Consider the following 52,202-nt stretch of genomic DNA (forward strand, 5'->3'; position numbering starts at 1 on the left):
CTTGACGCTGCAATACCACAGATCACTGTTTTTGGAATGGCGTATCTGTTCGAAAAGCACTTACAAACGAGCTCAGAGGATCTTAATAGTTTTGTCGGTGCCATCGGAAACAATCCTGGAATAGTGTGGAGCGGATTCGCCGAATTGATATCCGCTCGTGAGGCTTTAAAAATCGAAAAGAGTTGGCCGACACTACTTAAGTCCGGTTCATTCTACAAAGATGCCCTAACACACCTCAGGCAAACTTGGAAAGCTTCTTCTGACGCCACCTGCTCTAACTAGCGCCTTGCAATCGGACCAAAAAATTCTGTCATGCCTATTGCCTTCGCAAAAGCCACGCCAGCATGCTCCGGCTGCTGAAGAATGGCGTCCAGCCGAACGCAGGCGACGGACGGAGTGCTACCGGGGCTGGAGCGGGGTGCTTACTAGGACGAAGAAATGGTGCCCTCCCATTGAGAAGGCTCTGGTCAAGTGGGCACACGTCTCCTGATTTTTCTGTTGTCTAGCTTTTTCTTAATGAGACAAACCTGGTTGCGAGATCCGCCGGGCGCAGGTCCTTCGCCTCGGGCTCATGATGGCGTCGTCTCGCGGTTCCGGATTCCGTGTGTTCCATGTCGAGTGTCCGCCATAACTTGGCACAAAACGCTCAGAATTATTCCCCACATAAAATTGGGATGCCACATGGCCTGTTTATGGCATCCGCATAGTGTTGCGAAGGCGACAACAATCCGTCTTGACCATCTTAAGGCTGGAATTGTCTCATCTTTATCCGGGCTTTTTACCTCAGCTCTGCCTTTGATCATTTTCTACTACCCTTCCCAAACCTGACAGAGGTTTCGACTCTTATCTCCATGGTTCTTTCCCGTTCGCCGCACCGGTGGATCCTTCCGTATTCACCTTGATTGGTTCGTTTTAGTCCAATCGAAGGAGTCTTTTGTGGTTGGGCGCGGACGGTGTGTTGCCCGAAAACGACCGGTTCTATGGAAGAAGCAACATTTGATTGGAGAAGTGTTGCGACCTGCGGGGCTGGAATGAATAATCCGTCGTCAACTGGAGTAGCATATGTCCGTTACCAAAACCCATTCACACCATAGGCACTATGCGCACAGGCCGGCCATGAGGATGCCATGCTGTCCTTTCGCGACATCACTGCCGGAATTATTTTTCATTTTGCCGACACTGTGCAGAGCCTGCATCAGGCTGGAGTGGGACAAGAGGCAGGTGGCGAAATGCACAAGGCCGATAACGGATGAACCATGACTGATCAGCCGTACCCGGTTACATCAGGATTCGCTGCGTTTTTGCCGGCGGAATACCGCGGGAGTTTTTCTCCGGATTGGTTGATAGGCCTCTCCCCATTTGAGGACCGGACCTGTTCGAGTTGTTTTTCCGTCCGGCAAGGGGAATGGGTCGCCTTTGGGCCCCCAAAGGTCGATGAACGGTTTTTGATATGCGAGCGGGCGGAGTAGGAAAAGGAAGGTGTTTATGAATAAAAAGGAGAAGGGTATGGCGGAGTCAGGTGCAGCCCTGCAAATGGTCGAGGAGAGGTCATTGGTGGCGAAGCGCGATTCCGGAAGAACTGAAAATGAGTCCCAGTTCGCCATCAACAGCAGGGACGCGGCAGGTAAACAAACGGTTGAGGCGCTTCCGATGCGCAACACGATTCCACGGGATTCCCGTCCGGACAGGGATAGTCTCCCTGATAGAGAGGAGTGGCGTATGAGTTCAGGGCGAAGGCGGCGAGTCATTGACGATATGACGCCGATTGATTTCAAGAACGTGGAATTATTGAGCCGGTTTCTGTCGGAGACCGGACGGATTCTTCCGCGCCGGATGACCGGAAACAGTTTACGGCGTCAACGCGAATTGGCGCGGGCGATCAAGCGAGCCCGTCATCTCGCATTGTTGCCGTTTGCGGGGTCCCGGTTGCTGTAAGTCACGATTGGCGAGCATGACGAGATCGGAGGAATTGTTTGGCATGATGACAAGAAAGGAGCGCACATGAAAAAAGGGATTCATCCGACAGGGTACCGTGCCGTCGTCTTTCACGACGTGGCTGTCGATAAAAAATGGATCATGATGTCCACCGTGGAAACCAGCCTCACGACCGTGGGGGAGGACGGGCAGGTCTACCCGATGTATAGGGTTGAAACATCCATGTATTCTCATCCGTTCTACACCGGCACACAACGAATTGTCGATGCGGAGGGGCGCGTGGAAAAGTTTAATCGGAAATACCAAACAGGGCAAAAATCGGGGGGCGCAAATGTTTCGCGACCCAGGTAAACAGAGCTGCGAATCAGTCGATGCGCAGGGATGGCTTCCGGTGACGTTGGTCTCGGGGTTTTTCGGGGCAGGGAAGAGCGCGTTGATTCGCCATCTACTCGGGCACCGGGGTTCGCAGCGGTGGGCGCTGCTTGTGAGTGATCGCAGCGAGAGGTTGGAGGAAATCTGTGCGTGGGACACCAAAGGCGTCCAGCCCTTTTACTTTGGCGAAGCCTTGGTTGAACTGATGGGGCGATGTGTGGGTTGCTCGTTTCGTCAGAACTTTACGGAGGCCGTCTTGGCGATTGCACAACTTTGGAAATTTGACCGGCTCATTGTTGAATGTTCAGGCCTCACGGAACCGGAATTTGTCGTGGAACTATTCAACGATGCCATGGCCGAGGGGGGCGCACTGGCTTCGGTCGCCTGTCTGGATCAGATGGTGACAGTGGTGGATGGGGAAACACTTTGGGAGAACCTTCATTCATCGGATCAATTGCGGGATCGCGGGTTGAGCAGTGGGGCCGATGACAACCGTTCTATATCGGGGTTGCTGGTGGATCAGATTGAGTATAGCAGCCTGCTGGTACTCAATAAGCTCGATCGTGTTCCGCTGACCAGACAGATTCGTCTTACCAGGTTGCTGGAACACTTAAATCCTGAAGCGACGGTCCTGCGCGGGACGTACGGGGCGGTCCCGGTGGAAAGTGTGTTGGCCGAGCGGCCCTGCCGTCAAGAGCCTGTGAGTTTTCAGCCGGGATGGCTGAAAATGGTGGAGGGGATGTCGATCTCTCCGGCTGTGTGCGATACCCAGTGGACGACCGGCCTCTTTCAGGCGACGCGCCCGTTCCATCCAGGGCGGTTCTGGGAGATGATCAAGGAGGACTGGCCGGGAGTCCTGCGGGTCAGGGGCTATTTCTGGCTCGCCTCACAGCCCGATCGTTGCCTGGTGTGGGCGCAAACCGCAGGGGTGTGTCACCTTGAATGGGTCGGCAATTGGTGGGCGGCTACGCCGGAAATCGAGTGGCCGGGAGATGAAGAGTTTCGCCGCACGCTTGCAAAGGACTGGACTGTCGAGTTTGGTGATCGTCGACAGGTGCTGGCCTTTATCGGGTATCGTGTGGATCTCGAAGAGTGCTTTCACCGGTTACGTACCTGTTTGGTCACGCCGTCTGAAGCGCTGATGGGCGAAGCAGAATGGACGAATTTCGACGAGCCGGTCGTCTTGACCGGCCAGGAAGGCTGGCTGTCCGATGAAGATGAGGAGAGAGATTGATGGACCAGACAGCCCTGGACACTGGAATGCCATCGCCGGCTGTTCGCACCAACGCCCTGCCGGTGACCGTGCTGTCGGGATTTCTCGGATCAGGCAAGACCTCGCTGTTGAATCACGTGCTGCACAATCGGGAAGGGCTGCGTGTCGCGGTCATCGTCAATGACATGAGCCACGTCAATATCGATGCCGCGCTCATCAAGCAGGGTGGTGCGGCTCTGAGCCGCACGGATGAACGTTTGGTTGAAATGAGCAATGGGTGCATCTGTTGCACGCTACGCGATGATCTATTGGTCGAAATTGCCCGATTGGCCGGAGAGCAACGGTTTGACTATCTGCTGATCGAATCCACAGGGATATCGGAACCGCTCCCGGTAGCCGAAACGTTTTTCTTTGAAGATGAGCAGGGGAAATCTCTGTCGAACGTCGCCCGGTTGGATACGATGGTCACTGTCGTCGACGCGGGGAACTTTATCGCGGACTATCGTGCAGCCGAGGATTTGAAGACGCACGGTCTGCACCTCAGCGAAGAGGACGAGCGGACGATTACCGATCTGCTCATTGATCAGGTCGAGTTTGCCGATGTGCTGGTCATCAATAAAACCGATTTGATTTCAGATCGGCAGCAGGCCGAATTGCGGGGAATTCTCGAGGCTCTCAATCCGGACGCGATCATGGTGCCCGCGCGGCATGGGCAGGTGGCGCTATGCACGATTCTCAATACGGGCCGGTTTGATTTTGAGCGTGCCAGCGGGGCTGCCGGTTGGATGAAGGTGTTGGCGGGCGAAGGCCGGTCGGAAGCCGACGAGTATGGCATTCACAGTTTTGTCTATCGTGCACGAAAACCCTTTCATCCTGAACGCCTGTGGAGGCGGCTGCATGAAACCTGTGACGGGGTGTTGCGTACGAAGGGATTTGTGTGGCTGGCCTCTCGTCCTGACTGGATTGGCATCTGGTCGCAGGCGGGCGGGGTGGGGGCGATGCAGGGGGGCGGGCGATGGTATGCCGCCATGCCAAAACATGAGTGGAATGTGGATGCTGAGGACGAGCGGCGACTGGAAGCGCTCTGGGATCCCGTGTATGGGGATCGTCAACAGGAGCTTGTCGTGATCGGCCAGCATATCGATGAGGCGGCGCTGACACGGATGCTGGACGAATGTCTCTTGACGGATAACGAATGGCAGAGGGGGCTGGATGTTTGGGTCGGATCCAGTGATCCCTTCCCTCCCTGGACGACTGAGTCACTGATAGAAGAGTGAGCGGGGCAGTATGGCAGGACCCTGATCTTTCGCTTTCTTGGGGCGGAAAGCATGCGCGGTTGAATCAGGGGCTCCATATCCGGCAAGGGTTGTTGCTCCGCGTGGATATGAAAGGAAAGATATGAAGAGGAAAGATATTGGAGTGGTGGTCTTATCGGGGTTTATCGGAGCAGGAAAAACATCCGTGCTGAACAATCTGCTGCGACATCGCGGAGACCGGCGGATGGCGGTCATTCTGAGTGATGTGGGTGGGGCCGGCATCGATTCCGAGGTTTTTGATGGGAGCGACGCGCATTTGTTTCGAAACGGCGAAGCCCTTATCGAACTCGGCAATGCCTGTGCAGGGTATACGTTGCGGACGCATCTCATTAATGCGGTGAGCCGGTTGGCCTATGATGGCCGTTACGACACCATCATCATTGAGTTGTCCGGTGTGACGGACCCGGTATTCGTGACGAATGCCTTTGATCTGCCAGACGAGGAGGGTCGCATCCTGTCGACGATCGCCCGCTTGGATCATATTGTGACGGTGGTGGATGCCTTCCGTTTCTGGCAGGACTATGAGTCCGGGGAGAATCTTTTTGAGCGGGGCATGGGTCGGGGAGTCGACGACCAGCGGGCGCTATCGGAACTCCTTGCGGATCAGGTGGAATGCGGGACGGTCATAGTCCTGAACAAGGTCGATCTCGCAGCCGAGCAGGATTCGCGTCGTCTTGAAGGGCTGTTACAGCATTTGAATCCCGATGCCACGGTCTTGCAGGCCGTGGGTGGGAACATCACTTTCGACCAGCTTGAGCGGTCTTTGAGCTCACAAAGTTCGGCGACGGCCGGGGAGCCCGGGTGGATGAAGTTGCTCCGCGGCCAACTGGTCCCTTCTAGGGAAGTCACAGGGGTGCAGGCCTTTGTGTACCGGGCAAGGAGGCCGTTTCATCCAGATCGGTTCTGGACGCTGATGCAGGAAGAGTGGGCTGGCGTGCTCCGGTCGAAGGGCTATTTTTGGGGCGCCTCGCAATCGAAGGCGTGTTACATGTGGTCACAAGCCGGCGGGTCCTGTCTCTATGAGCGCCTTGGACGTTGGTGGGTGGGGATTCACGATCAACACTGGCCGTCAGATCCCGTCGCGTTAAATGAGATACGGGAGGTGTGGGATCTTGAGTACGGCGATCGGCGGATCGAGCTGGCCATTGTCGGAGAGGACATGGATTCAGCCGACCTGAGTCGTCGTTTGGATGCCTGCCTTCTGACCAGTGCGGAATTGCTATTGGATGAAGATCGCTGGGAAGCGTTTATAGACCCCTTTAAAAAACCGAGTTGGGAAAAAAGGCAGGCAAGGGGTTCACGTGGAAATTCATCGGACTAGGATGCAAACAGGTTGTTCCATGCATTGACAAGAAGGGAAGCGATGGGACGGTATTGTCAGGTGACCGGTAAGAAGCCGATGGCAGGTCACAATGTAAGCCATGCCAATAATAGAACCAAGCGGCGGTTTTTCCCGAATCTGCATCGGAAACGCTATTTTCTGCCGGAAGAGAATCGTTGAATTACCCTGTCGGTTTCAACACACGGCATGAAAATTATCGATAAAAAGGGGCTGGCCCGCGTCGTCGCCGATCTGCGTGTGGCCGGAGAGAAAATCTAAGGCTCCACAGGAAAAGGTTAGGTGCAGGCTGCCAACCATGGCGTGACGAGTCGGCAATCAGGATTGTGTTCTCTCTCAAAATCATGCGATGCACACGTCAAAATAGAAGACCATGGTAACACAGTTGTGGTCCAGACATCTGGAGTGTGTGAGTCCCGCCTGCCTGATCAGGCAGGCGGGACTGAGCCGGTGAAGAAGTTAACTCACTTGGACCATGCCATGGTCGTCGCAATGAGCACCGTGCGGAAAATGCAAATGGCCATCAACCAGATAGTCGATATGATTGCCGTGCGGAACCGTTTGATGCCCGCATGTAGGTCCATGGCGATGGGAGGACTCATGTGCCTCGCAATCGTGGTTGGGCGTACAATCGGCGGGATTCGCAGTCCCTACAGCTAAGGTGTGTTCATCCACATGTTCATTGTGCGGGAAATGCAGATGTCCATCATGAAGGTAATCCTGATGGTCCTCGTGCCGGATAAGGGTATGGCCACAATCGGGGCCGTGTGTGTGGGGATGTTCGTCATGAATACGATGGTCGCTCATGATGCCTCCTTGTATTAACTGTGAATTCGTCCTTCCAGAGAAGCACGCCCCACCTTAGAAAAATCTGGAAGGATTGTCAAAGGATTGTCGCCCATGGGCACCGTGGTTTTTCCGGTGTCGGAGCAACAATCACAATGAGCGGCTTTTTCTTTCATTGGTAATGGGAAAATGTCCAAGATGATTAAAGGTCATGGTGAGGCGGGATGTGCAGAAAGAGTCATGGCCCGTCATTCGTCGTGGCTGACCGCACATGGCCTACTCAAACCCTTTGTGAGATTTTGATGACTAGTTGTAATCGAGTTACAAGTAAGCTGGCCGGGAATGTTTAGCTGCCTTTTGAATTGCGGTTCCCCGATGATTCCTGGGAGGCGTATGGAATTTAAAATCTCAGGTAAACCTCACCGGCAAGAAGTACTGTCGAGGAAATGATGATCGATTGATATGGAGAAACTTTATGCCCATCTATGAATATCAAGCCGAGTATTGCTTGAAGTCACTGTTTTGTCCCAAGAGGTTCTCCTTTTGGCAGAACATGTCTGACCCTCCCGTCTCCGAATGTCAGGAATGCGGAGCCCCACTGGAGCGGGTGATGTCCACATTTTCTGCGGCAGCGGATATCCTGGCGTATGGTCATGCCGTTGCCAATCCTCCAGCGGGATCGCAAGCTCCTCCCGCTACCCAACAAAATATCTTTGGAGGGGGATTGGGGATTCAGGGTTGTGGCCACGATTGTCGAACGCACCATATGCCCTCGCCACACAAAAAAGGCTTTTGATGCCGCCAGCAGAATGACTTCAGGGAAGGGCCCTGTCGATTTGAGGCGCACCATTGCGTCGACAGAAACCATCAGATTCATAGCGACGCTTGAAACTTTGACAAGTGGCAAACCGATAGATGCGCATCCGTTCGTTGTTCGAATGGACGGTGCGGCGGAAGGAGTTCCGCGTTATTCCGGTCCTAAGCGCCAATACGTAGAGACGCGGGTTTTCTGTGTACAGGTGGAAGATTCCACCGGAAATGGTCAACCGGTCTGTAGATTTCCTCGGGGTAACCTGCCCTTTTCACAGACCTGACGAATCGTGGGCATTCACGAACACTCATTTTTCCCGGTGCTTAGGCAGTTCCCGATTGACGTACGGGTGTGGGGCACATACTGGGACCGGTGTGACGCAGGCTTGTCTCCGTTCGAACAGTGATGTGTATGAAATTTGCAGCCCTGGTGATGTAACCGTCGATTCATCCACCCGGCTCCAATCAGCACTCCCGCGCCGCTGATCATGAACAGGGTTTCGCCGGCCTGACCATCTTCCCACCAAATGCGGCCATACATCATTAACATCAATCCTATCCCGGACAGAATGAGCGGAGCCGGTTTTCGATGGATAGGGATGCTGAGTATTTGGCTTCCCAGGGCCAGGCATCCCACGATTCCCATGAGGATCCAGTCGAGGATGTGAGCGGTCTCCGGAAGGAAGAGGGATAAGATTTCAGGCTGTGATCCGACGACAAGAGGAAGAACTAAGACTGCGAAAGGCGTCAATGAGCATTCAAGGGCACAAAGAAATGAGGCGGTCATTCCGGCGCGTGCCAGTTTGTCTTCGAGTGTGTTCATGAATTGTTCCTGTGTGAGAAGAGCGTAAGGTTTAACTCAGAACGGGTTTACCATCAGGGAATGGTTTGCCTGAGCACAGGATGAAGAACTGATTCAATGCTGCGCTCACCATCTTTACATGATATCGGGTCCTCTGGACCGGACTTGATCCGACTCTGGCGTCTATCGCTGATTCATGTGGTTGGAAAGTGAGGGGGATTGGCAGATGGTCGGCCGGAAATGACCACCCATTTTTATTTTCATGCAGATGAAAATTTTTTTCATTAGGGTTCTGTTTTTTATGAATCAGTGGGCGGGAAAGCTGTCAATTGAATGCGATGAAAGTGAGCCGGTTACAAAAAACGTATAAAGAAGCCTTACGGACAGCGGGTTACCGTTTTACCCGCCCGAGGCAGGCGGTTCTGCAGGTGCTACAAAGAGCCGACCATCCTTTGAGTGCCTTGGAGGTGTTCAGGCGACTGCAGGAAGAGCACGTGTCGATCGATCGGGTTACGGTATACCGGAGTTTAGCGGTACTGTCCCGGCTGGGCTTGGTGGCGCAATTGGCGTTTGTCCAGGAGGGGCAATTCCGCTATGAATGGCGGGATGGTCGTGTTCTCTCTTCCCATGTGCGTTGTCAGCAATGCGGAAGAATTGAATCGCTTTGTCTTCCCTCGTTGAAACGACTTAAATTCCTGATTAAAAGTAAGACCAGTTTCCTCGTGAATGACCAGTCTTTGGAATTCAACGGCTTGTGCCCCGACTGTCAATAAAGCCATGAAATCCTTTGGTCTTCATCTTTCAAGGATCGGGTCATTGGCGTCTTTGGTTTGCGCCATCCATTGTGCCCTCACGCCGATAGTGCTGTTAAGTTTGCCCTTCATTCTTTCGCATTCGTCCGGAGAATGGAATGGGATTCTGGAAATGATGCTTGGTGAAAATACAGAATGGCTGTTCCTTGGAGGGATCGGGCTGCTGGCAGGATTCGGATTGTTGGCCACCTATTCCGTTCATCGTGACAAGAGGCCTGCTTTCCTATCCGGAATCGGTGTGGTTGTGTTATTGATCTCGCGTGTGTGGATGGATCACCAAAGTCCCGGAGAGATCGCCCTGGATGTTACGGGAGCATGCGTTATTGCATGGGCCGGATTGTGGAACCGGCGGCTTTGCCGTTGCGTCGGCTGCCATCAACATGGGCCATAAACCCAGGGCACTATTTCTGTGCGGGGTTTGTGTTCTTTCCCGGTCAAGAAGGTTGATGGCAACCAGAGAATGAGGGGATTAAGGAATATTCGGGGAATTATTGTCAGCACGTCGGGGATGTGGGCCTCGCCAGGAACCTGCCACATACACCTGGTTACACCATAGGCTCGAAAACGAACGGCGTCGGATTTCTTAAGCGTAGTCCCCAAGGCCGTGGGATTTTACTAACTGCCTGCCAGTACCACGCAACCCAAAGAGCGAGGGTCGGATCCGTTTTTAGTGACGGGCGTCGATGAATTGAAATATTCCAAGTGCCTTGGTTACAGTAGTTTGATTGTTCTATTATTGAATTCCATGAAAACACAACACAAGATCATTGGATTTCTTCTTGCCATCATCCTGGCCATCCTGCCCCTTTCTTCGGCATTGGGCGTCCAGCATATCCTGGCCGGGGCAGACCTCGCCGGCCATGCCCACTCGGATTTCGATCTCTGTGACTGGGTGCATATTCAGACGACAGGTTCCCTGTCGTTCGATGCGAACTCTTCATGGCTTTGTCTGTTTGGATCCGGCGATGTGGTGGTCCAATCACCCTCACGTTTCAATAACCAGTCGGTTATTTCCTCCAGTCCACCTCGAGCTCCTCCTCAAGCGTAATTCCCGGAATTTCTCAATCCGTATTTCGAAAAACTGAAACTAGGCCTGAGTTCCTTCCGGGACCTTGGACAGGCGCGGATCTTCGTTCTGTCGATATCAGGATCTTGGGAGCGCCTGCTCTAGCTTCCTTCTTTATCCCGGGTCGGGGGGAGGTTTAGGCTATGAGGCAGATAGTTGACGATCCAGATAGGAGGATGACAGGTGCCGGAGCCGGCGTAAGTGAAGGCTGGTGTGAATAAAGACGATGCCGACCATTCCACAGGCAAGGGCCGGCTTCACGATAGAAAAGATGAGCAGCAATGTCAGAAAGAGAGTCATCATCATGTGTGTTCTCATGGGTTGATCTGTAGAGGCGATGGCTGAGGACATATTGATATGTTCGGCCGAATCCGGGCCTAGCTTGAGAGTGGACAAAGAGAATGATCCGGAGAAACCCTGGCCACAATACCGGGATTAAACGACCACTGATTGGTTAAAACGACCATTCGTCGGGATAGCTTCGTGGAAATAATCTATCGGGTCTATGATGGGGCGCCAATTTTCGGAAGAAAAGGAAATGGATGCCATGGAAGAGGGCCGTGTTGACTGAAGTGTCCGATTTTTCTGTCTCGTTTATCGCGCATGTCAGCGGGTACGCCGTCGGTATGATTTTGTATGCCATGTTGTTGTGGCTGGTTTTTCGGGCGTTGCAGGAATCGACCCAAAAGAATCAGAGCGAACCCTCTGCCCAATCCCCCAGATGGCTTGCATGTTGGACGGCAATTTTAGGCTTGCTGTGGAATGTTGGAGCTCTGCTGGCCTTTCTGCTTCCGAATTTACACCTGACCGCACCGCTTCCGGTGTTGTATGCGTTGGCGGTCTCCGCATTGGGATTTCTTCCCGCTGTCGTTGTTCTGGCTATGGTTGAAACGCAGCCCATGGGCCTGCCTGCCTGGATTCGTCGATCGATTTCTGCAGCGGGTTTTGGGTTGAGCGGGTGGGCATCCCTCATGCACCTGCATGCTGCTCTGAGCGGGGAATCGGGGAGCATGTCCGGAGCAGCGCTCCAGGCCATGGTCTGGGGCTTTCTCGTGCTTTTGATCTGGCTTCTTGCTGTCAGAGTGCGGGCTGAGGGGTGGGATTATATGGGGGGAATCGTGGTGCTCTCCGGATTGGCCATTGCGGTTCTTCCCTTTAGTCAGCATGAGACCGGGGAATATTCCTGGGGCATGGAGGTTGTCGGTCATCATGCCAATCTCCTGTTGGCCCTGGCCATTCTCTATCAGGACTATCGCTTTGCTCTGGGAGACCTTTTCTTGAAGCGGGCGTTATCCTTTTTGGTGTTGGCCCTGGTGACGCTTGGTGCCTTGATCACCGTTGGGATTCCGGTGTTACGGCTCGACCCGGACAATGAAATGGCTAACCTATCCCGGCTTGGTGTTTTTTTTGCACTTTGGATCATCACGGCGCTGGCCTATCCCCATTTACGAAAAGCCGTGATCTGGCTGGTGGATGTCGTGGTGTTGAGACGACCGGACTACGATCAACTCAGGCAGGAGGTGGCAATCGCTGCTAATGAGGAGGAAGAGCCAGAGCGGATTTTGTCCCGTACCGGTGCATTACTTCAGCCTGCTCTGTTGGCCAGACAGATTACCTGGAGGCCTTGGAGCCTGGAGAGCGAGGCCGGATCTGAATGGCCGGGTCAGGTCGGCGTACTGGACGGGGATCGTGGGGAAGAATCTCCGGCGAGTCGAGCCATCTCCGTTGAAAGCCTGGTAAGAAAAGGAAGCAGTGAATCATCCTTGTCCCGGCCTGGCGGAGAAGAATTCCTCGTGTTCATTCCGACGATGGAATTGCCTCAATACGTTCTGGTGATTCAGGGGCTTCTTCATCGACGGCGATTGCTTTCGGACGACCTGTTCCTATTGGAAGCCGTGGCGCATATCATTGCCCGAAGGATCGATGCGGTGCGATCGGCCCATGAGCGCTGTGCCGTGGCCATTCGAGAGCAGGAAATGAGAAAACTGACCATTGAGGCGGAACTCCGGGCTCTTCGCACGCAATTGAACCCTCACTTTTTATTTAATGCCTTGACCACTATTGGCTATCTCATTCAAACGGCACCGGCGCGGGCGCTGGACACGCTCATGCGGCTGACGGAGTTGCTGAGAGGCGTGTTAAAGCGTCTTGAGGGGGATTTTTCCACCTTGGGTCAGGAGGTGGATTTAGTCCAGGCGTATCTCATGATTGAACAGGCGCGTTTCGAACGGCGGTTGGCCTATCAAGTCAATGTGCCGTCAAATTTACGAGATCTGCCTGTGCCGGCTCTGGTGTTGCAACCACTGGTGGAAAATGCGGTGAAACACGGAATTCAAAAATGTGCCAAGGGAGGGATCATTAAAATTGGGGCTGAAGTGGAACAACGGAAAAACGAAAATGGTCACGAAGCTTGGAGGACTCGTGATCTTGTGATCAAGGTGCAGGATACGGGACAGGGTCCGGAAGACAAGGGGCAGGAGGTCGCCTGGGGAGCCGGAATCGGGTTGGCCAATATTAAGAAACGTCTTCATTTGCATTATGGCGATCATGCTGCGTTATCTATGCATCGGAGTCCAAAGCTTGGCACGATTGTCCACATCCGTATTCCTCTTGTTGGTTCGAGCGATCTCCTGGCAGAAGAATCCGAATGCCTTCCTTCCGGCCAGGGGGTGAAAGAATGAGCGGAAAACTCCGGGTTATTGTTGTTGACGATGAGCGGCCGGCACGTTCATTTCTGACGACGACCTTGAAGACTCTGGATGATGTCGACATTGTGGGAGAGGCCGAGAACGGTGAGGACGCGATCAGCCTGATTCAACGGGAACAACCCGATCTGGCATTACTGGATCTTCAAATGCCCGGACTGGATGGCCTTTCCATGGTCAAGGCCATCAAAAAAGGGCATATTCCGTTGATTGCGTTTGTCACAGCCCACAATGAATATGCCATTGAGGCGTTCGATATCGAGGCCATCGACTACTTATTGAAACCGGTCGACCGCACGCGACTGCGTAAAACCATCAAACGGGCAAAGGAGCGTCTGGAACGGGAAGATGTCATGGCGAATGAATTGGAAGCTCGACCGCGCGGCAAGGAGGGAGCCCCTCCGGAGGATTCGGATTACATGGACCGTCTCCCGATCAAAAAGAAAGAAGAGATCATTTTTCTGCCGGTGAATCAGATTGCCTCCATTGTCTCGGATGGAGAGCTGATGCATATCACGACCCTTCGAAAGGAACGTCATACCATCAGCCACCGGCTCAAGGCGCTTGAGGCCAGACTGGACCCCAGGCGATTCGTGCGATTGGGTCGCGGGACTTTGGTCAATGTGGAGTCGATATGCCGGGTGGCCACTATGCCGGGAGGGTCGTATGTCGTTACCTTGACGAATACTCAACAACTCAGGGTCAGCCGCAGTCAGTCACGATTTTTACGGCACCAAATCCTGAGGTTGTAAGATCCCTGCCTTACGGATTGGTCCCTCGCCGGTTTTCCCTTCCCCTCTGCCATAATCCAGTCATTCAGGCGAATCAACCGCTCATGAAATTATATGACCGTTCATAAAAAAAGACTGTGGATTACGCGCATCCCGCCTTTATAAATTGACAGGTATTCGAAGTGACAGTTTAGAAAGGCCGTGTAGCCCGTTCAGTGACAGGTTTCCGGATATCGTAAGTCTCAGGCGAGTGACCGGACGCTCGAAGGAGGATTGGTCCTCTTTGGCCCCAGAAAGGTGCATGAGGCGTCAATATCACTAAAAAAGGAGGGTTTTCCCATGTTTAAAAAGTTACGTAGTCAAGCAGGCGCGGCGTTGGTGGAATACAGTCTCCTCGTCGCGGGAATCGCCTTAATCGGAGCGGCCGCCGTGGCGGTATTCGGCCACAAAACCTCGGATATGATGGCCGCAATCGCTGCGGTGTTGCCCGGGGCGCATGCTGACGATAATGGCCCCATTGTCAGCGGTAAGATTATTGAAACCGCAGATGGTCAAGGACCTGGTGGAAATGCCATTGCCTTGGATATTAACGGCATTGTTGCCAACGCCGGCACCGAACGGCTAGGAAATAATTTTGGGACCACTACGAGTATTTCGACATTGGTTGTCGAAGCTCAATCTGAGTAAGCTCCCTAGGGTTTGTACATGCACGCGAGTGAAAAGCCTTCCCGGTCGAATCAGGCCGGGAAGGCTTTTTGTTGTCTGTCGAGCACATTCAACAGGTTGGAGGATGCAAGTCATTTCGACAATTTATGATAGTGAAGTCATCGCGAGGCACTAATAGGATCTCGGAGAAGTCCTCAGACGGCGTTCTTTGCCTGCGCCGCAGAACGAAGAGGCGCGGCAACCAGGTCGTGGTGGACGAGCCAAAACGGGGCAATTCTGAGCATCCTGCTTGGGTCATCTGTTTGGGACTTTGCGGCCTATGTCGCTTTCAGCAGGCAAATATAGTTGTTTCGCAATAAGAGCAGGGTTGTGGATGAATGAAGGCACCCGGTCGCCCTGAAAGACGATTCAGGGAGTGTTGAATAATAAAGATGTTCAAGGGAAAATTTGCCCAGGATTAGATTTCTCATCAAAGGCTCCGGGTCGGTTCAAAAAAGCATGCCCTGAGTCTTCCCAAAGGGTCCGTCCAGCAAGGCCGCAGCCGTTTTTACGCGCGGAGCGTACGCGTAGTACGTGAGCACGGGAAAATGGCGAGAACGCCGCTGGCGGCTTTTTTCAACAGACCCATTCACTAACCAAATGACTCACGCCCACAACTCAGGCCAATCCGAATGTTGCAAGCATGTAAGGGTGATACGTCACCCCACCCGGGTTACATACCAATTGCTTAGGGCTAGCGTTTACCAGTCCCGTTTATTTGGGCAAACCCAGATTTTGTAAGAGACCTGCACTGTTCTTCGCTCTCTCACCGGTTTTCCCCTCCACCACTTCAATCCAGTCATAGAGGCCATCAACCGCTCATGACATGAATGTAACTGTTCAAAAAAAGAAAGTGGAATACATGAGATGGCGACCTTATAAGTGAACAGATAAGGATGCCTTCTTAAATTCCATTAACCCATTCAGTCAAAAACCAATTCCGGATTACCAGGCCTTGGGCGAGCGCCCGGACGCTTGAAGGAGGATTTGTCTTCTTTGACCCCAGAAGGGTCCCTGAGGCGGCACTATCACTTCAAAGGAGGGTTTTCGTATGTTTAAAAAGTTACGTAGTCAAGCGGGCGCGGCGTTGGTGGAATATAGCCTTCTCGTCGCGGGCATTGCCTTGATCGGAGCCGCCGCCGTGGCGGTATTCGGCCATAAAACCACGGATATGATGGCCGCGGTCGCTGCGGTGTTGCCCGGGGCACATGCTGACGATAATGCCCCGATTGTCGCAGGAAAAATCATTGAAACCAGTGTAGATGGTGGACCCGGTGGCGATGCCATTGCCTTGGATATTGGCGGCATTGTTGCCAACGCCGGCACCGAACGGCTAGGAAATAATCTTGGGACCACTACGAGTATTTCGACCTTGGTTGTCGAAGCTCAAGCTGAGTAAGCTCCCAAGGGTTTGTGTATGCACGCGAGTGAAAAGCCTTCCCGGCCTGACTCGACCGGGAAGGCTTTTTGTTTGAGCCGTCCATGTGTAAAAAATAACCGTTCATTGGACGACCCTGACAGTCCAGAAGAATCACCTCGTGGGCGAACGATGTAATCTCCTATAAGACATTAAAGACATTAACAGTCGGGCCATACACACCCTTGCGGGGCATGTGAGGGAAAAGCGGATTGGGCCTGGAGCAGGATAGCGTAGGTTTGTAGATGAACGAGGTTTTAAAGAACACCATGAAAGATCATTCAGCAGCCGGATTGCCAAGGCCTGCCACTCTGGGCTATCTGAATGTTCCGCGCATGAGCCTGCTGGTTAGCGTGATCTTTCTGCTTCTTCTTCCCAGTGCAATGGCGCAAACGCCCTCTTCGAAGCTATCTCCAAGGACAATAGTTCTTAAAAAATCCCCGGAGTCTCCTATCCCTTTGCGCGTGATTGTGGCCCAACACCGACGTGTTGTGATTGATGATCCGGTGCAGCGGGTTGCGGTGGGCGATACGTCAATCGTTTCGGCTCAGTTGATTAACAACAAGGAAATTCTGATTCTTGGGCAGCGCCCCGGACGCACGTCGATCATTGTCTGGCTTCAGTCAGGAGCGATTCGTCATTATCAATGCAATGTGCAACGGGATCTTTCCGTTCTGCATGCGGCTTTGCATAACGTTCACCCCAGTATCGGTGTGACCAGTGCCCCGGACCGTGATGCCATCATTCTGACCGGAAAGGTGCCTGATGTGACCTATTCCCAGGCGGCGGAAGGGATCGCGCAGAAATATGTGAATGCCAGACGGGGAACAAGGAGATCAGGTCAGGGGCCGTTTGTGCAAAGTCCCGGCGGGCAGCCGGCCAATCAGACTCAGCCCGGGGGGTCGAATCAATCCTCGGGATCATCCGGCCCTTCCTCTGATGATGAGGGAGATGAGGAATCCTCATCAAGCGATTCCTCCGACCCCGTTCAAGTTACGGAGGACACCCCTGTCGGAGGGACTATCATCAATTTGATTCAATTGGACACGTTGCCGGCAACTCCGGAGGAGCGCATGCAAGAGGCAATCCGGAATCTTGGGGGTGAGCAGGTGACGGTGCGGCGAGTAAAACGAGGTGTTGTGCGTGATGATGAGCAGGATGTCTTTGTCCTGGAGGGATCGGTGAAAAATCAAGTGGCCCTCTTGCGCGTGCTGGAGGTAGGTTCCCGAATGCTGACCGGCCAGGGGGCCACGCGACAAAATATTCGCGTGGTGGGTGATGAAGCGGGGGCGTTGGCCGGTCGATTAGGACAACAGCAAGGGGGGCAGCAAGGGCAGCAAGGGCGACTGATGATTGGTGGGGGCGGCGGCGGGATTGGTCAGCTATTTGGAGGGGCTGGTACGACGTCTGGGCGCATCAGTAACCGGGTACAATCGAATCTGGGCCGGGCCAAAGTGATTGAAGCGGCCCACGGACGCATTCTCTCCTTTCTTCATGTGAGGGATCTTCCGCAAATTCGGGTCAACATCAAGCTCTATGAAGTCAATCGGACAAAACTGCGGTCCTATGGCTCCGATCTGATCGGAACCTTTGACAATTTCGGGACGGCTCCAGAGTCCGGGGTCCGAAACATTTTAGGCTTTCTGAGTGGTACGCTTGCGGTCGACACGTTCATTCAAAGTGGGCAGTTTGCCCTTGAATCAGTCTTCACGTTTTTGGAGAGACTGGATTTGGCGCGAAGCCTGTCTTCTCCTTCGCTCACCGTGTTGTCTGGAGAAATTGCCGCTTTTCTGGTTGGAGGAGAAGTCCCGATTGAGCAGGCATTTTCCCCGTTTTTCGGTGGTGGAGAGACGCCTGGCGCGGCAGGGGTTTTTCAGTTTGTCACGTTTCGTGAATTCGGGATCTCCCTCCGTGTTCGCCCGCTGGTGGGAGAAGACGGGGATTTGACGATCGACGTGGTTCCGCAAGTGGTGACACCTGATTTGCGCTTGACGACGGGCATTGCAGAGGCCACTGGAACCAATCAACCCACGACAGCATTCAAAAACCGGTCCATGCAGACGAGCGCACGCATGCAGGATGGCCAGGCCATCCTGATTGGAGGTCTCCTCTCGCGTGACAAATCGGATCAGCAGAGCTTTATTCCTGGGATTCGTGATATCCCGGGGTTGGGTTGGTTGTTTCGACGGTTTACGCAAAACAACGAAGAGGTTGAACTCGTTATTATCATCCATCCTGTCATTATGAGAGAACCGATTCCCGAGGTGGGCCTCTGGGCTTTTCCAGCTCTCACCGACTATCGACCGGCCTGGGAATTCAAGTCATGGCCGGCACCTGAGGGGAAAGGCTTGTGAAGCGGAGAGTAAAAGCCTTGCTGACAAAAATTCGTCCATCTCTTGGTCCGGTTGCATCCCAACGTGGCGGGGTGCTCATCGAATTTGCCTTCCTGTCGTTGGTGTTTTATGTCCTGGTTGCCTTGGTGGTAGACATCGGGAGAATGGTGTTTGCGGCTCAAGTGCTTCAAGATGCCGCCCGTGTGGCCGCCCGGGAATTGTCGTTGGTGCCGCTCCCTGCGGCCATGACCTTTGATCAGGCCTTGCAGGATCCAACAGTTATGGCACAGATATTCGACCCGGCCTTGCTGGTCATCGATCTCGACGCGTTTGGGGATGACGATGTGGCGTTTCAAGCGTTTCTGGATCAGTTGCCCATGGTCAATAAAATGTTGAGACCGCTCATGATTTTCGAACAGGCTGAAATACAAGGTTCCAGCCGTCGATTGCTGAGGTTTCCCGGTGCGCTGTTGAATGATCCTTTGGCCCCAAGCGGTCTGGGAGTGGGAATTCCCCGGGTGGAATCCCGTGGAGCGGGGGGCGTGGAAGCCATTCGATGGGTTCCGGTTCTTGAAGAAATCACGAATGGCTCTTTTAGTCTGGTGCCACTTGACCCCGAAAATCCGCCTCCTCAACGGGGTCTGGTGGCGGTTCGCATCAATTATCCGTTCCAAGCGGCGATGTTGAGCGGGTTTCAGCAAGGTCCGGGAGGCCGTTTTGAATCGAACCTGGCCAATCGCATTCAAGCGGACGATGAAAGCGTCGACGATTCCATCAATGCTCCGCCACGCGGGACTCCATTTGGGGTCGGTGATTTGCCTGAAGTAGGCGTGTACGGCGGACGTTTCGGATTGGGAGGACAATTGGCATTTGGCGGTGAAACGCTCAGGCCCTACAGGAAGCTTCTTTCCGCCCAAGCCATTTCCAGGCGGGAGGTGTTCTTATGAAAACTGCCGGATCTCACCCTCGATCGTCGTGGGTCAGATTTGTGTCGTCCCCATTTTTTTTGGCGGGCATGCTTGTCGTGATTCTAGGGGGATTGTGGGTGTCCGGCCTGGTGAACCCTTGCTGGTTCGGAGTGAATTGCGGGCCTTCCACGGAGGGGCTGGTTGCCGTTCCGGTCAGCGCGCAAACGATTCCGGCGTTCACCCAATTGAACCGTCAACATGTGTGGAATGCCGGGAAAGGGCAGCTGTCTGTTGTGCTGCTTCCCCCGGAACAGGTGACCGAAGCTATGAAAACCGATTTAACGGACATTCTCGGTCGTGTCCTTGGGCGAGAGAAGCCTGCCGGATATGTGTTCACGGAAGTGGATTTTCTCCCGAGGGGTTCCCGTCCTGGGTTAGTCGGGGGGATTCCCCCAGGGAAGCGGGCCGTGCGGGTCGAAGCCGGTCAGGTCAGCGGGTTATATGGCCTGAATCCCGGAGATCGCTTCGATCTGATCGCGACATTGCCGATCGACGCGGATGGGAAGGATAAATCATTGACCATGGGAGGAGTCTATGGTCAACAATTAGCGCTCCAGGCGAATTTACATAATTGGGCAAAACAAGCCACCGTGCGGGTGCTGGTGCAAAACGGTGTGCTGGTTCAACCGTTGACGACCCGGGAAATTCCTCTCTCGGTGAATACGCTGACCCAGGGTCTTGTGGTCAAAAAGAAGCCTGTTCAAGAAATCGTCATCGCGGTGGACCCGGAAGAAGTGGCTTCATTGACCGAAGCCGTGGCCGTGAAGGCCGAGATTACGACCATTCCTCGTTCAGGACATCCGGACGATCCCAGGGACAGCGAGACACCGGAATCCCAACCCTGGAGCCCCTTTGGGAATACGTTGGCTTTAGGGAAGTCGTCTGGCGGGATTTCAAAAAATGGAAATACGGAATCTTCGCTCACGTTTGTGGAAACCTTGAACGGATCGGGAGAACGGGAGTTCATTACCGTGCCTGTTGCGTCGGATCAGGAGAAATAGTGCGATGTTATACACGATGCGCGTTCATGCTTGAACGCGACACGGTACTCTTTGGGAATGTCAGGCTATGTTGGTCCTGTTCGTCTTGCTGGTTTGGGGAATGCTGGGTATTGGTTCGTTAGTGATCGATTGGGGGTATGTCAATCTCACCAGAGTGCAAATGCAAAATGTGGCGGATGCCGGTGCGGGGGAAGGCTTGCGTCTGCGTGATGTGGCCCCAGAGGATCCGGTTGCCAGTGATCTGAACCGCCGGGTGGCGGTGAGCCAGCTGGCCGCATGGACGTATGATGATGATTTTGATCTGACCGACGATCTCCTGCAGTTTGGTGCGGGGCCTGATGTGTTCCTGACTGGAGGACAAACCGACCTCAATGCGATGCAGACAGTAGACGTTCGGTCGGCCCCCGTCTACAAACCGGTGTTGCAATGGAATGATGAAGCCAATGCCCGACATGGCGATATGGTCAGCGGGACGTTTGGGATTCCCGATCCCAGTTGTTCGGTCGAAGCCCCGCACAGGGAATGTGCAAATTATACCCGGATCGATTTCGTCCCGGCTGAAGTGAACGCCAGTCCGACGGCCGATGCCTTTCTCGTGCGATTGCGGCGCTCCATAAAACCGGAACCCTTTCAGGGTCAGACCGGCGTCGATAATGTGCCGGGAGTGAGTTCGGCCGGCCCGACCCTGCCGCTGGTGTTAGGACTTGGCTCGCCTCTCCAGGCCCAAATCGATTCGCCTGGAATTCGTTTTACGGGCCTAACCGTGCGGGCGACCGCGATTGCCGATGCCCGCCCTGTTCGAGGGGTGGGTCTGCCGGATAACTTGTCCGAGCCTCCCCGTCTGGGTGTTGCCCCATTTGGTCTTGTTCGTGCAGGCTGGCGGGATTCTCTGGTGGTGGATGTTCCCGGTTCGGGCACCGTGGATTCTTCAGGGGTCGTGGCGGTCGGGTCCACGGCAATCGGCCGGTTTCTCCTTTCGGTTACGAGCATTGGGGAACCAGTTCGTGCTCGATTTCCTGAAGGGGGACAGGTGACGATCGACGGATATGCACCTCTCTACGAAGATTTTTTGGGGACGGAACGGGTGGTGGGATTTGCACGGGTTGAAATGACTGGAACAGCGCCCGGTTCGGTACAGATTATCAGGCGACCGGGTCAAGTGGCTGTAGAAAATGCCACCGTCACTCTCCTGCCTGCATTTCCCCTTCTGCCGGAACCGGAATTGGCATGGTTGTTTCAAGTTAATCGTGACATTCAGGAAGAGGGAGCCCTGCTGGCTCCGGCGCTGGTTCGTTAGGGATTGAACGTGTAATGGAAACGAATCTCCATATCCTCGTGGTAGGGAAATCCCCTGGACTCCGCGCGGAATTTGATTCCGCGCTTCAGGGTGTGGGCAGTTACCGATGCGTCACGGTCTATGCCGAGTCATTCCGCCATGCGGAAGAGCTGGCCAGGAACCGCCGGCCTCAATTGATTTGTGTCGAGATGAATGGAGATCTTCGCGGCTTGAAGGAGTTTACGATTGATGTGTCTCAGATGTTGCCGGGAACCGCTATCGCCGGCTTGTACAAGCCCGATCTTTTTGAATCCGATCAATCGGAAAGCGCGTTTATTCTTGAAGGCGTCCGGGCGCGTATTCAGGATTTCCTCCGGCACCCGCTTTCCAGCACCGAAATTCGACAGGTCCTCGACCGGATTTTTGTGCAGGGAAAGACCAAATCCAGCCTGTCCCCGCTCGGCCATATTGTCTCGTTTGTCAGCAACAAAGGGGGAGTGGGGAAATCGACGATTTCAGTCAATATGGCGTGTTTGCTGGCCAGTCGCCATCCCGGCCAGGTGTTGCTGGTGGATGCGTCTTTGCAGTTGGGCGTTGCTGCGGTAATGCTTGATCTGAATCCCCGAACGACCATTGTGGACGCCGTTCGTGAAAAAGGACGTCTTGATGAGACGTTGCTTCGCGAATTGACCGTGTCTCATCCGTGCGGGTTGGCGCTTCTGGCCGCGCCGGGGAATGCGGCCGAAGCGTCTGAGGTGGATGAGGAATCCATGTATCGTATTTTGAACTTAGCGCGGCGAACCTTCACGTACGTGGTGGTTGATACGTTTCCCATGTTGGATAGTGTCGTGATGACGGTGTTGGATCTGTCCACCTTTACCTATGTCGTGATGCAGGGAACGGCGCCCAATGTCATCGGCACGGCCAAACTGCTACCGATTTTGGAGGGGCTTGGATGTCCGGTCGAGCGTCAGCGTTTGGTCCTGAATCAAAACTACCGGAATTTTGCCGGAAATTTAACGCAAACGGAGATTGAGGAGCGGTTGATGCGAGAATTTCATTATGTCTTTCCCTATCAAAAGAAACTGTTAACCTGCGCCAATCTCGGGGAGCCGTATGTGCTCCAGGCTACCCGATACTTCGGGTTCGGACGTAGCGCACATCTGTTGGTCGGGGAAATTGAGCGGTTAGCAGACCGGTCCGTTGCCGCGGAAATTGATCACTTGGCGAAAATGATAAACGAGGAGCCGGCCTGACCGTTCCCTTACCATGAGCGAACAGGATTTCCCATTACCTTCGTCCCCAGAGAGCCGGCCGCCCGTTCCGTTTGGCAAATCATTAAGTGCGGATACGGCCTCGAGGCTCAAGGCTGCGCTGAAACGTCCGGCGATGAACGTGGTCAAAGACGAAGCATTGCTGGATGATCCATTGGCGCGAGTCAAGCATGCCGATTTTCTGTCGATTAAAAGCGCCCTTCAGGAGCGACTCCTGAATGAAATCGGAGAACATTTGGCCGCTGGACTCAATCATGAGGATGTATCGGCAGTGGTGAAGGAGTTTACCGCGCGGATTTTAGAATCGGAACACATTCCGTTAAATCAGGCGGAGCAGGGACGGCTGGCCGAAGAATTGACCGAGGAAGCCATTGGTTTGGGGCCCTTGACTCCGTTGTTGGCCGATCCGGCTGTGACGGATATTCTTGTCAACGGCCACCAGTCAGTCTATGTGGAGCGGTATGGCCGGTTGGAAAAAACTGACGTTCAGTTTCTGGACGACGATCATGTGATTCGGGTGATCGAGCGGATTGCGGCGCAAATGGGCCGGAGGGTGGATACGGCCTCTCCAATGGTGGATCTGCGTCTGGCCGATGGCACGCGGGTTAATGCCACCCTGCCACCGGCGACGATCGATGGGCCGACCCTCTCCATTCGGCGGTTTGGCGTCCGTCGGCTACGGCGGAATGATCTCCTGGGACTGGGAACGCTGTCGCCGGATATGGCGACGTTTCTGGAACTGGTCGTTCGTGGCAAGAAAAATCTTCTGATTTCAGGTGGAACGGGGGCCGGGAAATCTACCCTGTTGGGGGCGTTGTCGGAGGCTATTCCCTTTCACGAGCGCATCATTACGATTGAAGATACCGCGGAATTACACCTGGATCAGGAACATGTGGTCCGGATGGAAACCCGCCAGCCGAATATCGAGGGCCAAGGGCGGATTATGGCGAGGGATCTGGTGGTGAATGCCTTACGGATGCGGCCGGACCGGATCATCGTCGGGGAAGTTCGTGGGCCGGAAGCCCTGGATATGTTGCAAGCTATGAATACCGGTCATGAAGGCAGCATGAGCACGGTTCACGCCAATTCTCCCCGTGATGCGTTGTCTCGGTTGGAAACCATGGTGCTTTTTGCGGGCACGGAATTACCTTCCCGCGCCATTCGAGAGCAAATGGTTTCTGCCCTTCATCTTATTATTCAGGTCCGGCGGTATGAAGACGGCGTGCGCCGGATCGAAACGATTGCGGAAATGACCGGCATGGAAGGCCTGACCCCTCTCATGCAGGACATCTTTCAGTTCCGGCGGCGAGGGTTTCGGGGAAAGCGTGTGGCCGGAGAATTTATGCCGACCGGTATCGTTCCAAGAGTGGTCGAAGAATTGCGTGAGCAGCATATCGACATTCCCCTGTCCCTGTTTACCGGAGGAAGAGATCTCCATGGGTTTTCGTGAATTTGCGGGGTTGATGGCGATTGGTCTGATTGTCGGGCTGTGCGTTTGGTGGTGGAGAAACTTCTCTTTTCGGGTGGCCACTCAGGCCAGGCTTGCGCAGGATGGGGCCGGGCGGGTCTCCCCTCAGACCGGCCGGCCGGTCCGGCACGTATTCCCTCCCCGCTATCGGATCATTCCCGCGTGTCTAGGGGTGGGGGTGAGTGTGGGACTGTTTTATTTCCTAAGGCTCTCTGTCCCGTTTGCCGGAGCCGCAGGGCTTATGGTTGGAGTTCTCGGATTTTTACTGGAGTCTATTATTGCCGGCAAGCGCTTGAGCCGCATTGAAACCCAATTGGCCGATTCGATCGATCTCATGGTGGGAGCCTTAAAGGCGGGGTTATCTCTTCCCAAGGCGCTGGATACCGCCCGACAGGAGTCTGCGGCGCCCCTTCGGCCGTATTTGGATAACCTCGTGCGAAAAATCCGTCTGGGAGAAAACCCCGCATCCGCAGTTCGAGAATTGGGAGAGCGGGTCCCGTTGGAAACCTTTCAACTGTTTTCGCTGACGCTCTCGGCCCAGTGGTGGACGGGAGGGAGTCTGGCCCCCACCTTGTCCGTTGTGGGAAGAACGATTCGGGACCGGATTGAACTCTCCCGGCGTATTCGGACGCAAGCCGTAGAGGCTAAAGCCTCGGTGATCGGGGTGTTGGCCATATCCTATGTGTTGACGTTCATCATGTGGAGAGCGAATCCCCGTCCCTTGGAGAATTTTTTCAATAGTGACATCGGATCCTTGCTGGCGGGAGCAGCGATCGGATTACAAGCGTTGGGCATCGTCTGGATTAACCGGATCAGTCAGGTCAAATTTTAGGTGAGGTTGTCATGGATCGTATGTGGTATTTCGGCCTGATTCTTGTCGCGATTGTGGCCTCAGTCATGTTGACGCCCTGGGCGGGAATGTTTGTCGCGGTCCTTCTGCTCTTGTTCGGGATGGTTTCTTGGGCAAGTCGTCACCGGAGTGTTGAGCGGGTACGGGACACTCTGGGGTCGGAACGTTCTGTTCTGGATCTCGGACGGGCACGCTCCGAGTGGTGGCTGCGCCGGTGGTTATTTTTGGCGGGGTTCCGAGGGCGATTGGCGCCCATGGTCTTTATGGGACTTACCGGAGGAGCGCTCGCACTGGGAATCGGGAGTGCATATATCATGAACCGGTCGGGAGTGGTCGATGTGATGGTGGTGCCACTGCAGGGTATTCCGGGAGGAATCGGGGAGGCTTTTATTTCCGTGGCCTATGCAGGCCCCTGGATCGTGCTTTCCCTGTTAGCCAGCATTCCATTGCTGGTGGTTCGTGCGTCCCGTCGCCAACGGGTCATGGATGTCGACCATGACCTTCCTTTGATGCTGGAATTGCTGGCCACGCTGACAGAAGGGGGGCTGAGTTTTGATGCGGCCCTGGATAAAATTCTCGGGGCACAGTTTCGCACCAGGCCTTTGTCGCAGGAGTTTCGTACCTACCATCGAGAACTGCAACTGGGTGTGTCCAGATTGCAGGGTCTTCGACGGCTGGCCTCCCGTTTGGAAGTGACTTCCGTCTCGTTCCTGATTTCCGCATTGATTCAAAGCGAACAGGTGGGGGCAAGTATGGCCACGACGCTTCGCCGTCAGGCCGACGATCTCCGGAACCGTCGCCGAGAGCAGGCTTTGATGCTTGCACAAGCTCTTCCCGTCAAAATGGTGGTTCCCCTCATTCTCTGTTTTCTCCCGGGAATATTCGTGTCCACGCTCGGGCCCTCCTTACATCAACTGGTGAACCTTGTGAGCGGGATAACGGGAGGGATTCGGTAATGGTCTGGCCTGTGAGGCCCTACACAGAAGAGGAGTCGACGTGAAGTTGTGGTCTGTCTATGGGTTGATCGTTGGTCTGCTTGTCTGTTCGGCATGCGCCGATGCCCCTTATCTTCGAAATCAATACGAAACGTCCTGCACGTTACCCGATCTTGAACTGGCCGAAGCGTGGGACTTGCTGGAGGAAGCCCGATCGACTCCTGGCGGATGCGACCGCGATGCCCGAGGAATGGATCGTTGCCGTGCGCTGCACCGTGAAATCGAAAGAATTGCGTTTGTGTGTCCCAACCACATTCCTTCTTTGATGACGACGGCTGTTCTGGCCTATGAGGACAAGGATTTTGCGAAAGCCTCGGAACGGCTCTCATCCATTTTGAATTTGGTCAAAGTGCATCCGGATGCGGCGGTGTTGCGGGCACGAATTGCTCTGGAAGAAGGGAATCTCCCGTTCGCCCTTACTTTCCTGAAACAGCGCATGGAGCTGTCTCCTGACCATGCTCAGCTCCGGGAGGTGTATGCGGCCACCCTGTTTCTTTCCGGGCGACTTGAAGAAGCCAGGACTCAATTGGCGGTGGCCGAACAACTCGGGGCGCCTCGATGGCGGGTTGCATATCATCTCGGGCTGTTTGAAGAACGGAGGGGAGAGCTACAGAAAGCCCGCCTGCTCTACCAGGAATCTGTGGATTTAAAGTCTGATTGGAATCTACCCATTTCCCGGTTGCATGGGCTCTTGACCAAGCCCTTCTCAGGTAAAAAGCCGTCTGATCTGGATGGAAGTTATTTCGAGCTTCCGCCGGTTCTCAAGTAAACGCTTGTATTTTTTATGTCGATAAAGCCCGCGTTCTCCCTGGCCGGTGGCCAAAATATGTGAGGAGGAAAAATATCCAGCGTCCCTCTTTCCTTTAGAAGTTAAGAACAGTTTCTGACATTTTATTCTGTCTCATGTGTTGAGCAAGTTTTTCTGTTGCCTGATGTGTCATTTTCGGGCACGATCTTTTTGAATGGTTTCCCCTATTGTTAAAGAGATGCCACTGCCTCACGGATTAACTGGGTTGCTGCTACATAGGGGTCTTCCCCTTTGGTTCTCCAGGTTTCAATCATGGATGGGGTGAAGGTGCGCCCTTCCCCAAAGGTGAGGGAAATGGGATGACGTTGAGGTGTCTTGGCATCGGGGGGCCAGACCTGAAAACTTCCTTCGATTTTGACCGGGATAATGGGGATGTGTAATTCACAGGCAAGCACCCCGAGACCTTTCTTGAATGGGAGGAGTTGCCCGTTAAGGCTGCGTTCCCCTTCGGGAAAAATCAAAAGGCTTTTCCTGTTCCGGAGAAGGGCGGCTGAGGCCTTAAGAACATTGACCAGGGGCGTCTCCGGCCCCACGGGAATCACATGGCCCACGCGTGCGACCCATCGACGAAACGGTGATCGAAAAAACGGTTCCCAGCCAAGAATATAAAGTTGTGAAAAGGTGGATGGTGGCACGGTCCCCAAAATAATAAAGGGATCAACAAAACTCAGATGGTTAGCCGCCAGGATAAAGGGTCCCTCCTTGGGGACATGTGTGATACCTTTGACGGTCAATGGGAAGGCTATACGCGAGAGCCGTCCGAGAATAGCCTTGCCTATCTGCCCGATGATTTTATTCCCTCTGGAAAGCGGAGCGAGAACTGTCTTTGTCAAAGCTGGAGGGAGTGGGGTTTCGAAGATCTGATGCCAGGAGGTGATGGTTTCTGTGTCCTCAGCGGGAAATTGCTGGAGAGCCAAGAGCTTGGTCATGACATCACGCACCGTCACGACTTCTCCCATGAACGTTTCCGGGACCGGTCCCAACCGGCTTTCGAGGGCTGCTTGAAATTCGACGCGTTTCAAGGAGTCGAATCCCAAGTCCAGATCCAGGTGATCGTCCAATCGCAGGACGTGGTCGGCTGAAATCAGCCCGACAAGCGTTTGGATAACCGCTTGGCCGATGGGTGTTTGGCGAATCTGCTGGTCGGTCTGAGGTTCTTGCTCCGGTCCGGGTTCAACGGCAGTCTGCTTAGATTGCGTCATGGCCCGAACAAGATGTCGCTGGATTTTCCCTAAGCGCGTGCGTGGGAGGGGTTCTTTGATGAAGGTCACACCACTGATCCGTTTGAAGGAGGGAAGGGTTGCGGCGACATTATTCAACGCATCTTTGATGTAAGTGGCGGAATCATGAATTTTGTGTTCCCGTAAATAATCAAAATTTGGGACAACCACGGCATGAAGATGTTCGCCCTCCTCACCAGCGCGTGGGAGTCCGAGGATACAAATTTCCGCGATCGACGGATTCTGTTGGTATGCCTCTTCCAATTCTTCGGGAAGAATGTTTTTTCCTCCAGGTGTGACGATCAGTTCCTTGATCCGTCCGGTGAGAAACAGGTAGCCGTCTGAGTCCAGATAGCCCAGATCTCCGGTAAAAAACCATCCATCGCGAATAGCTTCAGCCGTTTCAGCCGGTGCTTGGTCATAGCCTTTCATCACATTCGGCCCTCGTACCACCACTTCTCCTATTCCTTCTTCGTTCGGCTGATCGATCCGCACCTCGACACTGGCGAGTGGCGGACCGACGGAACCCGGTTTTAGTCGAGACAAGGAACTGAAGGCAATCACGGGCGCCGTCTCAGTGAGCCCGTATCCTTCCCGAATGGTAAATCCAAGGCTCCCTAAGTCTTTCGAGATTTGTGGATCGAGTTTGGCTCCACCGCAGCACAAAAGACGAAGCGAGGAACCAAATCGGCGGTGAACCGGTGAAAAAAGCTGTCGTCCGGGATTCCAGCGGGTATGGGCTCTCACAAAATCTGACAGGCCGAGTAGGAGCGTGATTAGCGGACGGACGAATGCGGGACGCCGACTGAGTTCTTCAAATATTGACCGACGAATCATGGAAAAAATTTGGGGAACTCCCACTGCGATCGTAATTCCGGTCTCACGGATACATTGCACCAGATCCGGTCCCTTGAGTGAAGATAAGAAGGTCATTCTGGCGCCCAGGAGAATGGGAACGAGGTAGGCAATCATAAAGGGATAGGCATGGTGCAGAGGGAGCATGACTAAAAAATTGTCTTTCGGTCCCGCTAAATCTTTCCCCATAATGTCTTTGGCGTTGGCCATAAAGTTGCGGTGAGTGAGTAGCACGCCTTTGGGTTTTTTGGTGGTGCCAGAGGTATAGAGCAATGAAGCCACGTCGTCCGGATTCACCTCTCTTTTGACAGGCGGTTTCTGCTGTCCTTGTGATATGAGATCTTTCATGGACAGGTGGGGAGATTTGGTGGCGGGATCCATGTTCACGACGGTGATCGTGGTGGGAATGCCTTGTATGAAGGCCATCGTTTTTGAGCTGACGAAGACGAGCCGACTATTGGAAGTGGTGAGGAAGGACAGCAGTTGCTCCTGTGGCATGTGAATATCCAGTGGAACGGCTGTGGCGCCGACGGTGAGGATGCTGAGATGAGCAATCACCCATTCCGGACGATTTTCAGCCACGAGGGCGACACGGTGGCCCGGACCAAGGCCGTGTTCATGAAGACTGCTCGCCAAGCCCCGAATGAGCAGTGACACTTCCCCGTACGTGTATTGTCGATAGCTTTCCCCTTCTTTGATTTGCATGACCACATGATCGGAGGCGATGGCCGTGAGTGCAAAAAAGGCCTCGTGAATAGTATCTGGAAGTTTGGTGGGAGCGATGGGAGATGCCTGCATCGTTTGTGTCTCCTGAGAGGGATGTCAAAAACGATTCGAAACCAAGTCTACCCGAAAGAGGTCATGGTTCCAAGACAAGATTTGAGTACTGTGAACCGCGCCTAAAAAAGGGGCAGATTGGGGTGGTGAGGCTCACTCGGCATGAAAGGAAAAAGGATTTATTCACTGTCGGCAGGTGTCAAGACTTAACCAATAAGGAAAATATTCCGAAAAAGCCTGGAGCTTTCTGCTTAGTCCCATAATTGTAGTCATTCCCCGAATCGATGTATTGATGTATAGCTGAAAAAGAGATTGTTCTATGCCGTTCTTTAAAGTTGAAGATATCCGGGAACTTCGCGTCGGGACGTTTGTCAAACTCGAAGGGTCCTGGTTCAGCCATCCTTTTCCCACGAATACCTTTCAAATCAAATCCTCTGATGATCTGGCGACCATTCAAGCTCTCAAAAGTGTCGTCATTCTCCAAGATCCGGAACGGTCGGCCTCGTTCGATGTTGATGTTGAGGATGTTCCGGATGAAAACCGACGGCCTCTGGATCATGAGGAGAGCCTCAGTAGGGAGGAAGACGCGGAGGCCATTTCCGATTCAACATTCGATCACCCGGAAGACGACGAACCACTGATAAAAGAATCTTCCCTATCCACAATTCTGGACCGGCGACAGGATTACCATGAATTTCAGAATCACCTGCGTAAGATTGAAGGGGCATATCAAAAAATCCTGGGGCAGGGTAATGAATTGTTCCGGCAACTGAGTGATCGCCGGCAGTCCGGACGGAAAACCGCGGATGCCATGATCACGAGTATTGTCACGGCCATACAACATCCCAACACGGCGATGTCGTTAATCGATGTGGTCAACAGTAACGGGGCCACGTGGGGCCTGTCCGAACATGCTCTTAACGTATGCACCCTCTCCCTTCTCATCGGCCGTCAGCTAGGTTTGGGAGTCGAGGAATTACTTGAGCTTGGGCGGGGATCGTTGTTCCACGATGTGGGTTATCGTGCGCTACCCATGAATGTCCGCTTTAGTGCGGTTGGTATGAAAATCCAATCGGATCCGGACTTGGGGCCACGACACCCGGAGGTCGGGCGACAGTTGATGGCCTCCTTCCCGGATACCAGTCCAGCTGTATTGGAAATGATTGAACGGCATCATGAACGACTGGATGGTTCGGGTTTCCCGAACGGTATGAGAGCGGACGGCCTTTCATTGTCGACAAAAATTATTATGGTCGCGGACCATTATGATGAACTTTGCAATGCTCCTGACCTACAAACGAGTCTCACCCCTCATGCCGCGTTGTCCCGACTCTTTCGTCATGTGGTTATGAAGGGAGAATCGTCCAGATTCTGTCCGGAGGTGGTGCAAGCCCTGGTGCAGGCCATTGGGGTCTATCCACCGGGGAGCCTGGTGGAATTAACGGACGGATTTCTCGGGGTCGTGGCACGGATCAATATTCATCACCCAACGAGACCGACGGTGTTATTATATGCCCCCTGGATCTGCCGAAACGATGGGATGTTGGTCAATTTGTCACAAGAGCCCGAGTTGGAAATCAAGCGGGCCCTCCATGTAAAAGATATACCTCTGCATGCCCTTGCGTACTTAAGCCCCCGTCGAATGGCGATGTTTGTGCATGCGACCGAACCTACCACTGTGGCGTCCAACAGCAGGCCGCGGCAAAATGCTAAAGCAAATCTTAAGGGGTAGCCTGGGTGGTTTTGAAATACGGCGGTTGAGCTCACCCCGCTGATGGCAGCTGATTTGAATAATCATGAGATTGCGTGGGGAATCCAGGACGAATTGAGCCTGGGTGTCGAGAGGTCAGGAATCCTCTGAGGTAGAGGCGCACCCGGTGCCAACACTAGCGGGAGTGCTGTTCGAAGTTCTTCATCTGTCATGATTAGGCCAGACAGAATAGAGCCGGGGCCGGCTTCCAATGCCCACTTAAGAGATGTTAAGAGATGTTCAGGCATTTACCCCCCTTGTTGAGAGCAAACGCCCGAAAATCGCTATTGAGAAGTCCTCATTCCAGGTCAAAGGAACCACGTCCCTATTAAAGCAATGGCGTGATTCCTTCGTGTTCCACATGAATAATAATCCTGAGGCAAATGGTGGGGGCTACTTGTTCATGAACTGTCAGTGATTGCCAAATTTCTTCATAGCCTCGCGCTAATTCAAGAAGAGGGTCTTGCTCAGACTCCTCAGGAAAAGACATCTCATGCGTTCCGCTCTTTATGGACTCGATTATTTGGTAAAGGGTTGTAGCAGATAACGAAAGATGCTAGCCCGGAGATTTTTCTAACCAACCTTTGGCTTCGGGGTAAAATTTACCTAAAATTTCCTGACTCATCCTTGAGAGTAAAAGCACGAGTTTGTCCTGGAGGTGATCCGTAATTGCTGGTGTGGGTAGCGGCGATCGGGCCAGTTTCCACACTTGGTGTAAGGCGTCCTTTTGCTGTTCAAGAACGTTTTCGGCGGCGCGTTGCCAAAAAACGGGAAACTCTCTGGGGTCGGTGTAATCTCCCCGTCCCCTCCCGCAATGGGTTACCGCTAAATAGCGTAACAATGCATCCCGCGTTTGTCGGTCAAGAAAGGCAGGGACCCAGGAAATCCGATTGGGATCGCCTGTTCCCTGACTTTTGGCATAGGTTCGTTCAGCGAATGCTCCAAGGATCGCTCCTCCAATGGTAAACGCGCCATGAGAGAGTCCTCCGGTAGCCAAGTCCGAGGCCAATCCGGCTGCTGCGCCACTGGCCACTGCTCCCCAGAACGTTTCTTCTTCCCACGGTTTTTTTTCACCCGGCACGGTTACATCTTCGATCCTGGATTTGAGTGTGTGCGCGACATCGCCGGTTAATCCATGTAACTCGATAAGATTTACAGTGACGTCTGAAATGCGCTGTGCTAAACGATGGTCCAGGGCCTGAATCGCATGTTTGATTTGCGGTTTTTTTGAGAGCCCCGTCGGCTCTGGAGGAAGGTATTCTCCATCCAAGGCGGTCTCGATCAAGAGTTGAGAGAGACGGGTCATAGATGTATCAAAAATCTGCCGGTGGATGGCATACCAGGCCTTTCCTAATTTTTGCATCGTGTGGCGTTTTTCCGATGGCAGGACCTGAGTGACGTGATCCCATAACACACCTTCCTGAACCCAGCAACGCGTAAAGGCATCCAGGCTCATCACGTCTTTAATGACACGTTGATTGATCCAGTGTTGCTTCCAAAGGGATTCCAATTGTCGCTGTTGTTGTGGATCAATCAGTCCGGTTTGATTCACTAACACGATGACGGGTTTGTTCAGCCAAGTGAGGAGCTCGAGTTCAGGTTGAAGATAGCCCGCCATGGATGGGTCTTCTGTTGCATTGACGAGGTATAACACCACGTCAGCTTCATCCCTGACATTCCGGATCGCTTGCTGACTGCACCAAAACGGTTTGTCTGCTAGACGGTCCCAGACTTGAGACACCACCCACCCAATCGGGTTGGTGAGTCCTTGAAGACGACCCAGGAGCTTGTGGCTATTTCCAAAGCCCGGGGTATCCCACAGGTTGAGTCGGGAACCATCAGAAGTCTCCAGCAATACAAAGTGTTCATTTTGAAGCGTGACATGGGCCTGATCAAGCACCTTTCCGACGTCGCGACGCAATAGAGTTCGGGCTAAGGTGGTCTTTCCGATATTGGTATGGGCAATGAGGGAAAGCGTGATAGAAGAAGAAAAAGCGGTCATGTCATCACACCTTTGGGAGGCCACAGAGCAGCCTGGGCCTTCTCAAGAAGCTGGTCGCGGGATGTATCTTTGGCATGGAAGGCCACGATTTGCAGATGGTGGTCGTTGGCGAGTCGTTGCCAGGTTTGTTGACGTCCTTTCATTTGTGTCTGATCGGCGAGGTGCTGATAGGGCTCCAGGTCCAGAACAAGGAGTAAGTGATGTTGTCCGTTACAGGATTTAATTGAGGCTTGAAGCATATGAAAGATTTCCCCATGCACCTCAGCTTCCGGGGTTTGCGCCACATTACAGATAAGAACCACCGTTTGAGGTGAGGAGGTTGTCTGCAGCCGGGGAACGCTTGTCTGTCCATAAGGAAGCGGATCTCTCCAATGCAAGGTGGCCTGATTGCCAATGAGATCCAGAAGGCATTCTCCCAAGCAGTCTAAAGCGGCCGGAGAAGGTTGATAGCTATACGGCACAATGTCAATTTGGATTCCCTGTCCGCGTTCAGTACTCAGTAGCTGAAGGTAATACGGCTCATCCAGAGGGAGCATGAAGGATTGCACGGCTTTACGTGCGAAGCGTGCGGATAGCCAGGCTAGGGTCATCCGAGGGATGACGATTCCTATAAAGGCCGTCAGTGCCCACATATGAATCCATGGAGCAGCAGATCCATGGCCGGGAGCTTGAAGATGTGCAAGGTCTTCGGCTGGTGGAAAGGGAAAACCCAGGATCCAGGCTGCTGGACCCAAGAGACCGTTTAAGACCGTATGCACCTGTGTTGCTGATAAGAAGGTGCTTTCCCACGTGGCCTGATAATCTAAAACCAGTCCACGGACATACATACTAAGGATGATGCCTAGTGCCAGACAGGCTGATCCAATATGCAGTAGATGACGAACCCGACTGATAATGACGGGGTGCCAATGCCTCCACCACAGGTTCATAAATCGTTCGGAAGATTGAAGAATCCATTCTTTGACCGAATCATCAGGTAAGGCCATTTTTGGCCACGGTCCTTTCCCCAACCATTCCGTCACGGTGGCAAATCCTTTGGCCAGTTGACGGAGAAGTGGACCGGTTAGGTCTTTTCCCAGAAGCGGTGGCAGAATGGTACCCGTATAGGTCCCCATGTTCCACAAAAGCAAAATCAAGAGGGGAAAGTTTAAGAGATTGACTCGTTGGGTCGTTCCCAGCCCATTGATAAACAGGCCGGCTGCAAAGGCCGGTATCGCCACGATGGTATAGGGAATTGTAGCCTGAGCGCCTCGAAACGATTCCGTGATCATGGGGTAAGAAGTGGAGAGAAAGTTCCAGAGAGATTCCGTCCGATCAGTGAAAAATTGGATAGAGTTTTTTACTGACGAGGATGGTTCGTCGGGCGCAGCTTTTTTTGCGTGTTGGGTGGCTCGCTGTCTGGTGGAGTGTGAGATGTATCGTCCTTGAGGGTCCGATTGTTCCAGCGCCTGGATTAACAGAATTCTTGATACCTGCTTGAAATTCATATCTGGAGCCATTTTGGCATCTTATTCTATGGTTTTTTTCGGTATGGGGTCATTAAGCAAACAGCCTGCCAGGATTGACCTACAACCATGATTGAGCTGACCGTTGTGTATGGGAAGAAGGTGATGTGTTTTGTGGTGTGATAAATGGCTAATTGCATGTTGTGAGGTCAACCCAGGGAAACGGGAGACGCAGCATATTTTTAGCTTGCATGGCTCAGGTATGGAGGGAAACCGAACCGGTATGTTGTGACTTGGAAGAAGAACCATCCGGTTGAGGCTCCTCCTGAGGCTTATTGTTTACGGATTGGGCAGCGGAGGCCTCAGAATCTAACAAGATGCTGATCCAACGGGTCGAGGGGTTGCTTTCTAAGGCAATTTTCACCACCATGGTCATGGGAACGGAAAGCAACATTCCAACCGGTCCCCACACCCACCCCCAGAACACTAAGGAGAGAAAGACAACAAGAGTGGAAAGGTTAAGCTTCCTCCCCATAAGCTTGGGTTCCACTACATTACCGAAGATCAAGTTAACGGCTACATATCCCGCGGCCACCAGCAACAGGCGTCCAATGCCGAATTGAATGTATCCCAATAGCATTGGCGGGACTGCTGCAATGATAGACCCGAGGTTTGGAATAAAATTCAACAAAAAGGCCAGAAGGCCCCAGATAAGGGGAAAATCAATCCCTAAGGCCCACACCCATAATGCGACAATCACACCCGTTCCAAGGCTGACAAGAGTTTTGATAGCTAAATAATTGTTGACGGCGTCTGTTATTTTCTTGGCCTGGGAGAAGGCGCCTTTGGGATCTCCGAAGGCGGTTCCTACTTTCTCTTGGAAGCTGGACGCCTCAAATAAAATGAAAATGACGGTGAGGAGAATTAAAAAAGAATTCGTGAGCACATTTCCCAACCCGGACAACATTTTGGCTGCGAGCCTCATTGAAGCACCCGGATCGATGGATTTCAGTAATATCCCTTTATCAAGTTGAAAACCCAACTCCTGAATCCCATGGATCATGGGCTCCATTTCCTGGGTCAATCGAGCTTGGTAGCGTGGAATGGCTTCGGAAAAGTCATCCAGGGAGGTTCCAATAATCAGAATAAACCCGACTCCGACGCTGAGAACTCCTAGGGCGACAACGAACACCGCCAATGGCGAAGGTAAGCCTTTTTGTCGAAGCCAAAAAACAGGTGATGCGCTAATAATGGCAAGAAATATTGAGACAATAAGAGGGACCAGGATGGGCTCTGCAGCCCGCATCCCAGCCACGACTATGATGAATGCTGCGGTGGTCAACAAGAATCGACCAGTTGGGGGATGACTGGAGAGCGGGAGTTGGGAATTCTGCTGGTTATGCATCATGAAAAATTTTATAGCGAAGAAACTGTCGCTTTTTGGGTATGATACCCGTTTTTTCCTCTCCTGTCTTCGAGAGGAAAGTTGTCGTTGCCAGAGGTAACTGTCAGCGGAGGAAAAGAAAATTCAAGAGTCTCTAAACTCTTGGAGTGGTGGTTGCTGTGATGATCAGGATGATGGGCTAGAGGGCTATTCCTGAATGGCCTTCAGCCGTTGCTGGAGATACCCATTCCGGACGGCACCATACAAATCGAGCGTGCCTTCTTCAACGCCTTGAAATTTTTCCAGCGTGAGCGCACGGAGATTCACCGTTTCGCCGGCGACCATTCCAAGCCGTGAAAAGTTGACGGTCATATCGTGTTGGACCAACCGTGGAGCGTCAGCTATTTCAATAAAAGGCAGAACTAACCAGTTAAAAGGGTCAAGGAAGGAATCGCCGATGAATCCAATTCCATCCCGTAAGGTGAAGGGGCCCAGGAGCGGAATCATGAGGAACGGTCCGGGCGGAACACCATAGGTTCCTAAGGTTTGCCCAAGATCCTCTTGCGGTGTCTCTAACTTAAACATAATTCCAGCCGGATCAAATAATCCCCCGACCCCAAGGGTGGAATTGATAAGGAATCGGCTCAACTCAATGCCAGCTCCCTGAAACTTTGCTTGAAAAATGTTGTTCAATAATCTCGGGACAAATCGAATGTTTTGAAACACGTTTGAAAAGCTTTGCTGGACATCGGGAGGGATGAAAAAATTGTAAACTTTGGCAGCCGGCTTCACCACGTATTTGTCCAACCGGTAATTAAATTCAAAAACGGCAGAATTAACAGGTTCAAACGGATCATAGTCCTTATTCTGGGAATCACCAGACTCGTCAAAAGGATCAAAGAATTCATTTTCATTCCCTTCGACGTCAGCGTTGAGTCCATCCTCAAATTCAGCGATCTGAATGTCGGGTCCGGTTTCCATGCCATCCTGGGGCTTCGTGGATTTTGACTTTCCCGCACATCCACCAAGTCCTACCGCCAGACATAGAATGACCCAGATGGACAATCGCATCGTTTCTCCTCTCATGCCAAAGGCTTTTCTTTTAAGGGTTATAACAGGCTCGTCCACTTCAATCTGATTGTTGGAACGCAAAATGGATTCGGTCATGTGGAATAACTTCAACTATTTCACAGATAAACCGCGCGGACTGTAACAAAATCCCATACCCAAGCCAAGAATCTCTTTCCTCCTCCCCACTGCTTTGAAGACCTGTGAGTGGTGACAAGATTCAGGCCTTTTTCGAATTTTTTGGTAAAGGCCCGGAAAAGGATGCTGAAGGGTTTGTCAGCTTCCTTGACAAAACATTACAGAAAAAGTCGAGAAAAACGTGGATACTGACCATTCTTTGTCATGATGTTTCTCAGAGGTCGTAAACCGTTTCGACGTTTTTAATAAGGCATTTCTTTCTTGTAGAGAATAAGTTTCTCATTATTTGAGAGAAGCCACCATTAACGATAATCAATGTGCAGCATGCGACAAAGCTTTTTCATTGGCATTCTCTTTGCTGATTCTTGGGAGGTGACCAACAAGGTTCACGGGGTAAATGCCTCCTAACCAGATGGTTAGATGATCTGAGAACGTTCAATTGAAGGGAGACCAGCTATGAGCCCATCGGTATCGGAGCAGAAACCTTCCTGGAATGGTTCCATTAAACAAGTGAAAAAACAAGACCGTCATGCTGTTTTGTCCGGCGACAACTCTCCTGAAATAGACCGTTCGTCAGGATTGAGTGATAAGCAACTTCCCCTATACCTAAAGGAAATAGGGCAAGTGTCATTACTTGACCGGGAGGGGGAAGTTCGTCTGTGCAAGAAAATCGAGGAAGCCCGGCGAAGTATGTTGGAGATTCTGTACTCCCTCCCTATGACCTTGGACTATCTTCAAGAACAACGAATCCGGTTGTTGAATGGCGAAATCCTGGCCAAACATATTGTTCTAAAGGAAAAAGAAGGAGATGTGGAGACCGAATCGGAGGAAGAAGCTGATATTCCAGATATTCAGACCGAACAGCAGGAAGATGAAGAATATCGTCAACGAGTAATTCAGCAGTTGAGCCACCTTTGTCATTGTGTTCAATCCCTGATGGCCAGGCGAAATGTCTCGGCATCCAAGGAAGGCACTTCGGCTTCGCTGCAAGCCAGAAAAAAATTATGGCAAAGTCTTGAAGGAGTGAATTGGCATCCTGCATTTACCAAACAGGTGGAAAGCCGCATACGGGCAACGGAACGCCAACTTACTGAAGTATTGAAACGATTAGGAATATCCCCTCAAGATATTTTTAATGGCGATGAGCGAACAGGTGGGTTGGGCCCCAATTCTCTTCCCACCACAAACCCTGGCGGTGAGGTAACCTCAGGTTCCCATCGTTCCACCCTAGAAGCCGGAGAACACCTCGTATATTTGGAGCAAGAAGTTTTGCGTCTGTGCTTTTCAGAATTCCTCGTACGGGTTCGACAATTGGATCAAGCTAAAATTCGCCTGCATTTCGCCAAGGAGGCGATGTTGGAGGCAAACTTACGCTTAGTTGTTAGTGTTGCCAAGCGTTATGTGAATCGAGGCCTCGATTTACTGGACCTCATACAGGAAGGCAATATCGGCCTGATGCGGGCAGTGGACCGTTTTGAGTATCAGCGAGGCTATAAGTTCAGCACCTATGCGACATGGTGGATTCGACAGGCGGTAACGAGGGCGTTGGCCGATCAATCCAGGACTGTGCGGATTCCGGTGCACGTGTGTGATGTGCTTACTCGAGTGCGACGAACGCTGGAACGTCTAGCGGTGCAATTGGGACGGGAACCGAAATTGGAGGAACTCAGCGGTGCGGTGGATATTCCATTAGATAAATTGTCCACGATGCTGGAAGCCACAAAAGGGACTCTTTCGCTCGAGACTCCTATGGGGGATGAAGACGGTTCGCCACTCTCTGATCTCTTGCAAGATCCTTCGGCCGTTTCTCCATGTTATTCGGCGGAACGGGCGGACCTCCAGGAAAAAGTGACTTCCCTGTTAAGGACTTTAACGCCTCGTGAGGCACATATTATTCGGCGACGCTTTGGTATTGGAGAGCTTGAGGATGCTACGCTTGAAGAGATCGGCCTTGAATTCTCTGTCACCCGAGAACGCATTCGACAAATTGAGGAACGGGCATTGGCCAAATTGCGTGAACCCCAACGGAATGAGGTTTTGCGTAATTTTTTTCAACCATCAGGTCCAGCCTTAGATTAGCCTGACACTTTTGGTAAACGTGCCATGTCTAACGAGATAGGCGACTGATTTCAGAACGGAATAATATTTTGAAAGCCCCTTAAGGGAAAAGGGTATCCTCAGAGGGTGTTGAAGAATCCGTCATTGAAGATTCGTAATAACCAAAACTACTTTGGAAATTAGCGCCGGTAGTTTGGGCATTGAGGAAGGTTGTTCCATTGAGATTGGCCTGCTGAAAATCACTCTCATGCAGGTCAGTGTCCTGAAAATCTGCCCAAGAGCAGTCCGAGGAAAAAAAGTTTCCTCCGCGAATTTGTGCACGAAAGAAGGTGGCACCGCGAAGGGTGGCATGTTGGAAATCGGCTCCTTGAAGTTCTGCTTGTTGGAAATCCGCCCATATAAGATCGGCTTGTGAAAAATTTACCCAGGCTAATTGGGCACCTCTGAAACGGACACTTCGAAGATTTGCGCCTTGAAAATTTGCGCCACGCAGGTTCGCTCCTTCAAAATTCGCCCCGGGGAGGTGGGCTTCTTGAAAATTGGCATTACGAAGATCCTGGTGGCGGAAGTCGGCCTCGCGGAGGTCAATCTGAAAAAAATCTTGAGAACTTGGTGCAGCGGTGTGGGTAGACTGCGCGTCTTCAGATTGTCCTTTTTCCTTGATTCCAGTTTGCAGGGAGCGTCTCCAATTCCTATGTGTGTGGAGAAGAAGTGCACGGTCATCTTCAACGTCGTTGAGAGGAGGTCTTAAGGGACTGTCTTCAATCGCTGCCATGGAGAAATGCCACGAAAAGTCAATAGAAAAACAAAAATGAGGTAAAAGGGAACAATGGTCTATAGAGCACGATGAAACCTTAGCGAAAATGACACCAAGGGTCCAGTCCAAAATAATAAGAGCCTAAGGCATGAAGGAACCCTAATTATGGTATAAAAATACTACGCCCCTGTGGACGAATCGAAGAATACTAAAAAATGTTTCAATGACGGACATTGCAAGCACTAGACATGTGGTGAGGTGATATGGAATTGAGCTTAATTCTATTATGGGCTGTCGTCGTATTTCTGAGCTATCAAATATGGGTATTAAGGAATAGACATTGTTCGTTTCTCCAGATACTGAAAGAAGTTTCTGATCGTATTCGACCGGGGTTAGAAGTGGTGGACGTCAGAGAGCTGAAGACCATACAAGCTGAAATTTTTCGTTTGGAGCAGAAGGTCAATTTAAGAAAGGTTTTGGAGGTTAAAGACGGGGGAAACTCTCAGCAATTTCAAGAATGTTTTCATAAAGGAGAACTTCCTGTTAATGGTCTTGAACCCATTGAGGATTCAGCTTCTGACAAGGGCGGGACCGTTCCTCGACCCAGATCGATCATGTGGAAAGGCCTTCGTTTTACGCTTAGCGATTCAATTTGGTTTAAAACGGGAGTGGTGGCGAACGAAGATGTAGAGGATGATCAAGTCCAATCTATGGTGCAAGGGCCATTTTGTCGAGGATGCCTGAAGCGATTGGTAGAGAGGGTTCCGGCCCAGATTATATATGTCCCAGCGCAGTGCCACAATTGTGGGCTATCCTGGAGTATAGGTGAGCTCGGTTATCCAGAAATGCCCCTTCGCGATCTCAAACGTATAGTCTATAACATGCTTGATCAACAGTGAGAATATGTCGAAATGTTCAATGCCAGGACTTTATGATGGGTGAGGAAGATTTAGATGCTGTCTTGTGATCTTCTGTTACCAGGCAGAACTTGTGTGGGTGTATTTGGGATGCTATAAACGACCACTATGCGCCCTTGCCCTTCTTGTTCACAAGAGAATCCCAATACCGCGAACTTTTGTTTGCAATGTGGACAAGCGCTTGGTTCACCTTCTTTAGAGACTGCAACAGAGACCAATGCTGAGGGACTAGGGACAAGGAATTCTCCCACTCAATCCCAATTATGGGAAACGTTCATTGGTCCAAGTAAATCCATTCAGTTTTCAGTTAAGACCGGATGGCTGTGGCGCTCGGCTTTTTTATACTACAAGGAAAAGTTTGAAAAAATTGAAACCCCACAAGGTCCAAGATTTGTCCTAAGTTGGAACTGGCCCGCCGCGTTGTTTGATTCGTTTCTTTGGTTTTTATATCGCAAAATGTATCTATTTGCGTTGTTATACGCTGTTGCCCCGGCGCTCGCCATTTTTATGACTGGGGATGTGATGGTGGGAATTGTATCGAGAATATTGGCAGGAGGCAGCGCGAATTACTTGTATTATTGGCATGTGAAAGACAAGGTACAGAGAATTATGGCAATGCCCAGTCTTGATGATACAAGTCGTGCTCACCTGATTCAGGAAGAGGGTGGAGTCCAGCCTTACGTCCTCTGGTTAGGGGTTCTGCTGCATATGTTGATGCTTGGCCTGTTGGCTGCGGCGATTGTTCAAGGGCCCCCCGGACAGGATCCTCTTGGTGGAATGGAAGGACGTCCTTCTCAAAAGTTCTTTTAAGAGAGAGACTCGGGATTCTCGGTGGCTGGAGGGATCTGTGATTCATTTGAGGCTGTCTGCCAATTGAACCACGCTCGAAACCATTCATAATCAGATTGATAGGCGGTTGATTTGGCGTCCCCTTGGTTGCCCTTTTCCGTCAAAAGTGTGTAGGTTCTGGGCCAATTTTTTGTCCACCAGGATTTAAGGGCTTCAGGTGTGGAGGGCTGATCGTCTGACTGGAAAATATTTGCGGCATCAACAAGCTGGGCAATAAGTTTCCAAGCTCGATCTTTTCCCAAACCCAAATTCCGAAAATGTTCCCGTAATAAAAAAACTACCCACAATTCCGCACTGTGTTTTTTGTTGTGTTTAAATGGTTGTGTTTGGCGGAGAGGAATGGGGTCAAAGTTTTTAATGATTGAGGTATAATCGGGGCCTCCGTACTCTCCGACCACTTCTGCAATACCCTCTAGCATGTTGGCCAATTCGACCTCAACTTCTGATCGAGGGGAGTCAGCGGGCATATCAAGCGGACTAGGTGTCGTGAGCATATCAATAACGGGCTTAAGTTCCCTGAGGCGACCGACTGCAGCCTTGAGGATACGTTCCGACTCCAACCAATAGTCGGAATCGTTTTTTGCAGTTCGTTCCTGTCCTGCGGGGGGAAGGACTGGGGGAATCCAATGCCTGATGAGTGTAAATAGGATATAGTCCAGATCACCGCCTTCCTGAGCTGCCCGGTCCAATGCATTTTGTGGCCCAAGACCTTGGCGGAAAAACTGTTCTGTCCGATCTGCGACGCCGTGTCGGCCAGCCAAAGCGGTCCACCAGCGTGCGAATTGTTCCCATTTATGCTCGTCAGAGGCCATATTGTTTCGAAAGAAGGTAAAAAATTCCTGGTCATGGTACGATTCGTTGCGAAGCAATGCAAGCAAAAGAAGGTCACCTAACCTGTTGAAGAGGCAACCACGAAAGGAAGCGAGGGAGGAGAACTAGATGGCTCAGTTGGTGTTAATTCGTCATGGTGAATCTCAGTGGAATCTGGAAAACCGTTTTACGGGCTGGGTCGATGTCCCATTAACTCCCAAGGGGGAGCAAGAGGCCCGCGATGCGGGCAAGAAACTTAAGGCATTTCGATTTGATTGTGCATTTACCTCAGTGTTGGTGCGTGCCAAAGAAACCCTACGATTGGTTTTGGAGGAAATTGGACAGACGACGATTCCAATTGAGGAAAATAAAGCGCTGAATGAGCGGATGTATGGAGAATTGCAGGGGCTTAATAAAACAGAAACGGCACAAAAATATGGCGAGCAGCAGGTCAAAATTTGGCGGAGGAGCTTTGATGTACCTCCCCCCGGGGGTGAAAGTTTGAAGGATACTGCCGAACGGGTTCTTCCCTATTATGAAAATCGAATACGGCCGGCTCTATTGGCAGATAATACGGTTCTAGTCGTGGCTCATGGCAATAGTTTGCGGTCCTTGGTTATGCAATTAGAGCATTTGTCCAAGGAAGCTGTGCTTGAATTGAATATTCCGACGGGTGCACCATTATGGTATGAAATGGACAAATTAGGGGAGGTAGTCGGTCATCGGTACTTGTAAGTGAGCCATCGCGCATTGCCAATGTCTCCAAAACGCAATTTCAAAGAATTTTTTCATAGAGAAAATTGCCTTGCTTGGTTGAATCATGGTCGTCATGTTCCTTTTCTTTATTGCAGGGTTGTGGATGGCTGATGGTGTGGCCTTGTTAGTTGCACCGGAACGGATGATTGCCACTCTGCGACAGTCGTTGATTGTGGCGCCAGGGTTTATAAAATGGGGTGGCGTTGCAGCCCTATTGGGGCTTGTTTTGTTATTTGGAACCAGAGAACTGCCCTACCAACCTCTTTGGATGGTCGTGGGCCTGAGTATGGTGGCAAAGGGCCTTTTCTTATATGCCGGACCAGATCGTTGGCGGTTGCGGATTGTCAAATGGTGTCTGGAACGGGATGTGATCGATTATCGCATCTGGGGGCTGGGGTTATGCGCCCTTTCTGTCTTGCTATTAGATGCGTTAGGCTGGGGAAAAGGACTGTAAATGTGTGAAATGGTAAAGACAATCCCATCCAGCTATGCCACAAGCACGATGATAATGAGGGCATATGACGGATTTTGATCGTGAGAAAATGTGCGAAACCTGGCAGGTTCATCAATCTACCGATTGGCCGGACGGGTTGGGGAGTCATGAAGGGCAACTTATGACATTAGATACAGTCATTGGTGGATGTTTGACCTATTACTTTGAGGAACATCACCTTGATGAACCACGAATCGAAATCTTACGTGATTGCCTCGGGGATCTGGAAATTATTGTCCCGGAATTATCTGAATCCACCCGTGATTATTTCAGCCGATTGCGATTTCTTGGGGTGACCCTTCTTCAAGAATTTTCCTAAACTATTTTCAAACGGAACCTTCTTCCTGGTCGTTTTCAGTTGCCAATCGAAATGAGCCTCATTATGGGCCATTCAGCCTTACTGGATTTCATGGCGTCGGTTTTTTGATTGGTTTGACGCTGGAAAAAATGCTGTGGTACCGTGGTTTTTGGTTTCTACCTATTGCCTATCACAGTTAGGTGCAGACAATGAGTCAACAAAATGACCTGAAAACGATTCTGAATAAACTACATTATTCTGACGATGCCAAGGTGGTGGAGCAGATTTCGGCCCAAACCAAACTGGTCAGGGCCCGTATGAAAGGTATTCGCCGCAAGGTGGTAGTGATGAGCGGGAAAGGCGGGGTTGGGAAAAGTATGACCACCGTGAATCTTGCGTTGGCTTTCGCGCGAATGGGTCAACGCGTGGGATTGCTAGATGTGGATATTAATGGGCCTTGTGTTCCTCAAATGCTTGGGATGCGTGGGAAGGGCTTATTGGATACCCCGGATGGAGCCGTGCCGCCGACTGGTCCATTAAATATCAAGGTCGCATCAATGGATTTTCTCCTACAAGAAAACGCTCCGGTTCGGTGGAAAGGTCCCATGGACCTCAGTCCGGTTTGGTTAGGCATGACCGAAATGAATGTCATTCGGGAGTTTCTCTCCGATATGGTGTGGGGGGAATTGGACTATTTGTTGGCCGACCTGCCCCCTGGGGCAGCAGCTGATAAGCCACCCCTCCTGGCGGGACTCATTCCTGATTTAGCCGGAGCGGTCGTGGTGACGACGCCTTCCGAGGTGGCTTCAAATGTCGTCCAAAAGTCCATTGCCTATGCTCAGGAGCTGGGTATCCAGATTTTAGGGGTGGTCGAGAATATGAGCCAGTATCGTTGCCCCTCCTGCGGAGAAGAAAACCCCTTGTTTGAGGGGGATACCGACTCCATGTGTGAAGCATTGGGTTTGCCCCTTCTAGGACGCATACCCTTTGATCGGAATTTTGCCCGCACCTTTGATAAGGGAGAACCGATCCTGGATGGAGACAATCCCACTGCGGCGAAATATCAGGATATTGCCAAAAAAGTTCATACATTGTTGGATTATCAACATGTTTTAGACGGGAAAGTGTAATGTCTCGAAGCGATCGTTGGCCTTCGCCGACGTTCAGAAGGGAAGCAAAATGAAATTTGTCTGTCTCAAATGCGAAACCTATATGACTTTTGAAAAAGTCGAAAAACCAGCTGAAGGCTCTCTTGGGGTCTTTTTTGAATGCCCCTCCTGCCAATCGCGCTTTTCAATGGTGACCAATCCCGGCGAAACCCAGATGGTCTCTTCTTTAGGCGTTCAGTTGGGGGGGAGAACCGAGGCACCCAAACCCTTGGAAATGACCCGGGGCGGGCTAGAGGACAATGTTTCGGCGGGCATGGGACAGATGGCCGCCTATTTGAACGAAAAAATTCAAGGTGGCCAATCGGCGGCAGTCTCAGCCTCAGCCCCTTCTGCGGCTCCGGCTGGTGCTGGTGCACCAGGCACCACTTCTGAAGGCGGCGGATGTCCCTTTTCCGCTATGGTTGCTCAAATGGGTTTGGGCTCAACCGGTTCGACCAGCGCTCCGGCTCCAGTTGCCGAACAAATATTATGGACGCCGGATGCTCAGGAAAAACTGGCCAAATTGCCGTCTTTTGTGCAGCCGATGGTCAAAAGCAGCGTGGAGACCTATGCCCGTAAGAATGGTTTTACCACCGTGACCCTTCAGGTGATGGATGATTCCAAGAACGCCTCTACGGAGGGGATAAAGTGGACACCGGAGGCGCAACAACGGTTGGATAATATTCCAGACTTTATTCGCCCCATGGCGCGGCGGGAAATTGAACGCCTAGTCAAAGAACGGGGACAGTCTGAAATTACGGCCCAGGTGATGGAAGAGGCCAAGGAAAAATTTATGAAATTTATGTAGCCCAAATTCGCAAACGGGTTTATGAAAAAGGCGGGACTCACTGGGTCGCGCCTTTTTTTTTATTTTTCTACCTTTTACTCCCAACAAGGTTTGGGACTTTCACGACATTTTCCCCTTGTAATATCAATATATTTTGTGCGGGGACGAAACCCTGCTATGTGAAATCCTTCCAATTCGCGTACGGTTTTGTTCGGTAAATCTTTTCGGCCTTCATGGGTAATTCAACTCCCGCCTGTTCAAGGAGCTGAGCTGTCTTGCTTAGCGGCAACCCTACCACTGAAGGATAATCCCCTTCGATTTTTTCGATGAGGTGCGCGCCTTCTCCTTGAATAGAATAGGCGCCTGCTTTCCCCAGGCTATCCTGAGTGTTCAGATAGGTCTGCAAGTCAGCATCTGAGAAGTTCTTGACCCAGACTTTGACGGTTTCTACATATGTTTCCCTTAGCTTCTTAGCCTTTGCTATTAAGGCCAAACCGGTATGGACGAGATGACATCGGCCCCGCAAGCCGTTCAGCATGTGATGGGCATTTTCTAGGTCCACCGGTTTGCCAAGGATCTGACCATCCAATTCAATGGCCGTATCGCTGCCGATGACGAGGCTGTCGGGATAGTGACTCGCCACGGATTCGGCTTTTTCAAGGGCAAGGCGACGTACATGATTGGCAGGTGCCTCCTTGCCGAGAATTTCTTCATTGATTGCAGGCGAAATGATTTCAAAGGGAAGCCCCAAGAGGCTCAGCAGTTCTTTTCGACGAGGCGACGAGGATGCCAGGATGAGGTAAGGATGGGGCATTTAGAGAATGGCCGGTGTTTCCATGTCCTGGTTGTCTAGGGCACGAGCTTGGTATTGGTTGATCAAATTAATCACATCTGTTGTGGAATGGGTACGAACGAGTTGTGCACGTATTGCCGCAGCATAGGGAAAGCCCGAGCAGTACCAGCCTAAGTGTTTGCGCATCCGTACGAAACGCTCTGCCCCATGGACCCGTTCAAACAGGGAGGCATGTTGGATCATGATTCCGAATTTTTCTTCCAGGCTTGGAACATGCTGCCGTGGCATACAGGATTGTCCGGTCTGCAACATTTCTCGTATCTGTTGAATCCCCTGAAAAACCCATGGATTGCCGAGTGAGCCACGGCCAATCAAGACGCCGTTTACGCCTGATTCCCGAATGCGGGCAGCGGATTCTCCCAGACTCTGAATATCTCCATTGCCCAGGACAAGAATGCCATGCGGCTGAATTCGTTTTGCAGCTAGGGTGATCGCTTCCCAATCGGATTGTCCTCGGTACATTTGCGCTAGCGTGCGGCCGTGAATAGAGATGACCTCTGGGTGTCCCTGGATAAGACAGGCGCTCCATTCTTCGATCATATTCCGGTCGAAGCCAATGCGGGTTTTGACGGATAATGGAATGGCTTTGCGAATTGGGGAGTGGTGAAGGTCGCTCAGGAGGTGGCCAATGGCTTCTAAAGCTTTGGGTTTCATCCCGATTTGATTCAGGGTCTGGCCGGCACTCCAATCCTGAATGCCTTTTCGCGACATCTCTATCAGTTCCAGCGCCAACTTTGGAGTGCGAATCAATCCGGCGCCACTCCCCGAGGAAGCGACGTTTTTCGAAGGGCACCCCATATTGATATCCAACCCATCAAAACCCAATTCACAGACCACATGGGCCGCTTGGTAAAATAACGCAGGTTCCTTCCCATAGATTTGGGCAATGACGGGACGTTCGGCTTCCGAGTATCGCAGGCTGTCGAGGGCCTTGAGTCTACCGGAACAGATGTCATGGACGTTGGTGAATTCCGTAAAGACCACATCAGGTTTCCCATGAATTGCCACCATATGGCGGAAGGCCGAATCAGTGACGCCATCCATAGGGGCCAGTCCAATAATTGGTTGAGGAAGGGCCTGCCATAGTGTGGAGTCGGTCTGGTGAGAGTGAGTCATGGGATGTGGAATGAAATCGGGTGCTTGAGTTCTGAGTGTATTTTACCGAAAACCTCCAGGTGTTCCTTTTAGTTCTTACACCTTTAATCCTGACACAGCGGACCGACAATTGGCAGGAACCTTCTGGAAAAGCCCAGTTGGCACATAACTTGTTTTTCCCGTTGATGAATTTGGAGTTTAGTGGATGTCATTACGTAGAAATACAACTTTAGAAGCGCCATCTGATACAAAACCTTATACAAAAAAAATTGTGGTGGAGGAAGAGATTGTACGCGAAATCAAATCTCTTTGGACAGGACCTGAGACTGATGTGCGGACGGCCTTATTAAAAGAAATGGTCGGCAGTGTGGTGAGGCTTCGTGATTTGGATACGGATGTCATAGATGTCAAAATTCTTCATCGAGCTTTAAAAGAGCTTCGCTACTCTTTCCGGGTATTTCGGCAATATCGTGAGTTGAAAAAGGTCAGTATTTTTGGTTCAGCCCGGACCCCAGGGGATGATCCCAACTATACGCTGGCGTCCCAACTTGGGAAACTCCTCAGTCAACGTGGCTTTATGGTGATCACGGGCGGTGGGCCAGGGATTATGCTGGCCGGGAATGAGGGGGCTGGTCGGGAGAATAGTTTTGGGGTGAATATAATGCTGCCTTTTGAGCAAGCCCCGAATGCGATGATTGCGGATGATAAAAAGCTTGTCCATCTGAAGTATTTCTTTACGCGAAAATTGTTGCTGGTGAAGGAAAGCCATGCCGTCGCGCTTTTTCCTGGAGGATTTGGGACGTTAGATGAGGCGTTTGAGGTGTTAACGCTGATTCAAACAGGGAAAACGCACCCGATTCCCGTCCTGTGTATTGAGTCCCCTGGTGGCAATTACTGGAAACGATTGATGGAGTTTTTTGAGCAACAACTCTTGTCTCGTGGATTTATTAATCAATCCGATTTAGCACTCTTCAAAGTCGTGTATTCGCCAGAGGAAGCGGTTAAGGAAATTCAGCAATTTTTCCGGGTGTATCATTCTCTACGCATTGTGAAAGATTCACTGGTTATCCGCATTCATCAACAGCTCTCGCAGGCCGAGATGGCCCAGTTGAACCAGGAATTTTCGGACCTCTTGACCGACGGGCAGTTTCAGCAAGTTGAGGCGTTGCCCGAGGAGTGGGATGAACCCCACATTTCACACCTGCCACGTCTGATGTTACATTTTAATTGGAAAGAGTTAGGTCGTCTTCGGCAATGCATTGATTGGCTCAATGCCCGAGGATTAGCCGTATAGGAATTTTGGATAATGCATTGAGGGTTTGTCCGGATTTATTGAAAGCTGATAAGCTCAGTCCGAAAGACGAGATGATAATGACACAAACAATGAAAAAATTTGATGAATTGCCCAATCAGAAACCACCGGACGTGGTGTTGTATCACGCCGATTGTATGGATGGATTTGGCGCTGCGTGGGCTCTTTGGAAACGATTTCCGCAGGCTCGCTATGTTGCGGTTAAGCATGGGAATCCGCCTCCGGATGGATTGCAAAACCAACATGTGGTGATGGTTGATTTTAGTTATCACCGCGAAACCATATTGGAGCTGGCAGATCAAGTGGCCAGTCTTTACATTTTAGATCATCATATTACCGCGCAGGATTCTCTGAAGGATTTGCCTTTTGCACATTTCGATATGAACCGGAGTGGCGCGGTCTTGGCATGGGAATGGGCTCACACGCAACCGGTTCCCTGGCTTCTCCAGTATGTGCAGGATAAGGATTTGTGGCAGTGGCAACTTCCCAGTAGTCGTGAAATTAGTGCGGCGCTGGCGTCATACCCTTTTGGATTTGAACGGTGGGAATCCCTTCAATTTGAAACATTAAAGATTGAGGGGACTGGTATTTTACGATCCGAGAAGGCATTGGTTGAAAAGATGGCAACCGAAGTCATCATGGTGTCGTTCGCGGGACATATGGTTCCCGCTGTTCACTCTGCCGTTTTAACCAGCCAAATAGGGGAGCATCTTTCTGAGAAGCATCCATTTTGTCTCATTTGGCATCAAAAAGATGGCCGCCGGTATTTTTCTCTTCGGTCGAAAGCCGGAGGGATTTCCGTGGCTGATATTGCAGCCCAATATGGTGGAGGGGGGCATACCCATGCTGCCGGGTTCTCTATCGCTTTAGACGGTGATTCTCAGAATTTTTTTAACCCCGTTTTCGGTCTGCCTGAATTTTCTCCCGCCTCTTCCCGGTTCTGACTATTCAAAGGGAATTTTCTTGAGAGTGAATCGATGATTCCCCTTCGGGATGACAATCCTACTGAAATTACACCTGTGGTGACGGTGGCGTTAATTGTCTCCTGCAGTATGGTGTTCCTGTATGAGATCTCTCTCTCAATCCCAAGGAGTGAAGCATTTGTTTATATGTTTGGAGCAATTCCCGCAGTCGTGTTGGGGCATGCTCAGTTACCGCCAGAGCTGGTGATTCTACCTGCCTATGGAACACTGTTTTCAAGCATGTTTCTCCATGGTGGCTGGATGCATTTAATAGGGAATATGCTTTATCTGTGGATTTTTGGAAATAATATCGAAGATGTGATGGGCCATGCGAAGTTTGTGTTGTTCTATTTAATTTGTGGGGTACTGGCTGCCTTCAGCCATGCGTTGGTTGATCCCGAATCAACGATACCAATGGTTGGTGCGAGCGGGGCGATTTCAGGGATTTTGGGTGGGTATTTATTGCTGTATCCCCATGCGCGAGTATTAGTGTTAGTGCCTTATGGGTTTATTGGAACCTTTAATGTTCCAGCGGCGATCGTATTGGGTTTATGGTTTTTAATGCAGGTTTTAAGCGGCGGTATGAGTCTTGGAAATCAAGGAGGCGGGGTCGCGTTCTTTGCGCACATCGGTGGATTTCTAGCTGGCATGATATTGATCGGATTTTTTAAGCATTCTCACGTCAGATTTTTTAACCCACCTCATTCTTCAAGTTCATTTGGATCTTGGTAATCCGGTAATTTTTTATTTTTAGGTTGTTTTCTTGCAAGATCCCCCTGATAAAGTGGGTTTTGAAATCCAACTGGATAGAAAAAATCATTTTTGTAGTTATTTCACACCGTCTAAAGCATTTTTAGGAATACCGTGGAAATTTTCATAAGCTAATAAGAATCCGGTAAGTTGCTAAAGAAGAGAAAAATGTTTTTGGAGATATTGCCGGAGGGAATTTGGAATTATTGGGTCATCCATCCAAAAGAATTGAAGAAGAATGCAATTCTTGAGGGTACTAACCTAACCAAGTTGGAAGACCGGGTCTGTAGTTTTTTGGGGAGCAAATTGATCAAATGAAAAATAAAAATAAAATATGAAAGAAAGTATTTGACAGTTTAATTCTATCCCCCTATAATCACCCTTCGCCTTGAGAATTAGATCTTTGAAAACTGAATAGCTGGAAAAACAGTGGAACAAGTGTATTGGAATGGCGGCCCTTGAAAATGGATTTTCTTTTGAGAGTTTGATCCTGGCTCAGAACGAACGCTGGCGGCGCGCCTAACACATGCAAGTCGAACGAGAATCCGGGGCAACCCGGTAGTAAAGTGGCAAACGGGTGAGGAATACATGGGTAACCTGCCCTTGAGAAGGGAATAACCCGCCGAAAGGTGAGCTAATACCCTATACGCTATCATTTTTACGAAAAAGATAGGAAAGCCAAGTCGAGGATTTGGTACTCAAGGAGGGGCTCATGTCCTATCAGCTTGTTGGTGGG

At 51.6% G+C, this 52,202-nt stretch carries 48 protein-coding genes, 1 rRNA gene and 1 pseudogene (1 of these 50 running past the window's edge); 38 read left to right on the forward strand and 12 right to left on the reverse strand.

The genetic code is table 11. From position 1 onward, the window contains the following. From H6750_11780 to rpmB, 8 genes and pseudogenes are all read left to right on the forward strand, one after another. Positions 1 to 282, forward strand: partial view of an AIPR family protein gene (locus tag H6750_11780; GenBank protein ID MCB9774983.1) — the end only. Its footprint begins 1,500 nt before the window's first position; the window shows 282 of its 1,782 coding nt (coding positions 1,501-1,782); the start codon falls outside the window, past its left edge; the stop codon is at positions 280 to 282. A 974-nt stretch (positions 283 to 1,256) separates the two neighbouring features. Next, positions 1,257 to 1,469 (forward strand): hypothetical protein, encoded by a 213-nt coding sequence (locus tag H6750_11785; GenBank protein ID MCB9774984.1) that lies wholly within the window; start codon positions 1,257 to 1,259, stop codon positions 1,467 to 1,469. Between the two features lie 250 nt (positions 1,470 to 1,719). After that, positions 1,720 to 1,935, forward strand: a complete 216-nt coding sequence (locus H6750_11790) for a 30S ribosomal protein S18 (protein MCB9774985.1) — start codon at positions 1,720 to 1,722, stop codon at positions 1,933 to 1,935. 66 nt (positions 1,936 to 2,001) lie between these two features. Then, entirely contained in the window at positions 2,002 to 2,286 is a 285-nt protein-coding gene (locus H6750_11795) for a type B 50S ribosomal protein L31 (protein ID MCB9774986.1), read from the forward strand. Next, positions 2,267 to 3,541 (forward strand): GTP-binding protein, encoded by a 1,275-nt coding sequence (locus H6750_11800; protein MCB9774987.1) that lies wholly within the window; start codon positions 2,267 to 2,269, stop codon positions 3,539 to 3,541. The genes H6750_11795 and H6750_11800 overlap by 20 nt, the downstream gene beginning before the upstream one ends. A 26-nt stretch (positions 3,542 to 3,567) precedes the next feature. Then, a complete protein-coding gene (locus H6750_11805; GenBank protein MCB9774988.1) occupies positions 3,568 to 4,797 on the forward strand; it encodes a GTP-binding protein in 1,230 nt (409 codons plus the stop codon). A gap of 121 nt (positions 4,798 to 4,918) precedes the next feature. Next, a complete protein-coding gene (locus H6750_11810) occupies positions 4,919 to 6,157 on the forward strand; it encodes a GTP-binding protein (GenBank protein MCB9774989.1) in 1,239 nt (412 codons plus the stop codon). 42 nt (positions 6,158 to 6,199) lie between these two features. Beyond that, positions 6,200 to 6,436, forward strand: a pseudogene (rpmB, locus tag H6750_11815) (50S ribosomal protein L28). Between the two features lie 198 nt (positions 6,437 to 6,634). Here the strand turns inward: rpmB and H6750_11820 are convergent. Next, positions 6,635 to 6,982: a hypothetical protein gene (locus H6750_11820; protein MCB9774990.1), complete on the reverse strand. Its 348-nt coding sequence runs from the start codon at positions 6,980 to 6,982 to the stop codon at positions 6,635 to 6,637. 454 nt (positions 6,983 to 7,436) lie between these two features. Here H6750_11820 and H6750_11825 point away from each other — a divergent pair, with 454 nt between their 5' ends. Further along, entirely contained in the window at positions 7,437 to 7,757 is a 321-nt protein-coding gene (locus H6750_11825; GenBank protein ID MCB9774991.1) for a zinc ribbon domain-containing protein, read from the forward strand. Positions 7,758 to 8,069: 312 nt separating this feature from the next. On the opposite strand, the gene H6750_11830 is transcribed toward H6750_11825, so the two are convergent. Beyond that, on the reverse strand, positions 8,070 to 8,594 hold the full coding sequence (locus H6750_11830) for a MerC domain-containing protein (GenBank protein ID MCB9774992.1): 525 nt from the start codon (positions 8,592 to 8,594) through the stop codon (positions 8,070 to 8,072). Positions 8,595 to 8,902: 308 nt separating this feature from the next. Between H6750_11830 and H6750_11835 the strand changes: the two genes are divergently transcribed. From H6750_11835 to H6750_11845, 3 genes are all read left to right on the forward strand, one after another. Beyond that, positions 8,903 to 9,346: a transcriptional repressor gene (locus H6750_11835; GenBank protein ID MCB9774993.1), complete on the forward strand. Its 444-nt coding sequence runs from the start codon at positions 8,903 to 8,905 to the stop codon at positions 9,344 to 9,346. 43 nt (positions 9,347 to 9,389) lie between these two features. Beyond that, a complete protein-coding gene (locus H6750_11840; protein MCB9774994.1) occupies positions 9,390 to 9,776 on the forward strand; it encodes a MerC domain-containing protein in 387 nt (128 codons plus the stop codon). A 354-nt stretch (positions 9,777 to 10,130) separates the two neighbouring features. Further along, the gene (locus tag H6750_11845) at positions 10,131 to 10,433 is read left to right on the forward strand and encodes a hypothetical protein (GenBank protein ID MCB9774995.1); all 303 of its coding nucleotides are present in this window, start codon (positions 10,131 to 10,133) and stop codon (positions 10,431 to 10,433) included. Between the two features lie 159 nt (positions 10,434 to 10,592). On the opposite strand, the gene H6750_11850 is transcribed toward H6750_11845, so the two are convergent. Further along, positions 10,593 to 10,757 (reverse strand): hypothetical protein, encoded by a 165-nt coding sequence (locus H6750_11850; GenBank protein ID MCB9774996.1) that lies wholly within the window; start codon positions 10,755 to 10,757, stop codon positions 10,593 to 10,595. A gap of 254 nt (positions 10,758 to 11,011) precedes the next feature. Between H6750_11850 and H6750_11855 the strand changes: the two genes are divergently transcribed. From H6750_11855 to H6750_11915, 13 genes are all read left to right on the forward strand, one after another. Next, positions 11,012 to 13,132: a histidine kinase gene (locus H6750_11855; protein MCB9774997.1), complete on the forward strand. Its 2,121-nt coding sequence runs from the start codon at positions 11,012 to 11,014 to the stop codon at positions 13,130 to 13,132. Beyond that, positions 13,129 to 13,908: a response regulator transcription factor gene (locus tag H6750_11860; GenBank protein MCB9774998.1), complete on the forward strand. Its 780-nt coding sequence runs from the start codon at positions 13,129 to 13,131 to the stop codon at positions 13,906 to 13,908. Before H6750_11855 ends, H6750_11860 begins: the two co-directional genes overlap by 4 nt. Before the next feature lie 318 nt (positions 13,909 to 14,226). Next, the gene (locus tag H6750_11865) at positions 14,227 to 14,574 is read left to right on the forward strand and encodes a hypothetical protein (GenBank protein MCB9774999.1); all 348 of its coding nucleotides are present in this window, start codon (positions 14,227 to 14,229) and stop codon (positions 14,572 to 14,574) included. 1,069 nt (positions 14,575 to 15,643) lie between these two features. Next, positions 15,644 to 15,991, forward strand: a complete 348-nt coding sequence (locus H6750_11870; GenBank protein ID MCB9775000.1) for a hypothetical protein — start codon at positions 15,644 to 15,646, stop codon at positions 15,989 to 15,991. Between the two features lie 263 nt (positions 15,992 to 16,254). Then, the gene (locus H6750_11875) at positions 16,255 to 18,363 is read left to right on the forward strand and encodes a pilus assembly protein N-terminal domain-containing protein (protein ID MCB9775001.1); all 2,109 of its coding nucleotides are present in this window, start codon (positions 16,255 to 16,257) and stop codon (positions 18,361 to 18,363) included. Continuing rightward, the gene (locus H6750_11880) at positions 18,360 to 19,289 is read left to right on the forward strand and encodes a pilus assembly protein (GenBank protein ID MCB9775002.1); all 930 of its coding nucleotides are present in this window, start codon (positions 18,360 to 18,362) and stop codon (positions 19,287 to 19,289) included. The genes H6750_11875 and H6750_11880 overlap by 4 nt, the downstream gene beginning before the upstream one ends. Continuing rightward, a complete protein-coding gene (locus H6750_11885; GenBank protein MCB9775003.1) occupies positions 19,286 to 20,311 on the forward strand; it encodes a hypothetical protein in 1,026 nt (341 codons plus the stop codon). Before H6750_11880 ends, H6750_11885 begins: the two co-directional genes overlap by 4 nt. Positions 20,312 to 20,378: 67 nt before the next feature. Continuing rightward, positions 20,379 to 21,608: a Tad domain-containing protein gene (locus H6750_11890; protein ID MCB9775004.1), complete on the forward strand. Its 1,230-nt coding sequence runs from the start codon at positions 20,379 to 20,381 to the stop codon at positions 21,606 to 21,608. 14 nt (positions 21,609 to 21,622) lie between these two features. Further along, positions 21,623 to 22,843, forward strand: coding sequence for an AAA family ATPase (locus H6750_11895; protein ID MCB9775005.1), 1,221 nt, complete (start codon positions 21,623 to 21,625; stop codon positions 22,841 to 22,843). Between the two features lie 133 nt (positions 22,844 to 22,976). Continuing rightward, on the forward strand, positions 22,977 to 24,311 hold the full coding sequence (locus H6750_11900; protein ID MCB9775006.1) for a CpaF family protein: 1,335 nt from the start codon (positions 22,977 to 22,979) through the stop codon (positions 24,309 to 24,311). Beyond that, complete coding sequence (locus H6750_11905) at positions 24,298 to 25,161, forward strand: type II secretion system F family protein (GenBank protein ID MCB9775007.1); 864 nt, start codon at positions 24,298 to 24,300, stop codon at positions 25,159 to 25,161. The genes H6750_11900 and H6750_11905 overlap by 14 nt, the downstream gene beginning before the upstream one ends. 11 nt (positions 25,162 to 25,172) lie before the next feature. Next, positions 25,173 to 26,135: a type II secretion system F family protein gene (locus H6750_11910; GenBank protein ID MCB9775008.1), complete on the forward strand. Its 963-nt coding sequence runs from the start codon at positions 25,173 to 25,175 to the stop codon at positions 26,133 to 26,135. A 40-nt stretch (positions 26,136 to 26,175) separates the two neighbouring features. Next, positions 26,176 to 26,943, forward strand: a complete 768-nt coding sequence (locus H6750_11915; GenBank protein ID MCB9775009.1) for a hypothetical protein — start codon at positions 26,176 to 26,178, stop codon at positions 26,941 to 26,943. A gap of 209 nt (positions 26,944 to 27,152) precedes the next feature. On the opposite strand, the gene H6750_11920 is transcribed toward H6750_11915, so the two are convergent. Further along, positions 27,153 to 29,855 (reverse strand): AMP-binding protein, encoded by a 2,703-nt coding sequence (locus tag H6750_11920; protein ID MCB9775010.1) that lies wholly within the window; start codon positions 29,853 to 29,855, stop codon positions 27,153 to 27,155. A 298-nt stretch (positions 29,856 to 30,153) separates the two neighbouring features. Between H6750_11920 and H6750_11925 the strand changes: the two genes are divergently transcribed. Further along, positions 30,154 to 31,566 (forward strand): DUF3391 domain-containing protein, encoded by a 1,413-nt coding sequence (locus H6750_11925; GenBank protein ID MCB9775011.1) that lies wholly within the window; start codon positions 30,154 to 30,156, stop codon positions 31,564 to 31,566. A 574-nt stretch (positions 31,567 to 32,140) separates the two neighbouring features. Here H6750_11925 and H6750_11930 read toward each other — a convergent pair. From H6750_11930 to H6750_11945, 4 genes are all read right to left on the reverse strand, one after another. Continuing rightward, on the reverse strand, positions 32,141 to 33,586 hold the full coding sequence (locus tag H6750_11930) for a DUF3482 domain-containing protein (GenBank protein ID MCB9775012.1): 1,446 nt from the start codon (positions 33,584 to 33,586) through the stop codon (positions 32,141 to 32,143). After that, positions 33,583 to 35,085 (reverse strand): DUF2868 domain-containing protein, encoded by a 1,503-nt coding sequence (locus tag H6750_11935; protein ID MCB9775013.1) that lies wholly within the window; start codon positions 35,083 to 35,085, stop codon positions 33,583 to 33,585. The genes H6750_11930 and H6750_11935 overlap by 4 nt, the downstream gene beginning before the upstream one ends. 202 nt (positions 35,086 to 35,287) lie before the next feature. After that, entirely contained in the window at positions 35,288 to 36,436 is a 1,149-nt protein-coding gene (locus H6750_11940; GenBank protein MCB9775014.1) for an AI-2E family transporter, read from the reverse strand. Between the two features lie 186 nt (positions 36,437 to 36,622). After that, the gene (locus H6750_11945; GenBank protein ID MCB9775015.1) at positions 36,623 to 37,582 is read right to left on the reverse strand and encodes a VacJ family lipoprotein; all 960 of its coding nucleotides are present in this window, start codon (positions 37,580 to 37,582) and stop codon (positions 36,623 to 36,625) included. A 495-nt stretch (positions 37,583 to 38,077) separates the two neighbouring features. Between H6750_11945 and H6750_11950 the strand changes: the two genes are divergently transcribed. After that, positions 38,078 to 39,700, forward strand: coding sequence for a sigma-70 family RNA polymerase sigma factor (locus H6750_11950; protein MCB9775016.1), 1,623 nt, complete (start codon positions 38,078 to 38,080; stop codon positions 39,698 to 39,700). 79 nt (positions 39,701 to 39,779) lie between these two features. On the opposite strand, the gene H6750_11955 is transcribed toward H6750_11950, so the two are convergent. Next, positions 39,780 to 40,454 carry a pentapeptide repeat-containing protein gene (locus H6750_11955; GenBank protein ID MCB9775017.1) on the reverse strand — a complete coding sequence of 225 codons (675 nt, stop codon included), beginning with the start codon at positions 40,452 to 40,454 and terminating at the stop codon, positions 39,780 to 39,782. Between the two features lie 245 nt (positions 40,455 to 40,699). On the opposite strand from H6750_11955, the gene H6750_11960 reads away from it, so the two are divergent. Together H6750_11960 and H6750_11965 are read left to right on the forward strand one after the other, a co-directional pair. Beyond that, on the forward strand, positions 40,700 to 41,335 hold the full coding sequence (locus H6750_11960; GenBank protein MCB9775018.1) for a hypothetical protein: 636 nt from the start codon (positions 40,700 to 40,702) through the stop codon (positions 41,333 to 41,335). Positions 41,336 to 41,515: 180 nt separating this feature from the next. After that, positions 41,516 to 42,163: a DUF2628 domain-containing protein gene (locus tag H6750_11965; protein ID MCB9775019.1), complete on the forward strand. Its 648-nt coding sequence runs from the start codon at positions 41,516 to 41,518 to the stop codon at positions 42,161 to 42,163. On the opposite strand, the gene H6750_11970 is transcribed toward H6750_11965, so the two are convergent. Continuing rightward, positions 42,160 to 43,080 (reverse strand): hypothetical protein, encoded by a 921-nt coding sequence (locus H6750_11970; GenBank protein MCB9775020.1) that lies wholly within the window; start codon positions 43,078 to 43,080, stop codon positions 42,160 to 42,162. The genes H6750_11965 and H6750_11970 overlap by 4 nt on opposite strands. Positions 43,081 to 43,141: 61 nt before the next feature. On the opposite strand from H6750_11970, the gene H6750_11975 reads away from it, so the two are divergent. The 5 genes from H6750_11975 (at position 43,142) to H6750_11995 (ending at position 46,515) form a co-directional block, all read left to right on the forward strand. Continuing rightward, a complete protein-coding gene (locus H6750_11975) occupies positions 43,142 to 43,747 on the forward strand; it encodes a 2,3-bisphosphoglycerate-dependent phosphoglycerate mutase (GenBank protein MCB9775021.1) in 606 nt (201 codons plus the stop codon). 85 nt (positions 43,748 to 43,832) lie between these two features. After that, a complete protein-coding gene (locus H6750_11980; protein MCB9775022.1) occupies positions 43,833 to 44,222 on the forward strand; it encodes a hypothetical protein in 390 nt (129 codons plus the stop codon). Between the two features lie 64 nt (positions 44,223 to 44,286). Next, positions 44,287 to 44,580: a hypothetical protein gene (locus H6750_11985; GenBank protein ID MCB9775023.1), complete on the forward strand. Its 294-nt coding sequence runs from the start codon at positions 44,287 to 44,289 to the stop codon at positions 44,578 to 44,580. Between the two features lie 188 nt (positions 44,581 to 44,768). Next, positions 44,769 to 45,689: a P-loop NTPase gene (locus H6750_11990; GenBank protein MCB9775024.1), complete on the forward strand. Its 921-nt coding sequence runs from the start codon at positions 44,769 to 44,771 to the stop codon at positions 45,687 to 45,689. 49 nt (positions 45,690 to 45,738) lie between these two features. Next, on the forward strand, positions 45,739 to 46,515 hold the full coding sequence (locus H6750_11995; protein ID MCB9775025.1) for a PCP reductase family protein: 777 nt from the start codon (positions 45,739 to 45,741) through the stop codon (positions 46,513 to 46,515). Between the two features lie 154 nt (positions 46,516 to 46,669). Here H6750_11995 and maf read toward each other — a convergent pair whose 3' ends face one another. Both maf and H6750_12005 read right to left on the reverse strand, forming a co-directional pair. Then, positions 46,670 to 47,308: a septum formation protein Maf gene (gene maf, locus H6750_12000; GenBank protein ID MCB9775026.1), complete on the reverse strand. Its 639-nt coding sequence runs from the start codon at positions 47,306 to 47,308 to the stop codon at positions 46,670 to 46,672. Next, entirely contained in the window at positions 47,309 to 48,463 is a 1,155-nt protein-coding gene (locus H6750_12005) for a tRNA-dihydrouridine synthase (protein ID MCB9775027.1), read from the reverse strand. It abuts the gene before it with no gap. Between the two features lie 184 nt (positions 48,464 to 48,647). On the opposite strand from H6750_12005, the gene H6750_12010 reads away from it, so the two are divergent. The 4 genes from H6750_12010 to H6750_12025 all read left to right on the forward strand — a co-directional run. Then, on the forward strand, positions 48,648 to 49,736 hold the full coding sequence (locus tag H6750_12010; GenBank protein MCB9775028.1) for a TIGR00730 family Rossman fold protein: 1,089 nt from the start codon (positions 48,648 to 48,650) through the stop codon (positions 49,734 to 49,736). A gap of 77 nt (positions 49,737 to 49,813) precedes the next feature. Continuing rightward, positions 49,814 to 50,698: a phosphoesterase gene (locus H6750_12015; protein ID MCB9775029.1), complete on the forward strand. Its 885-nt coding sequence runs from the start codon at positions 49,814 to 49,816 to the stop codon at positions 50,696 to 50,698. 33 nt (positions 50,699 to 50,731) lie between these two features. Next, on the forward strand, positions 50,732 to 51,448 hold the full coding sequence (locus tag H6750_12020) for a rhomboid family intramembrane serine protease (GenBank protein ID MCB9775030.1): 717 nt from the start codon (positions 50,732 to 50,734) through the stop codon (positions 51,446 to 51,448). A gap of 489 nt (positions 51,449 to 51,937) precedes the next feature. Next, positions 51,938 to 52,202, forward strand: a 16S ribosomal RNA gene (locus H6750_12025); the annotation flags it as partial.

It is taken from the genome of Nitrospiraceae bacterium (genome assembly GCA_020632595.1).
Taxonomy (GTDB): domain Bacteria; phylum Nitrospirota; class Nitrospiria; order Nitrospirales; family UBA8639; genus Nitrospira_E.

Excerpts from the sequence above, each read along its gene's own strand:
- H6750_11785 (MCB9774984.1), top strand. The coding sequence starts at position 1,257 with ATGACTGATCAGCCGTACCCGGTTACATCAGGATTCGCTGCGTTTTTG.
- H6750_11790 (MCB9774985.1), top strand. The coding sequence starts at position 1,720 with ATGAGTTCAGGGCGAAGGCGGCGAGTCATTGACGATATGACGCCGATT.
- H6750_11795 (MCB9774986.1), top strand. The coding sequence starts at position 2,002 with ATGAAAAAAGGGATTCATCCGACAGGGTACCGTGCCGTCGTCTTTCAC.
- H6750_11800 (MCB9774987.1), top strand. The coding sequence starts at position 2,267 with ATGTTTCGCGACCCAGGTAAACAGAGCTGCGAATCAGTCGATGCGCAG.
- H6750_11805 (MCB9774988.1), top strand. The coding sequence starts at position 3,568 with ATGCCATCGCCGGCTGTTCGCACCAACGCCCTGCCGGTGACCGTGCTG.
- H6750_11810 (MCB9774989.1), top strand. The coding sequence starts at position 4,919 with ATGAAGAGGAAAGATATTGGAGTGGTGGTCTTATCGGGGTTTATCGGA.
- H6750_11820 (MCB9774990.1), bottom strand. The coding sequence starts at position 6,982 with ATGAGCGACCATCGTATTCATGACGAACATCCCCACACACACGGCCCC.
- H6750_11825 (MCB9774991.1), top strand. The coding sequence starts at position 7,437 with ATGCCCATCTATGAATATCAAGCCGAGTATTGCTTGAAGTCACTGTTT.
- H6750_11830 (MCB9774992.1), bottom strand. The coding sequence starts at position 8,594 with ATGAACACACTCGAAGACAAACTGGCACGCGCCGGAATGACCGCCTCA.
- H6750_11845 (MCB9774995.1), top strand. The coding sequence starts at position 10,131 with ATGAAAACACAACACAAGATCATTGGATTTCTTCTTGCCATCATCCTG.
- H6750_11850 (MCB9774996.1), bottom strand. The coding sequence starts at position 10,757 with ATGATGATGACTCTCTTTCTGACATTGCTGCTCATCTTTTCTATCGTG.
- H6750_11860 (MCB9774998.1), top strand. The coding sequence starts at position 13,129 with ATGAGCGGAAAACTCCGGGTTATTGTTGTTGACGATGAGCGGCCGGCA.
- H6750_11865 (MCB9774999.1), top strand. The coding sequence starts at position 14,227 with ATGTTTAAAAAGTTACGTAGTCAAGCAGGCGCGGCGTTGGTGGAATAC.
- H6750_11870 (MCB9775000.1), top strand. The coding sequence starts at position 15,644 with ATGTTTAAAAAGTTACGTAGTCAAGCGGGCGCGGCGTTGGTGGAATAT.
- H6750_11875 (MCB9775001.1), top strand. The coding sequence starts at position 16,255 with ATGAACGAGGTTTTAAAGAACACCATGAAAGATCATTCAGCAGCCGGA.
- H6750_11885 (MCB9775003.1), top strand. The coding sequence starts at position 19,286 with ATGAAAACTGCCGGATCTCACCCTCGATCGTCGTGGGTCAGATTTGTG.
- H6750_11890 (MCB9775004.1), top strand. The coding sequence starts at position 20,379 with ATGTTGGTCCTGTTCGTCTTGCTGGTTTGGGGAATGCTGGGTATTGGT.
- H6750_11895 (MCB9775005.1), top strand. The coding sequence starts at position 21,623 with ATGGAAACGAATCTCCATATCCTCGTGGTAGGGAAATCCCCTGGACTC.
- H6750_11900 (MCB9775006.1), top strand. The coding sequence starts at position 22,977 with ATGAACGTGGTCAAAGACGAAGCATTGCTGGATGATCCATTGGCGCGA.
- H6750_11905 (MCB9775007.1), top strand. The coding sequence starts at position 24,298 with ATGGGTTTTCGTGAATTTGCGGGGTTGATGGCGATTGGTCTGATTGTC.
- H6750_11910 (MCB9775008.1), top strand. The coding sequence starts at position 25,173 with ATGGATCGTATGTGGTATTTCGGCCTGATTCTTGTCGCGATTGTGGCC.
- H6750_11920 (MCB9775010.1), bottom strand. The coding sequence starts at position 29,855 with ATGCAGGCATCTCCCATCGCTCCCACCAAACTTCCAGATACTATTCAC.
- H6750_11925 (MCB9775011.1), top strand. The coding sequence starts at position 30,154 with ATGCCGTTCTTTAAAGTTGAAGATATCCGGGAACTTCGCGTCGGGACG.
- H6750_11930 (MCB9775012.1), bottom strand. The coding sequence starts at position 33,586 with ATGACCGCTTTTTCTTCTTCTATCACGCTTTCCCTCATTGCCCATACC.
- H6750_11935 (MCB9775013.1), bottom strand. The coding sequence starts at position 35,085 with ATGGCTCCAGATATGAATTTCAAGCAGGTATCAAGAATTCTGTTAATC.
- H6750_11940 (MCB9775014.1), bottom strand. The coding sequence starts at position 36,436 with ATGCATAACCAGCAGAATTCCCAACTCCCGCTCTCCAGTCATCCCCCA.
- H6750_11945 (MCB9775015.1), bottom strand. The coding sequence starts at position 37,582 with ATGACCGAATCCATTTTGCGTTCCAACAATCAGATTGAAGTGGACGAG.
- H6750_11950 (MCB9775016.1), top strand. The coding sequence starts at position 38,078 with ATGAGCCCATCGGTATCGGAGCAGAAACCTTCCTGGAATGGTTCCATT.
- H6750_11955 (MCB9775017.1), bottom strand. The coding sequence starts at position 40,454 with ATGGCAGCGATTGAAGACAGTCCCTTAAGACCTCCTCTCAACGACGTT.
- H6750_11960 (MCB9775018.1), top strand. The coding sequence starts at position 40,700 with ATGGAATTGAGCTTAATTCTATTATGGGCTGTCGTCGTATTTCTGAGC.
- H6750_11975 (MCB9775021.1), top strand. The coding sequence starts at position 43,142 with ATGGCTCAGTTGGTGTTAATTCGTCATGGTGAATCTCAGTGGAATCTG.
- H6750_11980 (MCB9775022.1), top strand. The coding sequence starts at position 43,833 with ATGGTCGTCATGTTCCTTTTCTTTATTGCAGGGTTGTGGATGGCTGAT.
- H6750_11985 (MCB9775023.1), top strand. The coding sequence starts at position 44,287 with ATGACGGATTTTGATCGTGAGAAAATGTGCGAAACCTGGCAGGTTCAT.
- H6750_11990 (MCB9775024.1), top strand. The coding sequence starts at position 44,769 with ATGAGTCAACAAAATGACCTGAAAACGATTCTGAATAAACTACATTAT.
- H6750_11995 (MCB9775025.1), top strand. The coding sequence starts at position 45,739 with ATGAAATTTGTCTGTCTCAAATGCGAAACCTATATGACTTTTGAAAAA.
- maf (MCB9775026.1), bottom strand. The coding sequence starts at position 47,308 with ATGCCCCATCCTTACCTCATCCTGGCATCCTCGTCGCCTCGTCGAAAA.
- H6750_12005 (MCB9775027.1), bottom strand. The coding sequence starts at position 48,463 with ATGACTCACTCTCACCAGACCGACTCCACACTATGGCAGGCCCTTCCT.
- H6750_12010 (MCB9775028.1), top strand. The coding sequence starts at position 48,648 with ATGTCATTACGTAGAAATACAACTTTAGAAGCGCCATCTGATACAAAA.
- H6750_12015 (MCB9775029.1), top strand. The coding sequence starts at position 49,814 with ATGACACAAACAATGAAAAAATTTGATGAATTGCCCAATCAGAAACCA.
- H6750_12020 (MCB9775030.1), top strand. The coding sequence starts at position 50,732 with ATGATTCCCCTTCGGGATGACAATCCTACTGAAATTACACCTGTGGTG.